This is a genomic window from Rhodococcus sp. IC4_135, assembly GCF_011602025.1.
Classification (GTDB): domain Bacteria; phylum Actinomycetota; class Actinomycetes; order Mycobacteriales; family Mycobacteriaceae; genus Rhodococcus_F; species Rhodococcus_F baikonurensis.
In genome coordinates, this window is sequence record NZ_JAAOLG010000004.1 from 346,029 (window position 1) to 402,804 (window position 56,776).

At 63.0% G+C, this 56,776-nt stretch carries 55 protein-coding genes (1 of these 55 running past the window's edge); 23 read left to right on the forward strand and 32 right to left on the reverse strand.

Annotated elements, in window-relative coordinates; all coding sequences use genetic code 11:
* Nucleotides 1-56: 56 nt before the first annotated feature.
* The 7 genes from G8767_RS11670 to G8767_RS11700 all read right to left on the reverse strand — a co-directional run bounded on the left by G8767_RS11670 (nucleotide 57) and on the right by G8767_RS11700 (nucleotide 8,447).
* Nucleotides 57-755, reverse strand: coding sequence for a S1 family peptidase (locus G8767_RS11670; protein WP_095970216.1), 699 nt, complete (start codon nucleotides 753-755; stop codon nucleotides 57-59).
* Nucleotides 756-980: 225 nt separating this feature from the next.
* Nucleotides 981-1,619, reverse strand: a complete 639-nt coding sequence (locus G8767_RS11675) for an A24 family peptidase (RefSeq protein ID WP_166810220.1) — start codon at nucleotides 1,617-1,619, stop codon at nucleotides 981-983.
* An 80-nt stretch (nucleotides 1,620-1,699) separates the two neighbouring features.
* Complete coding sequence (locus tag G8767_RS11680) at nucleotides 1,700-2,539, reverse strand: shikimate dehydrogenase (protein WP_166810221.1); 840 nt, start codon at nucleotides 2,537-2,539, stop codon at nucleotides 1,700-1,702.
* Nucleotides 2,529-3,839, reverse strand: a complete 1,311-nt coding sequence (gene mltG / locus G8767_RS11685) for an endolytic transglycosylase MltG (RefSeq protein WP_124568646.1) — start codon at nucleotides 3,837-3,839, stop codon at nucleotides 2,529-2,531. Before mltG ends, G8767_RS11680 begins: the two co-directional genes overlap by 11 nt.
* Complete coding sequence (ruvX, locus tag G8767_RS11690) at nucleotides 3,836-4,369, reverse strand: Holliday junction resolvase RuvX (protein WP_003944838.1); 534 nt, start codon at nucleotides 4,367-4,369, stop codon at nucleotides 3,836-3,838. The genes mltG and ruvX overlap by 4 nt, the downstream gene beginning before the upstream one ends.
* Nucleotides 4,370-4,371: 2 nt before the next feature.
* Entirely contained in the window at nucleotides 4,372-7,044 is a 2,673-nt protein-coding gene (gene alaS / locus G8767_RS11695; protein WP_166810222.1) for an alanine--tRNA ligase, read from the reverse strand.
* Nucleotides 7,045-7,121: 77 nt separating this feature from the next.
* Nucleotides 7,122-8,447, reverse strand: coding sequence for a replication-associated recombination protein A (locus tag G8767_RS11700; protein ID WP_235172296.1), 1,326 nt, complete (start codon nucleotides 8,445-8,447; stop codon nucleotides 7,122-7,124).
* Nucleotides 8,448-8,658: 211 nt separating this feature from the next.
* Between G8767_RS11700 and G8767_RS11705 the strand changes: the two genes are divergently transcribed.
* Nucleotides 8,659-9,039, forward strand: coding sequence for a nuclear transport factor 2 family protein (locus G8767_RS11705; protein ID WP_095970221.1), 381 nt, complete (start codon nucleotides 8,659-8,661; stop codon nucleotides 9,037-9,039).
* 71 nt (nucleotides 9,040-9,110) lie between these two features.
* Here G8767_RS11705 and G8767_RS11710 read toward each other — a convergent pair whose 3' ends face one another.
* From G8767_RS11710 to aspS, 3 genes are all read right to left on the reverse strand, one after another.
* Complete coding sequence (locus tag G8767_RS11710; RefSeq protein WP_037131744.1) at nucleotides 9,111-10,292, reverse strand: kinase; 1,182 nt, start codon at nucleotides 10,290-10,292, stop codon at nucleotides 9,111-9,113.
* A gap of 191 nt (nucleotides 10,293-10,483) precedes the next feature.
* Nucleotides 10,484-11,449 (reverse strand): DUF389 domain-containing protein, encoded by a 966-nt coding sequence (locus tag G8767_RS11715; RefSeq protein ID WP_166810223.1) that lies wholly within the window; start codon nucleotides 11,447-11,449, stop codon nucleotides 10,484-10,486.
* Nucleotides 11,450-11,467: 18 nt separating this feature from the next.
* Entirely contained in the window at nucleotides 11,468-13,276 is a 1,809-nt protein-coding gene (gene aspS, locus G8767_RS11720) for an aspartate--tRNA ligase (RefSeq protein WP_166810224.1), read from the reverse strand.
* A 163-nt stretch (nucleotides 13,277-13,439) separates the two neighbouring features.
* Here aspS and G8767_RS11725 point away from each other — a divergent pair, with 163 nt between their 5' ends.
* From G8767_RS11725 to G8767_RS11735, 3 genes are all read left to right on the forward strand, one after another.
* The gene (locus G8767_RS11725; protein ID WP_166810225.1) at nucleotides 13,440-14,363 is read left to right on the forward strand and encodes a neutral zinc metallopeptidase; all 924 of its coding nucleotides are present in this window, start codon (nucleotides 13,440-13,442) and stop codon (nucleotides 14,361-14,363) included.
* A 74-nt stretch (nucleotides 14,364-14,437) separates the two neighbouring features.
* Nucleotides 14,438-15,049 (forward strand): helix-turn-helix domain-containing protein, encoded by a 612-nt coding sequence (locus tag G8767_RS11730; RefSeq protein ID WP_124568650.1) that lies wholly within the window; start codon nucleotides 14,438-14,440, stop codon nucleotides 15,047-15,049.
* 2 nt (nucleotides 15,050-15,051) lie between these two features.
* Entirely contained in the window at nucleotides 15,052-15,768 is a 717-nt protein-coding gene (locus tag G8767_RS11735) for an SRPBCC domain-containing protein (protein ID WP_166810226.1), read from the forward strand.
* Between the two features lie 4 nt (nucleotides 15,769-15,772).
* Here the strand turns inward: G8767_RS11735 and G8767_RS11740 are convergent, their stop codons facing one another.
* From G8767_RS11740 to G8767_RS11755, 4 genes are all read right to left on the reverse strand, one after another.
* Nucleotides 15,773-17,173 (reverse strand): DUF2252 domain-containing protein, encoded by a 1,401-nt coding sequence (locus G8767_RS11740; RefSeq protein WP_124568651.1) that lies wholly within the window; start codon nucleotides 17,171-17,173, stop codon nucleotides 15,773-15,775.
* A 31-nt stretch (nucleotides 17,174-17,204) separates the two neighbouring features.
* The gene (locus G8767_RS11745; protein WP_166810260.1) at nucleotides 17,205-17,624 is read right to left on the reverse strand and encodes a DUF1622 domain-containing protein; all 420 of its coding nucleotides are present in this window, start codon (nucleotides 17,622-17,624) and stop codon (nucleotides 17,205-17,207) included.
* A gap of 51 nt (nucleotides 17,625-17,675) precedes the next feature.
* Entirely contained in the window at nucleotides 17,676-18,707 is a 1,032-nt protein-coding gene (locus G8767_RS11750; protein WP_346842980.1) for an ABC transporter substrate-binding protein, read from the reverse strand.
* A gap of 101 nt (nucleotides 18,708-18,808) precedes the next feature.
* On the reverse strand, nucleotides 18,809-19,153 hold the full coding sequence (locus G8767_RS11755; protein WP_346842981.1) for a zinc ribbon domain-containing protein YjdM: 345 nt from the start codon (nucleotides 19,151-19,153) through the stop codon (nucleotides 18,809-18,811).
* A gap of 113 nt (nucleotides 19,154-19,266) precedes the next feature.
* Here G8767_RS11755 and G8767_RS11760 point away from each other — a divergent pair, with 113 nt between their 5' ends.
* The 4 genes from G8767_RS11760 to G8767_RS11775 all read left to right on the forward strand — a co-directional run bounded on the left by G8767_RS11760 (nucleotide 19,267) and on the right by G8767_RS11775 (nucleotide 23,056).
* A complete protein-coding gene (locus G8767_RS11760) occupies nucleotides 19,267-19,899 on the forward strand; it encodes a TetR/AcrR family transcriptional regulator (RefSeq protein ID WP_166810228.1) in 633 nt (210 codons plus the stop codon).
* A gap of 32 nt (nucleotides 19,900-19,931) precedes the next feature.
* Complete coding sequence (locus tag G8767_RS11765; protein WP_095970230.1) at nucleotides 19,932-21,503, forward strand: MDR family MFS transporter; 1,572 nt, start codon at nucleotides 19,932-19,934, stop codon at nucleotides 21,501-21,503.
* 18 nt (nucleotides 21,504-21,521) lie between these two features.
* Entirely contained in the window at nucleotides 21,522-22,118 is a 597-nt protein-coding gene (locus G8767_RS11770) for a CHAP domain-containing protein (RefSeq protein ID WP_206029208.1), read from the forward strand.
* A gap of 209 nt (nucleotides 22,119-22,327) precedes the next feature.
* Nucleotides 22,328-23,056 carry an HD domain-containing protein gene (locus G8767_RS11775; protein WP_166810230.1) on the forward strand — a complete coding sequence of 243 codons (729 nt, stop codon included), beginning with the start codon at nucleotides 22,328-22,330 and terminating at the stop codon, nucleotides 23,054-23,056.
* On the opposite strand, the gene G8767_RS11780 is transcribed toward G8767_RS11775, so the two are convergent.
* Complete coding sequence (locus tag G8767_RS11780) at nucleotides 23,057-23,428, reverse strand: cupin domain-containing protein (protein ID WP_095970233.1); 372 nt, start codon at nucleotides 23,426-23,428, stop codon at nucleotides 23,057-23,059.
* A gap of 89 nt (nucleotides 23,429-23,517) precedes the next feature.
* Between G8767_RS11780 and G8767_RS11785 the strand changes: the two genes are divergently transcribed.
* A complete protein-coding gene (locus tag G8767_RS11785; protein WP_166810231.1) occupies nucleotides 23,518-24,336 on the forward strand; it encodes an AraC family transcriptional regulator in 819 nt (272 codons plus the stop codon).
* Nucleotides 24,337-24,430: 94 nt separating this feature from the next.
* On the opposite strand, the gene G8767_RS11790 is transcribed toward G8767_RS11785, so the two are convergent.
* On the reverse strand, nucleotides 24,431-25,084 hold the full coding sequence (locus G8767_RS11790; protein ID WP_166810232.1) for a hypothetical protein: 654 nt from the start codon (nucleotides 25,082-25,084) through the stop codon (nucleotides 24,431-24,433).
* Nucleotides 25,051-26,106, reverse strand: a complete 1,056-nt coding sequence (locus G8767_RS11795) for a LacI family DNA-binding transcriptional regulator (protein WP_240952159.1) — start codon at nucleotides 26,104-26,106, stop codon at nucleotides 25,051-25,053. Before G8767_RS11795 ends, G8767_RS11790 begins: the two co-directional genes overlap by 34 nt.
* Nucleotides 26,107-26,176: 70 nt before the next feature.
* On the opposite strand from G8767_RS11795, the gene G8767_RS11800 reads away from it, so the two are divergent.
* Nucleotides 26,177-27,406, forward strand: coding sequence for an MFS transporter (locus G8767_RS11800; protein WP_166810234.1), 1,230 nt, complete (start codon nucleotides 26,177-26,179; stop codon nucleotides 27,404-27,406).
* Here the strand turns inward: G8767_RS11800 and G8767_RS11805 are convergent.
* From G8767_RS11805 to G8767_RS11820, 4 genes are read right to left on the reverse strand one after another with little or no spacing between them, the layout of a single operon-like run.
* Nucleotides 27,367-28,035 carry a class I SAM-dependent methyltransferase gene (locus tag G8767_RS11805; protein ID WP_166810235.1) on the reverse strand — a complete coding sequence of 223 codons (669 nt, stop codon included), beginning with the start codon at nucleotides 28,033-28,035 and terminating at the stop codon, nucleotides 27,367-27,369. The two genes, G8767_RS11800 and G8767_RS11805, sit on opposite strands and share 40 nt — an antisense overlap.
* A 36-nt stretch (nucleotides 28,036-28,071) precedes the next feature.
* Nucleotides 28,072-30,615: a polynucleotide kinase-phosphatase gene (locus G8767_RS11810; protein WP_166810236.1), complete on the reverse strand. Its 2,544-nt coding sequence runs from the start codon at nucleotides 30,613-30,615 to the stop codon at nucleotides 28,072-28,074.
* Nucleotides 30,612-32,036 carry a 3' terminal RNA ribose 2'-O-methyltransferase Hen1 gene (locus tag G8767_RS11815; protein WP_166810237.1) on the reverse strand — a complete coding sequence of 475 codons (1,425 nt, stop codon included), beginning with the start codon at nucleotides 32,034-32,036 and terminating at the stop codon, nucleotides 30,612-30,614. Before G8767_RS11815 ends, G8767_RS11810 begins: the two co-directional genes overlap by 4 nt.
* A gap of 37 nt (nucleotides 32,037-32,073) precedes the next feature.
* Complete coding sequence (locus tag G8767_RS11820; RefSeq protein WP_095970241.1) at nucleotides 32,074-33,111, reverse strand: Rv2578c family radical SAM protein; 1,038 nt, start codon at nucleotides 33,109-33,111, stop codon at nucleotides 32,074-32,076.
* Between the two features lie 98 nt (nucleotides 33,112-33,209).
* Here G8767_RS11820 and G8767_RS11825 point away from each other — a divergent pair, with 98 nt between their 5' ends.
* From G8767_RS11825 to G8767_RS11840, 4 genes are read left to right on the forward strand one after another with little or no spacing between them, the layout of a single operon-like run.
* On the forward strand, nucleotides 33,210-33,590 hold the full coding sequence (locus tag G8767_RS11825; RefSeq protein ID WP_095970242.1) for a RidA family protein: 381 nt from the start codon (nucleotides 33,210-33,212) through the stop codon (nucleotides 33,588-33,590).
* A 54-nt stretch (nucleotides 33,591-33,644) separates the two neighbouring features.
* On the forward strand, nucleotides 33,645-34,544 hold the full coding sequence (locus G8767_RS11830; protein WP_124568684.1) for a DUF5995 family protein: 900 nt from the start codon (nucleotides 33,645-33,647) through the stop codon (nucleotides 34,542-34,544).
* 49 nt (nucleotides 34,545-34,593) lie between these two features.
* A complete protein-coding gene (locus tag G8767_RS11835; RefSeq protein WP_240952160.1) occupies nucleotides 34,594-36,027 on the forward strand; it encodes a putative nucleotidyltransferase substrate binding domain-containing protein in 1,434 nt (477 codons plus the stop codon).
* Nucleotides 36,024-36,806 (forward strand): Fic family protein, encoded by a 783-nt coding sequence (locus G8767_RS11840; RefSeq protein WP_095970244.1) that lies wholly within the window; start codon nucleotides 36,024-36,026, stop codon nucleotides 36,804-36,806. The genes G8767_RS11835 and G8767_RS11840 overlap by 4 nt, the downstream gene beginning before the upstream one ends.
* A 38-nt stretch (nucleotides 36,807-36,844) precedes the next feature.
* Here the strand turns inward: G8767_RS11840 and G8767_RS11845 are convergent, their stop codons facing one another.
* From G8767_RS11845 to G8767_RS11860, 4 genes are read right to left on the reverse strand one after another with little or no spacing between them, the layout of a single operon-like run.
* Nucleotides 36,845-38,827: a 5-oxoprolinase/urea amidolyase family protein gene (locus G8767_RS11845; RefSeq protein ID WP_166810238.1), complete on the reverse strand. Its 1,983-nt coding sequence runs from the start codon at nucleotides 38,825-38,827 to the stop codon at nucleotides 36,845-36,847.
* Nucleotides 38,824-39,477, reverse strand: a complete 654-nt coding sequence (locus tag G8767_RS11850) for an urea amidolyase associated protein UAAP2 (RefSeq protein ID WP_124568667.1) — start codon at nucleotides 39,475-39,477, stop codon at nucleotides 38,824-38,826. Before G8767_RS11850 ends, G8767_RS11845 begins: the two co-directional genes overlap by 4 nt.
* Complete coding sequence (locus tag G8767_RS11855; RefSeq protein ID WP_124568668.1) at nucleotides 39,474-40,307, reverse strand: urea amidolyase associated protein UAAP1; 834 nt, start codon at nucleotides 40,305-40,307, stop codon at nucleotides 39,474-39,476. The genes G8767_RS11850 and G8767_RS11855 overlap by 4 nt, the downstream gene beginning before the upstream one ends.
* 2 nt (nucleotides 40,308-40,309) lie before the next feature.
* Nucleotides 40,310-41,869, reverse strand: a complete 1,560-nt coding sequence (locus G8767_RS11860; protein WP_095970248.1) for an amino acid permease — start codon at nucleotides 41,867-41,869, stop codon at nucleotides 40,310-40,312.
* Nucleotides 41,870-42,066: 197 nt separating this feature from the next.
* Here G8767_RS11860 and G8767_RS11865 point away from each other — a divergent pair, with 197 nt between their 5' ends.
* The gene (locus G8767_RS11865; protein ID WP_166810239.1) at nucleotides 42,067-42,798 is read left to right on the forward strand and encodes a TetR/AcrR family transcriptional regulator; all 732 of its coding nucleotides are present in this window, start codon (nucleotides 42,067-42,069) and stop codon (nucleotides 42,796-42,798) included.
* A 12-nt stretch (nucleotides 42,799-42,810) separates the two neighbouring features.
* Here the strand turns inward: G8767_RS11865 and G8767_RS11870 are convergent, their stop codons facing one another.
* Nucleotides 42,811-43,365: a transglycosylase family protein gene (locus tag G8767_RS11870; RefSeq protein WP_095970250.1), complete on the reverse strand. Its 555-nt coding sequence runs from the start codon at nucleotides 43,363-43,365 to the stop codon at nucleotides 42,811-42,813.
* A gap of 440 nt (nucleotides 43,366-43,805) precedes the next feature.
* Here G8767_RS11870 and G8767_RS11875 point away from each other — a divergent pair, with 440 nt between their 5' ends.
* Nucleotides 43,806-44,453 carry a hypothetical protein gene (locus tag G8767_RS11875; protein ID WP_095970251.1) on the forward strand — a complete coding sequence of 216 codons (648 nt, stop codon included), beginning with the start codon at nucleotides 43,806-43,808 and terminating at the stop codon, nucleotides 44,451-44,453.
* An 83-nt stretch (nucleotides 44,454-44,536) separates the two neighbouring features.
* Here G8767_RS11875 and G8767_RS11880 read toward each other — a convergent pair whose 3' ends face one another.
* Genes G8767_RS11880 through G8767_RS11890 form a run of 3 tightly spaced genes read right to left on the reverse strand, consistent with a single transcriptional unit; the run spans nucleotide 44,537 to nucleotide 48,639 of the window.
* Nucleotides 44,537-46,219, reverse strand: coding sequence for an ATP-binding cassette domain-containing protein (locus G8767_RS11880; protein ID WP_166810240.1), 1,683 nt, complete (start codon nucleotides 46,217-46,219; stop codon nucleotides 44,537-44,539).
* Between the two features lie 15 nt (nucleotides 46,220-46,234).
* The gene (gene kstD / locus G8767_RS11885) at nucleotides 46,235-48,019 is read right to left on the reverse strand and encodes a 3-oxosteroid 1-dehydrogenase (protein WP_124568671.1); all 1,785 of its coding nucleotides are present in this window, start codon (nucleotides 48,017-48,019) and stop codon (nucleotides 46,235-46,237) included.
* Nucleotides 48,019-48,639, reverse strand: coding sequence for a TetR/AcrR family transcriptional regulator (locus G8767_RS11890; protein WP_206029209.1), 621 nt, complete (start codon nucleotides 48,637-48,639; stop codon nucleotides 48,019-48,021). Before G8767_RS11890 ends, kstD begins: the two co-directional genes overlap by 1 nt.
* 158 nt (nucleotides 48,640-48,797) lie before the next feature.
* Between G8767_RS11890 and G8767_RS35780 the strand changes: the two genes are divergently transcribed.
* The 5 genes from G8767_RS35780 (at nucleotide 48,798) to G8767_RS11915 (ending at nucleotide 53,135) form a co-directional block, all read left to right on the forward strand.
* A complete protein-coding gene (locus G8767_RS35780; protein WP_240952161.1) occupies nucleotides 48,798-49,301 on the forward strand; it encodes a hypothetical protein in 504 nt (167 codons plus the stop codon).
* Nucleotides 49,298-50,353, forward strand: a complete 1,056-nt coding sequence (locus G8767_RS11900) for a serine/threonine protein phosphatase (RefSeq protein ID WP_166810241.1) — start codon at nucleotides 49,298-49,300, stop codon at nucleotides 50,351-50,353. The genes G8767_RS35780 and G8767_RS11900 overlap by 4 nt, the downstream gene beginning before the upstream one ends.
* Before the next feature lie 81 nt (nucleotides 50,354-50,434).
* A complete protein-coding gene (locus tag G8767_RS11905; RefSeq protein ID WP_166810242.1) occupies nucleotides 50,435-51,409 on the forward strand; it encodes an ATP-binding cassette domain-containing protein in 975 nt (324 codons plus the stop codon).
* Nucleotides 51,409-52,200: an ABC transporter permease gene (locus G8767_RS11910; protein ID WP_124569679.1), complete on the forward strand. Its 792-nt coding sequence runs from the start codon at nucleotides 51,409-51,411 to the stop codon at nucleotides 52,198-52,200. The genes G8767_RS11905 and G8767_RS11910 overlap by 1 nt, the downstream gene beginning before the upstream one ends.
* Before the next feature lie 134 nt (nucleotides 52,201-52,334).
* On the forward strand, nucleotides 52,335-53,135 hold the full coding sequence (locus G8767_RS11915; protein ID WP_124569680.1) for an alpha/beta hydrolase: 801 nt from the start codon (nucleotides 52,335-52,337) through the stop codon (nucleotides 53,133-53,135).
* A gap of 9 nt (nucleotides 53,136-53,144) precedes the next feature.
* Here G8767_RS11915 and otsB read toward each other — a convergent pair whose 3' ends face one another.
* Entirely contained in the window at nucleotides 53,145-53,933 is a 789-nt protein-coding gene (otsB, locus tag G8767_RS11920; RefSeq protein ID WP_206029210.1) for a trehalose-phosphatase, read from the reverse strand.
* Between the two features lie 174 nt (nucleotides 53,934-54,107).
* Between otsB and G8767_RS11925 the strand changes: the two genes are divergently transcribed.
* On the forward strand, nucleotides 54,108-54,437 hold the full coding sequence (locus G8767_RS11925; RefSeq protein ID WP_166810244.1) for a type VII secretion target: 330 nt from the start codon (nucleotides 54,108-54,110) through the stop codon (nucleotides 54,435-54,437).
* Entirely contained in the window at nucleotides 54,434-55,663 is a 1,230-nt protein-coding gene (locus tag G8767_RS11930; protein ID WP_346842982.1) for a hypothetical protein, read from the forward strand. The genes G8767_RS11925 and G8767_RS11930 overlap by 4 nt, the downstream gene beginning before the upstream one ends.
* 33 nt (nucleotides 55,664-55,696) lie before the next feature.
* Here G8767_RS11930 and G8767_RS11935 read toward each other — a convergent pair whose 3' ends face one another.
* Nucleotides 55,697-56,686, reverse strand: coding sequence for a malate dehydrogenase (locus G8767_RS11935; protein ID WP_124569683.1), 990 nt, complete (start codon nucleotides 56,684-56,686; stop codon nucleotides 55,697-55,699).
* A gap of 66 nt (nucleotides 56,687-56,752) precedes the next feature.
* A protein-coding gene (locus tag G8767_RS11940) for a hypothetical protein (RefSeq protein WP_124569684.1) crosses the window boundary here: on the reverse strand, nucleotides 56,753-56,776 show its 3' end. 606 nt of this gene lie beyond the right edge of the window; only the last 24 of its 630 coding nucleotides appear in the window; its start codon lies beyond the right edge, outside the window — the gene reads right to left on this strand; its stop codon occupies nucleotides 56,753-56,755.

The following is a 56,776-nucleotide window of genomic DNA, read 5'->3' on the forward strand; positions in this document are numbered from 1 at the left end:
ACGCAGATGGCCCACACGCACGATGCGTGTGGGCCATCTCAGAGGTTCCTGCGGGTCTAGAACAGGCGGAATCCTCCACCGTTGGCATTGATGTCAGCCAAACCGATGTTGATGTCCGCCGAGTTGTCGGGAGCATGGAACGGCGGCGGGAGCGGCTCGAAGCAGTACGGTTCGAAACCGTTGCTGATCAAGCCGACCAGGCGATCACCGACGACAAGCGGTCCACCGGAGTCACCGGGAATCGAGCAGGTGTGCTCGACGATCTCACCGTAGACGGAGTCGTAACCCCAGGTGATACCGCACGTGTTGCCGGTCGATCGACCTTCCTTGCAGACGATCGTGCCCGGTGCCGGCGGGGCGCCGATTCCGTTGATCGTCGTGCCGCCGACGGTACGCAGCGGGGCAACCTTTGCGTCGTCGAGATCGATCACTGCGATGTCCGAGACCGGACTCGAGTAGGTGAACCGGCCGATGGGGCCGGCTTCGGGCAGGTATTCGGCGAACACCCGGTCCCCGACAACTCCACAATGTCCGGCGGTGAGTGCCACGAGCGAACCGGCGTTGTCATAGCCGACCGCGGTCAACGTGCACGCCGCAACTTGGTCGGGATTGGAGTGATCCACGTCCGGCAGCAGGATTCCTGAGCCCCCGCCCAGTGCCACCGACGAAGGTGCAGGCGCGGCGCCGGCGACGCCTGCCCCTGCGGCCACAGCAGCCAAACAGGCTGCCGCAGCGACGAAAAGCCTTGTGCGCATAGGTTCCCCCGATAATCGAGTGCGAAACGAGATTCGTTTTGTCCCATTTCCGAATGCTCAGTGAACGACAGCATGTGGACATTCGGCAAGTCCGACTCGCCGCATACTGGGACTGCGCGCTTGCAATACCCGCATTTATGAAACCGACGGTTACGTCTTTCCTGCAGATCACGGTTCGTCGTTGAACGGTCAATGACGCCAGACTTTCCGCCGATGTTGCACTCGTCACGTCAGCCAGGCAAACGTGATCGAACCGCATGCTGCCAGGCACATCGAAGGACCGTGCGGCAGGGGCGAATTGTGGGCAACCGGTCCCCTCTTTCGACGTCCGAGCGTCCGCAGTTCGAGCACGATCCCCAGGGTTGCGGTGAGCACCGACGCAGACACCAACGACCACAGCCAGGCGTCAGCACCCACCAATCCGGTAAGAGCGCCGAGTGGAAGAGAGAGTTTCGCATCGCCGACACCCATGGAACCAGGCGACATCACGTGCGCCAGGAGATGGATTCCGGCGAGCAGCACCGATCCCACCGCGGCCGCCCACACCGTGCCCGCCACCGTCGCGTAGAACATCACGACTGCGTAGCCGGGCAACGTGAAACTGTTGGGCAGCCGGCGCACGGCCAGGTCGACAGTCGAGATCGCGACGCACCACCACACCACGGCGAGACCGGAAAGCAACTGCACCACCGAGGTATTCAGCGCGCCGACCACAACCCAGCCTGTTGCGACGGCACACTGCGGCAGACAACAGAGAGCCACGACTGGTCGATAACCGTGTCGTCGCAACCAGCTGTCGACGATCGCCCGAGCACCGACACCACCGATTACCCCAGCGCCTACCAAGACCACGAACGTCCACATGGTTTCGAGCTTGGCGTCTGGCGTACGCCAGCGGCAGACTACGAATCGTCTTGTGGACTACCTCGACACTGTGTACAGAGCTAGGCGATAGCGGCAGCCATCGCCTCTCGCGGAGCGGGCTTGCCCGTGAACTGCTCTACCTGTCCGAAAGCCTGATTGAGCAACATCTCGAGGCCACCGATCACCGTGCCACCAGCCGCCTCGACAGCCGAAGCGAGTGGCGTCGGCCAGGGGTTGTAGATCGCGTCGAGGACAAATCGTGCCCTCCCCAGTTGCTGGGCGAAAGGCGCGGCCGCTTCTGCGGGAACGGTGCTGACCAAGACCGAGGATTCGGCGCAGATCCCACCGAGTCGTGCGTCGTCGAAAGAGGCCAGATCAATGCCCAACCCGACAGCACTGCCGCATTCGATGGCACCGGATGCTCGCCCCGGATCACGCGCGACCACGGTGACTGTCCGAACTCCCATGTCGGCCAACGCGACCAATGCCGGCCGCGCGGTGCCGCCCGCGCCGACGACTACCGCCGAAGTGCCGCTGAGATCGCCGACGCCGCCGGCGATCAACGCACCGCTGACTCCGTCGACGTCCGTGCAGTCGGCACGCCAACCGCCGTCGATGCGGACCAGGGTGTTCGCCGAGCCGATGGTCACCGCTCGCGGTGTGCGTTCGGTGGCGTAGTCGAGTGCTGCGATCTTGCCCGGCATCGTCACGGAGAGGCCGACCCATTCGGGGCCGAGTGAGTCAACGAGGGCAGGCAACTGCTCGCCGGTGCATTCGATCCGCTCGTAGGTCCAATCGCTCAGACCCAAAGCCTCGTACGCAGCAAGGTGCAGCAACGGCGACTTCGAGTGAGCGATCGGGCTTCCGAGAACTGCCGCCTTACGCGGCGTCGCGAGCGAAGTCGCGGTACTACCGTCCACTGTCGAGAATCCCACTTTGCTGTGCCAGTTCGATGTTGGCCAGATGCTCCTCGTAACTCTTGGTGAAGAGCGTCTGGCCTTCCTTGTTGATCGTGACGAAGTACAACCAGTCACCGGCCGCCGGCGATTCCACGGCCTTCAGCGCGTCGATGCTCGGCGAAGCAATAGGCGTCGCAGGCAGACCGGGCATTGCGTACGTGTTCCAGGGGGTGACGCGCTCACGGTCGGCATCCGTGGTGGCAACTTCGGTGGTGTCGAGTGAGTAGTTGACCGTGGAGTCGAACTGCAAAGGCTGATCGACTGCGAGTCGGTTGACGATCACCCGCGCGACCTTGGCCATGTCGCCAGGCAATGCCTCACGCTCGACCAGCGACGCTGCCACCAACAATTGGTACGGCGACATTCCGACTCCGCTGCCTGCTGTCAGGATCCCGGTGGCCTCGTATTTGGCGGCGCTGCCCTCGACCAACGAACGCAGGATCTCGGTCGGCGTCGCAGTGGGGTCGAAATCCCAACTGCTGGCGGCGATCAGGCCTTCGAGCTGACGGTCCTTGTCCGGCACGCTCTTGACCGACGACATCGCCCAGTCCGGCACGCCGAGCGAAGCCAGATCGGAAGATGCTCCCGCAGTGTTCAATTCGTCCGTCGAGACGCACTTCTGAGCGGAAACCGGGCCGACACAACTCGCCTCGGAAATGAGGTTGTAGATGCCCTTCTTGAGCGAGCCCGTCTGCGCGTCCGAACTGTCGTGCAGCTGACGACCCTCGGCGATGACAACACTGCCGACTCGGGAGTCCGGGGCAACCAAGGTGTCGAGTGCGCTCGCGGCGCTACTCTGCACCGGCACCTGGTAGAAGCCTGGTTGCACCTTCTGGATCTCCGACGGGTTGGCGATCGCGGCGTTGTAGAAAGCAGCGGAACTCGCGACGACGTTCTTCGCTTCCAGCGTCGCACCGATCTCCGATGCGGTTTCTCCACTGTTGATCTGGATGACCACGGGAGCGCCGCCCGGGCCGGCGAAGTCCTCCGCGGCCTTGTTGCGATCCATGTACCAGAGGGCACCGTATGCACCGACACCGAGAACCGCGATCACCAACACCAGGAGAGCGAGAACACCGACCTTCTTACCTCGCTTCGCGCGCTTGTTGCGGGCTTCGCGTTGCTTCCGTGCCTCCGCTCGCGACATGTGCGGCGGATCGATGTTCTGCGGCAGCGCACGCATGACCATGGTCTCGTCGTTGTCGAAGTCGAACGAACTGGTGGGCCGGCTTCCGCCGCCCTCATCCCACCGCGCGTTCACAGATCGCCCTCCAGTGCAGCGTCCTTCGACGACTCCCCTGGTTTCACAGCTCTACTCCGCTCGTCCAGCCAGCCTTGCAGGATTTCCACCGCCGCAGCCTGATCGATCATCGGTCGCTGACCGCGTGCCTTGACTCCACTTTCGCGGAGGTTGCGCGCAGCCGTGACGGTCGTCAGTCGTTCGTCGGACAGTCTCACCGGGATCGGTTCGACGGCCCGCTGCAGTCGTTTGGCGAATGCAGTCGCGATACCGGCGGCTTTACCTTGCTCACCGCGCAGCGTCTGTGGCAGTCCGACGATAACCTCAACGGCCTCGTATTCGGACACGATGGCGATAATGCGCCGGATATCCGGCGCGTCGGGCCCACGCTCCTTCGAGCGTGGAACCGTTTCCACCGGTGTCGCGAGGATGCCGTCGGGGTCGCTGGACGCGACGCCGATGCGAACGCTGCCGACGTCGATGGCGATACGCCGCCCGCGACCAGGGTCGTCGATGCCGGGGCGATCGGGACCCTGCTGCGTAGCCACCACCGTCAGCTGCCGCCCGCCAGCTCTCCGACTCTGTCCCGGATCGCATCGAGCGCCGCCGGGATTCCTGCGGAGTCCGAACCCGAACCCTGGGCCATGTCGGGCTTTCCGCCGCCGCGGCCACCGATCTTGGGACCGAAGGACGCAACCAGCTCACCGGCCTTCACACCGAGACCCTGGGCTGCCTTGCTGGATGCGACCACGAACGGGACCTTGCCGTCGACGTCACCGAGGAGAGCTACGACGGCAGGTTCGGAGCCGAGACGACCCTTGATGTCCGTGACGAGGCTGCGCAGATCGTTGCCGCCGACGCCCGCGGGAGCAGGCTCGGCGATGACGAGGACGCTGCCGATGCGCTTGGCCTTGGCGACGTACTCGCCCGCCGATGCCAGCACAGCCTTGGCCTTGGTCTGTTCGAGTTCCTTCTCGGCCACCTTCAGACGCTCGACGAGTGCCTCGACTCGGGCAGGGACCTCTTCCGAAGGAACCTTCAGCGAGGAGGACAGTCCGGCCAGCAGCGCACGCTCCTTGGCGAGGTAGCGGTAAGAGTCCAAACCGACGTACGCCTCGACGCGTCGGATTCCGGAGCCCACCGACTGCTCACCGAGCAGCGTGACCTGACCGATCTGAGCGGAGCTTCCGACGTGAGTGCCGCCGCACAGTTCCATCGAGAACGGACCGCCGATTTCGACGACGCGAACCTCGTCGCCGTAGTTCTCACCGAAGAGTGCCATCGCACCCATCGCCTTGGCCTTGTCGAGATCGGTGACAAAGGTGTTGACCGCGTAGTTCGACGCCACGGCTTCGTTGGTGAGTGCCTCGATGTCCTGCTTCTGGGAATCGGACAGCGCGCCCTGCCAGGAAAAGTCGAAGCGGAGGAAACCCGGCTTGTTGAGAGAGCCCGCCTGCACCGCGTTGGGGCCGAGCACCTGACGCAGCGCCGCGTGCACCATGTGGGTACCGGAGTGCCCCTGGGTTGCGCCCTTGCGCCATTCGGCATCGACGTGCGCGAGGACGACGTCACCCTCGGTGATCTCGCCCTTCTTGACCGTCACCTTGTGCGTCCAGACCTTCTTGGCGATCTTCTGCACGTCGTTGACCTTGGCTTCGAGGCCCGGAGCGGTGAGCGAACCGATGTCGGCGATCTGTCCACCGGACTCTGCGTAGAGCGGGCTTCGGTCGAGGATGACCTCGACGTCCTGGCCTGCCTTCGCCACCGGCACACGGACGCCGTCGACGATCAGCGCGAGGACGTGAGCCTCGGAGACGAGCTCGTCGAAACCGGTGAACTCGGTGGCGCCTCGATCGAGCAGTTCCTTGTAGACCGTCAGGTCCGCATGCGCGTGCTTACGCGCTTGAGCATCGTCCTTGGCGCGCTTGCGCTGCTCGGCCATCAGCGTGCGGAAGCCGTCTTCGTCGACTGTGAGACCGGCCTCGGACGCCATTTCGAGCGTGAGGTCGATCGGGAAGCCGTATGTGTCGTGCAGTGCAAATGCCTGATCGCCGGCGATGACCGACTTTCCGGACGACTTGACCGTCTCGGCAGCATTCTCGAACAGGGCCGATCCCGACGCCAGCGTCTTGAGGAACGCGGTCTCCTCACCGACGGCAACGTTCTCGATGCGCGTGAAGTCGGTTTCCAGAACCGGGTACGACGGCGCCATCGTGTCGCGGACGACGATCATGAACTCGCGCATGGTGGGCTGCTCGCTGCCGAGCAGTTTGGCCGAGCGCACGATGCGACGCAGCAACCGGCGCAGGACGTATCCGCGGCCGTAGTTACCGGGGTTCACACCGTCGGCGATCAACATCGCTGCAGTGCGTGCGTGGTCGGCGATGACGCGGAAACGAACGTCAGACGTGTGATCGGTCCCGTACACACTGCCGGTCAGTTCGGCGGCCTTGTCGATGACGGGGCGGAGAAGGTCTGTCTCGTAGACGTTTTCGACGCCCTGCAGGAGGAACGCGACGCGCTCGACGCCCATGCCGGTGTCGATGTTCTTCTTCGGCAGCGGTCCGAGGATCGGGTAGTCGCCCTTGTTGGTGCCCTCGCCGCGCTCGTTCTGCATGAACACGAGGTTCCAGATCTCGATGTAGCGATCCTCGTCGGCTTCGGGGCCACCCTCGACGCCGTATTCGGCGCCGCGGTCGTAGAAGATCTCCGAGCAAGGTCCACACGGTCCGGGGATACCCATGGACCAGTAGTTGTCCTTCATCCCGCGGCGCTGGATGCGCTCTTCGGGCACTCCGACCTCGTCGCGCCAGATCGAAAATGCTTCGTCGTCGTCGAGATAGACGGTTGCCCACAGGCGCGTGGGATCGATGCCGTATCCGCCGTCCTCGACCGAACCTGTCAGCAACTGCCAGGCGTGGGAGATGGCTTCCTTCTTGAAGTAGTCACCGAAGGAGAAGTTGCCCGCCATCTGGAAGAAGGTGTTGTGGCGGGTGGTGATGCCGACCTCTTCGATGTCCAGGGTGCGGACACACTTCTGCACGGACGTCGCCCGTGAGTAGGACGGCGTCTGCTGCCCGAGGAAGAACGGCACGAACGGAACCATGCCCGCGTTGACGAACAGAAGGTTCGGGTCGTCGAGAATCAGCGAGGCGCTGGGCACCTCGGTGTGGCCGGCCTTGACGAAGTGGTCGAGGAATCGCCTGCGGATCTCGTGGGTTTGCACTAACCGGTCCTTACCTTCAAGAGCGTCGAGCTATGGGTGTCCAGACTAACGCGTCGACCGGTGGAACCTGGCAGGCGTCAGCCACGAACTATTCGGCGGAGTTTGCTCACCCGATCGGCGATCTCTCGCTCGTTGCCGTGCGCGGTGGGCTGGTAATAGTCGACACCCACCAGATCGTCCGGTGGATACTGTTGCCGCAGAACACCATCACGTGTGTCGTGCGGGTACTTGTATCCGACTGCGTTGCCCAATTGCTCGGCACCCTTGTAGTGCCCGTCACGCAGATGCGGCGGTACCAGTCCGGATTTTCCGGCGGCCACGTCGGCCATGGCTGCACCGAGAGCAGCGATGACCGCACCCGATTTGGGAGCCGTCGCCAGATGAATGGTGGCCTGTGCCAGCGCCAGACGAGCCTCCGGCATACCGATGAGCTGCACTGCTTGCGCCGCGGCGGTGGCAGTCTGCAGCGCCGTCGGATCGGCCATGCCGATGTCCTCGCTGGCATGAACCACCAGCCGCCTCGCGATGAAACGAGGGTCTTCGCCCGCTGTCAGCATCCGTGCGAGGTAGTGCAGGGCGGCGTCGACGTCTGATCCACGAATGCTCTTGATGAAGGCGCTGATGACGTCGTAGTGCTGATCTCCGGCACGGTCGTACCGAACCGCGGCCTTGTCGACACTGGCCTCGACGGTCGCGAGGTCGAGCACCACCGGGCCTGACGCGTCACCTGCCGTGTCCAGTGCAGCTCCGGCGGCGGCCTCGAGTGCCGTCAGGGCTCGGCGTGCGTCGCCGGCCGCCAGACGAACGAGGTGTTCCATCGCGTCGTCGTCGATCGTGATCGCGCCCCCGAACCCGCGCTCGTCGGCGACGGCGCGTTCGAGCAGTTCCTGGACATCCGCAGCGGTGAGCGATTGCAGTTGTAAGACCAACGAGCGCGACAACAGCGCGGAGACGACGGAGAACGACGGATTCTCGGTGGTCGCGCCGACCAAGAGCACGATCCGGTTCTCGACCGCGGCGAGCAAGGCGTCCTGCTGGGTTTTGGAGAAACGATGAACCTCGTCGATGAACAAGACGGTCTGTTCGCCGTTCAGCAGACGACGGCGCGCAAGTTCGATGACACCGCGAACCTCCTTGACGCCGGCGGACAGAGCAGACAGAGCCTCGAACCGGCGGCCGGTTGCGCCCGAGATCAACGAGGCGAGAGTGGTCTTGCCGGTGCCGGGAGGTCCGTACAGAAGGACCGATGCTGCACCGGATCCCTCGACCATTCTGCGCAGCGGAGCGCCAGGGCCGAGCAGGTGCTGTTGACCGACAACCTCACCGAGGGTGAGCGGACGCATGCGGACAGCCAGTGGAGCCCCGGGCGGCACCGAGGACAAGGCACGCTCGGCTACCGACACGACATCTGGTTCGTCGACGATCGCGGATTCCTCCGGAGTTGCCTCGAACAGGCCGTCTTCCGCCACCACGCCGTCTTCCGCCACCACACTGTCTTCCGCTTGCCAATCGCTCACGAATCGACGCTACTAGAGACCACCGACGCCGGACACAACCCGCAGTTCCAGCCAGCCCGAACGTCCTCGGCGGAGGCGCTGTAATAGCGTTGTCGCCATGAGCACCTCCGAGATCGCCACCGTCCTCGCGTGGCACGATGCACTCAACTCCCAAGACATCGACACACTGCTGCAGTTGTCGAGTGACGACATCGAGGTAGGCGGCCCCAAGGGCGCGAGCCAGGGACTCGCAGCCTTGCGCGAGTGGGCCACCAACGCCGGCATCACCCTCGTCCCCGGCAAGATGTACGTCCACCACGGCGTGGTCGTCGTCGAACAGACTGCAACGTGGGCGGCCGAACCGGACAAGTCCGCGACTCTGGCCTCGGCTTTCCGAGTCGTGGCCGACCAGGTCACGTCGACGTTCCGGCATCCTGATCTCGAGACGGCGCTCGCGGCGACGGACCTGTCCGAGAACGATCTGGTCTCCGACAACTGAGGTGACTCGAACGAGAAAGGGCGTCCGTGCTGCGTGCACGGGCGCCCTTCTGCGTCTGTTCGGTCAGAGACTCAACTGAACTCGGTGCGCAGCGCCGCCACGACGTCGCGGGCGTGTGCCTCGACGGCGTCGTTGCCGGCGAGCTGCGCCGAACGCGCGAGCCTGGCCCAACGGCCGACCAAGGCGTCGGCGCGCGGGATCGAGAGATAATGCTCGCGGACGGCGGCGATACGCGAATGATCCTCGGGCAGATACAGATAGGTGCTGAGCCAGACCCAGATGAGTTGGGCCTCGACGATCCTGCGCCCCAACTCGGCTTCGTCGGCCAGGGCGGGCCACATCCCCACGACCTCGGCGCGCCAGGCGTCGACCATCGCCGACGCCCGCTCTTCGGTCAGGTCGATGTTGCACAGGCAACCGGGGAACGACACCAGTGCATAGGTGATGTCGAGGAGCGCGTCGCGGTAGCCACCCCACTCGTAGTCGAGGAACTGCACGCCGTCGTCGTTGACGATGATGTTGTCCGGGCACAGGTCGGACGGGCTGAAGGCACGGAATCGACCGCCGCTGAACAGTGTCTGCGCGTGCTGAACCTGCTCGAGAATGTCCGAACTCACATCGATGCCGAGACTTTCCACCAACATCGCGGGAACACCGGCCACTGCGCGGCCCACCTGATCCGCCACTTCGTCCGAGCAATGTGCAACTTCGGCACGACGCAGAAGCGCGGTGAAGTCGTCCTCACGGCCGACGGTCGCGGCGTGCATGCGGCCCATGGCCTGCGCCATGGCCATCAACGTGTGTGTGACGGTGTCCGGGTCGGAGTCTTCGAGCCGGACGCTGATTGCGGTGGCGTCGCCGAGATCACTCAAGATCAGGAGGCGAGCATCGAGGTCGGAGGCCAACAGTTCGGCACCGGGGCGTGCGTCCTTGGCAAGCGCGTTGGCGAACTGATACGACACCGCTTCACGAAGGAAAGCGGTCTCGACGTCGAAGTCGCCTTCGGACGCGGCCGGGAGCGCAATCGCTGTTTTGGTAGCTCCCTGGAAGTTGTCGCGGACCTGCTTGATCACCAGCGTCCGAGGCAGGGAGAACGGGTTCTCGGCGACACGTACGCGCAGCACGACGGTGCGGCCACTCCCCCCGAGATCGACTGGATCCACCAGGGTTACGGGTGCCCCTGTGCGGCGTGTCAGCAACTGCTCAGCAGCTGCGACGACTTCGGAAACGGGGTCTGCCAGTAATGCGGTCATCACCGACCAACTTACCCGTTAGTGACTCCGATCATGCCCGGCTCATCCGCTCACAGCGGAGAATTCAGGTAATCGCAGCGACAGAAGTTGCCGTCTACCTGCGGTGATGACAAAAGTCCCTAATCGCCACACCGCTTTACAATTCTCGCGAGAATATTGCTGTCGACGAGCAGAACTCCGGACCGGCGAATTCACGGACTCTTGTCCTCGTCGACAAAGCGGGAAATACCCTTCAACGCTGCTTCGAACTCCTCGTCGGCTCGCGTTCTGACCCAGAGAACAAGCACGCAGGCAATGACGATCCCGAGCAGGTTGACAGCCAGTTGCAGAGACGACAACCCGGCGATCCGCCACTCCCCGTTTGCTGCTGCCACCACTGCGAAACCGGCGGCAGGAACGGTAGTGACCGAGATGAACACCCCGACCAAGGCAGCGGACTTCGACGAGACGAGTGCCAGCATCCCAGCCGCACCGGCAAGAAGCGCGACGACAAACGAAATGGGCCCGACCTTGTAGACGAAATCGACCTCGTGGAGTGATTCGAGACTGACGACGTCCATCCACCCGAAGAACTTCACCACGAACGTGGCGGCAAGGGTCACTCCCATCGCGATGGGGAATCCGACGGCAAGGGCGAGAATCGAGCGTCGACGCAACCGTCGATCCCGCCGTACGAGTGCGACTGCCAAAGCAGCCAGCGGACCGAACTCCGGGCCGACGACCATGGCGCCCACGATCGTGATCTGAGAGTCGGTGACGACGCCGATCGCGGCCAGCAGACACGCGATCGTCAGGAACGCGACGAACAATCCGTTGAGAGTCGACTCTTCGCGAGTGCGGGACAGTAATTCCTCCCACACGACGGAGTCCGCGGGATCACCCGGCACGTCGTGTTCGGCTTTGCGGGCCGCCGCCGACAAGACAGTCTCGACCGGTACGAGCGTCATTCCGCCGTCCTCGGCGACGCCGAGTTCGTTCAGGGCGTCCACGACGTCGTTTGCCGCCTCACGGGCGACGTCGGCCTCCACCATGTCTCCGGCAGGATGAACCGCGACATCGCGCATCACGACGATGTGTGTCGCGCCCCGCTGCGACGCGAGCGCACCGAGAACTTGCTCGGTGCGCTCGGTCGGGCAGATCACCCGCAAATGCAGCATGGCGACCCGGTGTCGGCTCTACTTGGCTTCGCCGGTGTCGCCTTCGGACTTCTTGTCCTCTGACTTCTTCTCGGGCTTCGCGTCGATACCCGATTCCTTGCGCTGCTGAGCCGAGATCGGTGCCGGAGCATCCGTCAGCGGGTCGACGCCGCCGCCGGACTTCGGGAACGCGATGACCTCACGGATGGAATCCATACCGGCGAGGAGCGCGGTGATGCGGTCCCAGCCGAATGCGATTCCGCCGTGCGGCGGCGCACCGAAGGCGAAGGCGTCGAGGAGGAAGCCGAACTGCTCCTGCGCCTCTTCCTCGGAGATGCCCATCACCTTGAACACTCGTTCCTGAATGTCCTTGCGGTGGATACGAATACTGCCGCCGCCGATCTCGTTGCCGTTGCAGACGATGTCGTAGGCGTAGGCGAGAGCGGAATCCGGATCGGTGTCGAATGTGTCGAAGAACTCCGGCTTCGGCGACGTGAAGGCGTGGTGCACCGCCGTCCATGCGGAGTGGCCGAGCGCGACGTCACCGGATGCAGTGGCGTCTGCGGTCGGCTCGAACATCGGAGCGTCGACGATCCACACGAAGGCCCATGCGTCAGGATCGATGAGATCCTTCTTGCGGGCGATCTCACCACGGGCCGCGCCGAGGAGGGCGCGCATCGGCTTCGTTGCGCCGGCTGCGAAGAAGATGCAGTCACCCGGCTGAGCTCCGACGTGAGCAGCAAGGCCTTCACGCTCGGCGTCGGTCAGGTTCTTGGCAACAGGTCCACCGAGAGTGCCGTCTTCGCCGACCAACACGTACGCCAGGCCCTTGGCCCCGCGCTGCTTGGCCCATTCCTGCCAGGCGTCGAGTTGCTTGCGCGGCTGGCTTGCACCGCCGGGCATCACGACGGCGCCGACGTACTCCGCCTGGAACACACGGAAGGTCGTGTCCTTGAAGAAGTCCATGCACTCGACGAGTTCGATGTCGAAACGCAGGTCCGGCTTGTCGCTGCCGTAACGACGCATTGCCTCGGTGTAGGTCATGCGGTCGATCGGCGTCTTGATCTCGTGGCCGACGAGCTTCCAGAGCGCCGTCAGGATTTCCTCGGCAAGCAGGATGATGTCGTCCTGGTTGACGAAAGCCATCTCGATGTCGAGCTGAGTGAACTCGGGCTGACGATCGGCGCGGAAATCCTCGTCGCGGTAGCAACGCGCGATCTGGTAGTAGCGCTCGATGCCACCGACCATGAGGAGCTGCTTGAACAGCTGCGGGCTCTGCGGCAGTGCGTAGAAGCTACCGGGCTGCAGGCGTGACGGTACGAGAAAGTCACGGGCACCCTCTGGCGTCGAACGCGTGAGCGTCGGAGTCTCGACCTCGACGAACTCGTGGTGCGCGAGAACGCCGCGCGCTGCAGCACTTACCTTGGAACGCAAGCGAATTGCGGATCCGGGCCCTTCACGACGCAGGTCGAGGTATCGGTACTTGAGGCGTGCTTCTTCGCCGACCTGATCGTCGAGCTGGAACGGCAGCGGTGCGCTTTCGTTGAGAACCTCGAGTTCGGTGGCGTTTACCTCGATTGCTCCCGTGGGGATCTCGAAGTTCTGGTTGCCCTCGGGGCGAACCTCGACCGTTCCGGTTACGCGAACGCAGTATTCCGCGCGCAGACGGTGCGCCTGCTCGGCCACGTCACCTGCCCGGAAAACTACCTGCGCAACTCCGGATGCATCACGGAGATCGATGAAGATCACTCCGCCGTGATCACGACGCCTGGCTACCCAACCGGTGAGCGTTACGGTCTGCTCTGCCTGCTCGGGTCGCAATGAACCGGCGAGATGTGTGCGCAGCACGGGATTCCTTTCGAACTACTTCCAATAACCGACGACCGACTACTTTGCCTGCGATCCTACGGAGCGAACTGCGCAGAGCGGAAACGCGGACCCGCATCGCATGCGAAGCTATCTCCAGAAGTGACGGCAAGCACTTGTTCACGACAGCAGAAAGCGGACATAGATGACCTTCAACGAGGGGGCCCGCGGCGAAGCGGGACGCGTTCAGGTTCAAGGCGGCGGGGGCGGCGGTGGCCGCGGCGGCAAAATCGCGATCGGCGGTGGCGCGGGCGGCATCATCGTTCTGATCCTGGCGCTGTTGTTCGGCGGTGACCCCGGCTCACTCCTGGGCACGTCCACCGAAACTTCGAGTTCGTCGACCGGACTGTCGTCGGTCGACGAGTGCACCGGCGCTCAGGCAAACGCCGATGTGAACTGCCGCGTCACACTGACCGTCGGAAGCCTCGACGACGTTTGGGAACAGCAGTTGGTCAAGCAGACCGGCACGGCGTACGTGCGCCCCGAAGTTGTCTTGTTCAGCGGTTCGGTCAACACCGGGTGTGGCCAGGCGTCGAGTGATGTCGGTCCGTTCTACTGCCCGGCCGATCAGACGGCGTACTTCGACACGAGTTTCTTCCAATTGCTCGTCGACCGTTTCGGTTCCAGTGCCGGACCGCTCGCACAGGAATACGTGGTCGCTCACGAGTTCGGACATCACATCCAGAATCAGCTCGGCGACATCGGCCGCGCGCAGGCCGACCCGCAGGGTGAGGAGTCCGGCGCGGTTCGCACCGAACTCCAGGCCGATTGCTATGCCGGCGTCTGGGCTCATTTTGCCGACACGATTCCCGACGAGGCAACCGGTCAGCCATTTTTGAAGCCACTGTCGAAGAACGATATTCGCGACGCTCTGTCAGCAGCATCGTCGGTGGGCGACGACCGTATCCAGAAGTCGACGACGGGTCGAGTCAACCCCGAAGGATGGACACACGGTTCCTCCGCGCAACGCCAGGCGTGGTTCGCCACCGGGTACCAAACGGGCCAGATCTCCTCGTGCGACACCTACTCGGCGAGGGATTTGAACAACCCGCCCGATCTGAAGCGGTAGAGAAACCACGAAACCATCCCGCCGACAACTTTTTCTTTCTTGACAGATCAAGTTGTCGGTGGGATGGTTTTCTCATGTTGGAAGTCGCAGTCATCGACCGCCCCGCAGCTGCCGAGGTCTCTCTCGATCCGATCCGGCAACGGATTCTGGCTGAACTGGCAGTTCCGGGATCAGCATCCTCGCTGGCACCCCGGATCGGACTGACACGCCAGAAGGTGAATTACCACCTGCGCACTCTGGAAGAACACGGACTCGTAGAGCTGGTCGAGGAACGCAAGCGCGGCAACATGACCGAGCGCATCATGCAAGCGAGCGCCGCGTCGTACGTCATCTCCCCCGCCGCGATGTCCGCACTCGCCCCGGATCCGAGTCGGTTTCCGGATCAACTCTCGGCACGTTGGCTCGTCACTCTCGCGGCACGGATCGTTCGAGAGGTCGGTGAGCTGATCGCCGGAGCAACTGCGGCCGGAAAACCATTGGCCTCCTTTGCCATCGACAGTGACATCACCTTCGCCACTGCTTCCGACCGCGCCGCATTCGCCGGCGAACTCGGCGAGTCGATCAACTCACTCGTGGCCAAGTACCACGACGGCAATTCCGAAGGTGGACGCAAACACCGCCTGGTTGTCGCCCTGCATCCCAGCCTCACCACACCGCACGTCACCACACCCGAAACGGAGCAGTAGCAATGTCCGAGAAATTCGAAATCCGCCGCGAGGTGGTCGTCCCCGGAACTCCCGAACAGATCTGGGCCGCGATCTCGGCAGAGACGGCCGGCTGGATGTTCCCGTCCCCTCTCGAGATCCCCGCCGACGGCAGTCGCCCGGACAGCCCGATCATCGCGGACTGGGAACCGCCCCGCGAACTAGCCATCCACATGCAGGGCCCCGACGGCTGGTTCAACAACCTCGAGTACGTCGTCGAGGCCCGCGACGAGAGCACCGCTGTCGTCCGTTACGTCCACGCCGGAGTATTTGCCGAGGACTGGGACAACCAGTACGACGGCGCGAGCAAGCACACAGACTTCTACCTGCACAGTCTCGGCCAGTACGTTCAGTACTTCGCCGGCAGACCCGTCACCTACGTCTCAGTCGAAGGGCCGGAAGCCTCTTCCGCACCGGAGGCCATGGGAGCACTTCGCGGCGCCCTCGGAATCGCCTCGGGCGCCACCGCCGGAGACACGGTGACGGTGGATGTCCCCGGAATCGGAACCGTCGAAGCAATCATCGACTACATCGACGACTGGTTCGTCGGCCTGCGCACCGAGAACGCATTGCTGCGGTTCTACGGCCGAAATGCCTTCGGCGGCAACGTCGATGCAGCCCATCACCTCTTCGCCGCGGATGCGGACGGAGACGCAGCGACGGCGGCATGGCAGGCCTGGCTCTCCGGCGTGTTCGCCTGAGCCGTCACACTCCCCGCTCTGCTGACACGCGACCGTCGTCGATCGCGGTCAGCAGAGCGGAGTGATCGCGTGCGTTGCGCTTGGCGTAGGCAGCCGCGAACTCTCCGATCGCGAAATCGAATTCGGTTCCCTCACCAAGGTATTCGGCGATCGCAATCCGGTCGGAGGAGCGAGCGTGCGCATAGGCGAGGACCCTCGCACACAAGCGCCCGTAGAGTTCCAGACCCTCCGGAACCATCTCCTCGATGACTGCCGATCCCTTACCGTCACGCAGTTGACGAATGTAGAAATCGTGCTCACCCTCGTCCAGTCCCGGCCCGCGTTCCCAGCCGAGGAAGATGTCGCTCGTAGCCTGCATCAAACGCTGCCCGTTGACGACGCGCTCACCTTCGTTCTTGAAGGTCGGACCGTCGACGTAGCCGGACAGCACCGAAGGCTGCGCCTCCTTGACCTGCAAAATCAGCGGGTCGCCATCGTCGACGCCCTTCATCAGGATCATCCACGCGCGGGTTCCGACGCTTCCGACGCCCACCACCTTCCGGGCGATGTGCGTCATCTCGAAGGCGTCGAGGAGAACGCGCCGATCCCATTGCAGAGTGTTGCGGTACGACCGGACACGCTGACGCAACAAGTCCTCGATCTGCGTGAGATCGGTGCCCGCGAACAACTCGTCTGCCGGAACGATCAAAGGCGGATCACTGATGAATCGCCGACGGCCGTCGACGATTTCGGTGAACTTGCCGGCTGCCTGCACACTGTCGCGGCGACGGGCCTTGTCGAGCGTCGCTTGCGTGCGCGCGACCATTCGCTTCTTCAGGTCGATTTGGAGATCCTCGAGCCCGTCCTCGGGTGCGATGTGCGAGTACCAGACCGCAAGATTTCCCAACCCTGCCTGGGTGATCATGGTTTCCCGGTACTCGGCCGCGCATCCGCGAACGATCTTCTTTCGCTCCTTGCCCGAAAACCCGTTGTCCTTCGCGGCGATCACCAAACTCGCGGCCAGCCGCTTGACGTCCCACTCGAACGGGCCCGGGTATGTCTCGTCGAAATCGTTGATGTCGAACGCCAACTTCCGCTCCGGCGTCGCATAGATGCCGAAATTGCTCAGATGTGCGTCACCGCAAAGTTGACTGCCGAGGCCCGAATCCGCGCTGCGAGACAAGTCGTCCGCCATCACCAATGCGGCACCACGGAAGAACGAGAACCGTGACGCCGACATCCGCCCGTAGCGAATGGGTACCAGGTCCTGCACCCGGGATTTCGCCTGTACTTCCAGCAGCGAAATCGGGTCGCGGTCGCTGTCCGCGAGATCCGCGAGCGCTGCCAGCGGGGTGTCTCTACGCGCTTGGCGGCCGCGCGCCCGCCGCTCGTCGACAGAGAGATGTTCGGTGCGCACTGCTGTCATCTGCCCGACCTTTCACTCGCAACGGCTATCGCTACGAACTCGACGCGTCGGGCATCGCTCGGCCTCCTGATCCGCGCGCCGCGCGTACCAGGAGTTCCGGACTGGACACCAACGCCTTGCGCCACGGAAGTACCCCGTCGATCTCGATCTGAATCGACAGGCTCAGCACAGTTCGAATCAGCACGATCATGCCCAGAACTGCGGCGTCGGTCAGTGACGGAGAAGACGTCACAGTCTTCACCAGATCAGCGGCGACGAGGATCTCGAGTCCGAGAAGGATGACCGCGCCCATGGTCTCGCGCAGCGTGCGAAACGCCGAACTACCGTCGCGTGTTCGACTCCACGCCCGCCCCGCGACCACGAATGCGAACACGAACCCGAGAACCATGGCGACAACACCGAGCACTTCGAACCATTCGGTGACAAGCTCGAAGAACCTGATTTTGTCCATGGTCATGATTCTCGAGGTAATGCACCGATAAGTCGAGGTGACACGACGGAGTCAGCTGAAGATCCGCTCGATGTCGTCGAGCCGCAGCTCGGTGGCGCGAGGGGAATAGCCCGAGCCCCACAGGCTGTCGTCGACGTAATGGACGTTTCCCGAGCGGACAGCGGGAAGGCGCTCCCAGAGCGGGTTCGTCGCCAACTGTGCGCGGACGTCCTGCCGATCCTGGAAGGCGCCCACGATGATCACGTCGCTGGTGACCTGATCGAGTTGCTCCGCGGTCAGTGTGCGCGTGAACTCCTCCGACGTGGCTCGATCGCCGGGGAACTCGAGGGCGTCGAGAAGTGCGTCGACCTGGTTGTAGACGACACCGTTCTCACCGGTACGCAGCAGCGTCACCGACGGTAGCGAGCCGAGGGCCGAGAGTCGATCCTTGATTGCGAGGAGGCGCTCTTCCGTTCTCGCGTTCAATTCGGCTGCCGCTTCTTCGCGCCGGACCGCGACGCCCATCGAGGTGACCAGTTTCTTCATCTCGTCCCACGTGAGGAAACCGTTGAAGCCGGCGAACACCGGCACGCCGGTCGCCGAGAGTTCGTCGTAAGATTTTGCGGCATAGGCATTTCCGGCCGTCAGAAGCATGACGATCAGGTCGGGCGATGCGCCGATGACAGCTTCCTTGTTCCACGTTCCCGCCGTGCCGAGGTTCGGGATGTTCGCAGCCTCCGGCATCGTGCGCAACACCGCGTCACCGCTCACACCCTCGAGACCGAAGAAGCCGCCGACGATCTTCTCCGGCGGCACACCGAGGTCGAGCACCGTCGCCATGGCGCTGACATGGGCGATGACCATTCGCTGCGGATCCGAAGGAATCTCGACACTGCCCGTCTCGTCCTGCACCGTGACGAGACTGCCTGACTCCACGCCGTTCTCGTCACTGCTGCACGCTGCCAGCAAGGTCGCGGCCGCGACACCGAGCCCGGCGCCGAGGAATCCCCTGCGCGTCAGCGCATCGACGATGAGGCTCCACTGCTCGTCTGTATCGAGTGCGGTGCTATCGGGAGCAGGGTCAAGGCAGATCGAGTGCGACACAGTTCGGTCCATTCGTTCGAGAGGTCGAGAATCTCCTCGATTGTGGCTGTCGAACCGTCGAAACTGAACAGGATCTCGAGCCGACTTCTATTGCTATCCGGTCAGACCTTCTTGACGACGCTCGACTTCAATTGCATTGGCCCGATGCCGTCGACCTTGCAGTCGATGTCGTGGTCCCCAACGCCCTGAACAAGGCGGATGTTGCGCACTTTCGTGCCCGACTTGATACCGGTCGGACTGCCCTTCACCTTGAGCGTCTTGACGACCGTCACAGTGTCTCCGTCCGCAAGGACGTTTCCTACCGAATCTTTCACCACTCCCGGAGCATCCCCTGCGCCCTCGGCCGGCGCCCACTCGTGTGCACAGGACGGGCACACCATCAAGGCACCCATTTCGTAGGTGTATTCGCCGGCGCATTCAGGACAAGGAGGCAAGGTGTCTTCCACGTGGATCATCCTATCCAGCGGGTGTCGGATGCCCATTTTTGCACTTCATAGGTCATTCATGGGACAAAAATTGCATTCGATGAAACTTTGCACTCTGTGCAATTATGGATGAAATGGGAACCGAAACACTCGGATTGCGCGAACGAAAGCGAATCGCTACTAGGCAGCTGATCGAGCACACCGCGGTCGAACTCGTCCTCGACCTCGGATACGACGAAGTGACCGTCGAGAAGATCTGCGAAGCCTGCAATCTGTCGACCCGCACGTTCTTCAACTACTTCCCCACCAAGGACGCAGCCATCGGTGGACTCATGCTCGTCGTACCGAATGAGACGACCATGATCACGCTGATCAACGAGCACCCCGATGACCCTCTCCGAGGGGCTCTGGCGGTCTTCGAAGAGGCGATGCAGATCGTCGACGAGCGGCCCGACCTGCTGGCGTACCGCCGCGAATTGTTCGAACGGCATCCCACACTCTTGCAGCAGCACCTGGCCACGTTTCACGATCTGGAGGACACACTCACCAGGCTCTTGACGCGTGAGTTGCGCGGTCGCCCCGAGTATCGACAGCTTCCGGCAGCCACCGCCGCCGAAGACGAGGCCACCGCGACGGTCATCACAGCGGGCGCAGCGATGCGTTACGTCTTCCGAAAGTGGCAGAACAGCGAACGGGCAAGCCCCAGAACCGAACTGCTCGATCCTGCACTACTTCTGATGGCTCGAATTCTCCGCTCCGCGAACTGATTTCACCAGCTGTCACTCAACTAAGGAATTCCATGTCCACTCGAGAAGCTGCGACCGTCGGCCCAGACGACACGCGCACCGACACCGAATCCACGCCAGACAAGCGGTCGATCATCCTCGTTTTTGTCGGGTTGATGATCACCATGCTTCTGGCATCGCTCGATCAGATGATCTTCAGCACCGCCTTGCCCACCATCGTCGGCGAATTGAACGGCGTCAACCACATGGTCTGGGTGACGACGGCGTACATCCTCGCCTCGACCGTCATGATGCCGGTGTACGGGAAACTCGGTGATCTGATCGGCCGCAAGGGCCTGTTCATCGGCGCCATCAGCATTTTCATCGTCGGTTCTGTGATCGGCGGCCTGTCCCACGACATGACCACACTCATCGCGGGGCGCGCTGTTCAAGGACTCGGCGGCGGCGGGTTGATCTTGCTGTCCCAGGCGATCATCGCCGACGTCGTTCCGGCCCGGCAACGCGGCCGGTACATGGGCGCGATGGGCGGTGTGTTCGCCCTGGCTTCGGTTGCCGGTCCCCTACTCGGCGGCTGGTTCACCGAAGGCATCGGTTGGCGTTGGGCTTTCTGGATCAACATCCCCCTCGGCCTTCTCGCCATCGCGAGTGCGATGGCATTCCTTCACTTGCGGAAACCGAATCTCGGCAAACCTCGCATCGACTACCTCGGAATGATCCTGGTCGCGACGGCAGCGACGTGCCTGATCCTGTTCACCACCTGGGGCGGAAACACTTACGCCTGGGGTTCCGGAGTCATCATCGGGTTGATCGTCGGCTGCATCGTGACCGCCGTGGCGTTCGTCTTCGTCGAGAAGCGTGCCGACGAACCAGTAATTCCGATGCACCTGTTCGCTCAGCGAAACTTCGTGTTGACCACCGTCGCGGGTCTGATCATCGGAATCGCGATGTTCGGTGCGCTCGCCTACCTGCCGACCTACATCCAGATGGTGACCGGAAAGAACGCCACCGAAGCAGGACTGATGATGATTCCGATGATGGCGGGCCTACTCGTCGCCTCCATCGGATCCGGTCAGCTGGTCAGCAAAACCGGTCGCTACAAGATCTTCCCCATCGTCGGAACATCCATCGTCGCCCTTGCTCTGGTCCTGCTCTCACGTCTGACGCCGTCGACCTCGCTGCTGGTCTTCGGTTGTTACATCGCCCTCATGGGTATCGGCCTCGGCCTCGTCATGCAGATCTTGATCCTGATCGTGCAGAACACCTTCCCTGCGGCCGAAGTGGGAACGGCCACCGCGTCGAACAACTTCTTCCGTCAGATCGGCGCTTCGTTGGGCAGCGCTATCGTTGGCAGCCTGTTCGCCTCGCGCCTGACCAATCTGCTGTCCGAACGACTACCGGCAAACGGAGGCGCAGCTGGTGGGGACGAGAACTCTTTGACGCCGGGAATTCTCTGGAAGTTGCCGAGCCAGGTTCGCGAGATCATCGTCGGCGCATACAACGATGCGCTTGCGCCGATCTTCCTCTATCTCGTACCGCTGGTCATCGCGGCGGTCGTCTTGTTGCTCTTCGTCAAGGAGAAGCCCCTCGCGACGACGATCGACCGCTCAGCGCCCCCGCTCGAGTAATTTGACTATCGTGGCGTGATGTCGCACGCACCGAATACGTCCAGACGCACTCTCACTGTTCTGGGCGTATTCGGCGTTGTAGTGGTTGTAGCAGTCGCCGGCATTTTCTGGTGGTTCGCCCGCAGCGACGACGCCCTTGCCGGCGAGAACCTGGATTCGTTCCCGGCTGTCGACCACAGCGCACTGACCGCTCAGCAGAGTGCGCTGCTCACCGTCCTCGAACAGGAATGGGAGTCAGGGAGCCCCGGCACCAAGTACGCCGAAGGTGTCGAGGAATCGTGGTGTGCCGATTTCGTGAGCTGGTCGATGAACCAGATCGGCACGCCGTTCTCGAACCCCAACTCAGGCTCGTGGCGCATCCCCGGGGTGTACACGCTGCAGGAGTATTACGAGTCGGTCGACGCGTTTGTCCCCTACGGTCAGGACTACCAACCCAAAGTCGGCGACACGATCCTGTACGGCGACTCGAGCCCATTCGGTCAACACGTCAACGTCGTTCTGGTCAATGACGTCGGCACTCTGACGACCGTCGGCGGCAACGAGAACAACAAAGTCATGCTTCATCGCATAAAGCCCTCGGAAGTTCCGGGAATAGTCGGGTTCGGCGTCATCTGAGCCGAACCCGACCGTCGTTGCTTGTCGAGATAGTGCGAAGTGCAGGGGTGAGGTTGCTGATTTGGCGTTGCCGTTGGATGGCACTTGCTATTGACCAACATTCGGATAATTCCGCGTTTCCGTCGTCGACAGATATTGAGCAAGCGTGAAGAATTGTCCTCGCCAACTAGATTCGTATTGAGCTGTCCCCTACCTCAGACAGGAATTCGATGCGCCCTGGTGAGCTGACCACCCGCGAGCAGATGCAACTCATGGCCCGCGCGGCAGCTGCGCAGGCCATGAGTACCCCGTCGATGCTTCGACTGCGGCTCGGCCGCTACCCCACTCACACGCCCGACCTGCGCAAATGCCCACTCCCCGACACCAGACTGTGCAGGGAAGCGCTCGATCACGCCAGAGGAACCCTCTCCCCCGCGGTCTTGAACCACAGTCTCCGCTGCTGGATCTGGGCCGACACCTTCGCACAGATCGACGCGATCGAGTACGACCCCGAAGATCTCTTCACTGCGTGCGCCCTTCACGATGTCGGACTGGGCGCAGAAGGATCGGCCGAGCATGGGTGTTTCACCTACATCAGTGCCGCAGACGCGGAAGAACTCGCGACCCGAGTGGGAACTTCGGAGAAGTCGGTAGAGCGAATCGGCGCAGCGATCCGTCTGCACATGGATCTGACCGTCGACCGCAGCGCGGGCGGTGACGCCTATCTCCTGCACGCCGCAGCGCATTTCGATGTTGCCGGTCGGCGTGCGGCCGAAATTCCGCGAGCAACTGTTGATGCAGCAATCACGGAGTACCCCCGAACAGGATTCACCGACGAGTTCGCGCAGTCGATGCGGCGCGAGGTCGAGCTCCGTCCGCGCTCTCGCGCGGCGACGCTCTGGAGATCGGGAATGGCCCTGCCGTTGCGTACCAATCCCCTGGACTGGAAGAGCCGGTAACTACGAAAAGTCCTCGAGCACTGCGGTTCGCGGACCTCCCACGTTCCCGGTATTCACCACGCCGACGGGTTCGATCAACATCACCTCCGCTTCCTCCTCGGCGATCGGGCAATGTTCGACGCCGCGAGGTACCACGAACAGTTCACCGGGCCCCAGTGCAACATCTCCGTTTCGCAGTTGGATTCGAATCTGCCCCTTCGTCACCAGGAACATCTCGTCGGTGTCGGCGTGGGAGTGCCAGACGAATTCACCTTTGATCTTGACGATCTTGATCTCGTAGTCATTGAGCGCCGCAATCTTCTTGGGCGACCAGTGCTCGGTGAACTGACCGAACTTCTCGCGAAGCGATACCGCTGTTGCCGAACTGTTCATGTTGTTCCTCCCTCGGGCGCGCCACCACCGCGATGACGACCCCGCCACTCTTCGTCACCCGCGGCAGCTGCGTCTTGTACGTTTCTGACATGGATCCCCACGGCGCTCAGATCACCGCGTGGGCACCGGGCCTCGCGGGAATCACCGAGGTCTTCCATGCCGATTTCGTCGGACACGCCTATCCCAAACACACGCACGATCAGTGGTCTCTGATGCTCGTCGACCGCGGCACGATTGCATACGACCTCGATCATCGCGCTCATGGCGCAGCACCCGAGATTGTGACTCTGTTGCCGCCAGGTATCGCACACGACGGAGTTCCGGTCACCGAGGCCGGTTTTCGTCAACGAATCCTGTACCTCGACACGTCAGTTCTCGGCGAGGTCCTCATAGGCCCGGCAGTGGACAGTCCCGAGATTCGAGACCTTCTGCTGCGCCACCGCATCGATCAACTGCACTCTGCACTCGGCCCAGACGGCGAATCACTCGAGGCCGAAAGTCGCCTGGGGTTCCTCGCTGAAAGATTGAACGAGATCCTCACACCGGCCACAGGCCGAGCCCGTCACACGCCCACCGTTGACGAACGCGTTGCCGATCAACTGCGAGACCTGCTCGATGCGCGACTCACAACGGGAATCACGATGCGGGAAGCGTCGAACATCCTGCAGCGGAACTCCACGTATCTGATCAAGAACTTCGCGAAGCATTTCGGGCTTCCGCCTCACAAGTACGTGACGGGACGCCGAATCGATCTGGCACGACGCGCAATCCTGGCGGGGCGCGAATTGGCGGACGTGGCCGTCGACGTCGGGTTCCACGATCAATCCCACTTGTCGCGGCACTTCGTGAAACACGTCGGGGCGCCGCCCGGCAGGTACGCACGGAACGTGGTCGGCAGAGCGGGCTAGCCACAGCAGCTGGCACCGGTTTCATCGAGCAGAGACTGTTTCCGGTCAGCTGGAGCCTGTGCTCACTGGATGAAAACGGTGCCAGGTCCAGCGATCAAGAAGCCGTCTCGAGGTCGACTAGCAAGAAGTCCTCGCGCCGCGGCCCCCATTCACGATCGGTCAGCTGATACGAGCGCAACGCGCGAGGCGCACGGGCCAACTCGTAGAACCGCTCGGACCCGGGCACGAATTGCCTCGTAGCCCAACCCCAGCTCGGGCCGTGCGGAAGCTTCGGGTCGGGCAGCATGTCGGACTCCAACGACATGAGCCGAAGACGGCGAACCACTCCGGTGGTGGAGGCATTCTCGTCGAAATCGGTCCACTCCTGACGGGCGTTTGTACCGTCACGAGGAGTTCCGGCACATAGTTGCAAAGCGCCCGCGGCATCGATCCGGGACGGCACCGGTGATTCGGCGTCGAACATGAATTGCAGCGCACCGTCGCGACCGATTGCCGGCTGGACCGGTTCCCGTATGTCGGAGCCGTCGCGAGGCAACCTCCACTTCAACGGTTTCGAACTCGTGCGCACTTCCGCCGTCGAGACCCACGCCGGCTCGGCGACCGCCCATCTGCGCGGGCTGTCGACATTCCACGAGAGTCCCCACCGGACGGTCTCCCCCACTTCGGGAGGAACAAACCACCTAAGACGCAGAGCGTCGACCACTACCGGCGTGATCATCGTGTCGAAGTTCGCCGACGCACCGACCATTCGACCGACTCGACCGCATCGTCCAGCCCGAGAACCACGCGAGCTGCGTTACGTCCCTGATCGAAGAGGGACTGGCGAACTGTGGTCAAGCCGGCGTCCGATGCAGCTGTTGTGTCGTCCCATCCGACGACTGCGACATCGTCGGGCAGCGCGAGGCCGAGTTCACGGATCGCGTCCAGAGCCCCCAGAGCAAGTTCGTCGCTCATCGCCAGGATGACATCGGGCCTTCGGCTCACCGGAACGTCGAGCAAGGACCGAGCCATCCGAGACCCTTCGCTCCGCTCGTTGACGGTGACGACCCCCACCCGCACCGAGGACCACTCGAGGCCGGCGTTGCGGACGCCGCGTTCGTAGCCCTCGAGCCGATGGCGGGACACCGGAAACAACGCTTCACCTGGATCCACGTCCATCCGAATCTCGGACCGACGCTCACGATCCCACGGAAGGCTGATCACCACAGGCCGCTGCGCCTCCGACAACCCGACCGCCGCGATCGCAACGGCGCCGGCAACATCGTCCATCCCGACGAGATCCACACCCTCGTGCAGGGGCCCACCCTGGATGCATGCGGGTTTTCCGGTGCCGACGATCGCTTCGAGGATGGGATCGTCGAAGACGGTGGTCCAGACGACAAAGCCGTCTACTGCTGCGTCGCGAACTCTGTCGACGTCTCCAGGTTTCCCCGAGTTCGGCAGCATCATCAACCCGGCGTTCGCATCCAGGCACGCTTCGGCCACTCCCGAGAGAAACCGCCGGGCTACTGCGTCTTCGAAGGCGTAAGTCAGCTTCTCGCTGAAGACGACCGCAATGTTGTTGAATTTCCCGCTTCGCAAGGACTGCGCCGCCCGGTTGGGGCCCGCGTACTCGAGTTCTTCAGCAGCCGCGAACACCTTGGCCCGCGTTGATTCCGACACGCGCTCGGGCTGTGCGAAGGAGTACGACACCGACATCACCGACACCCCTGCGGCCTTGGCGACGTCGGCCATCGTCGGTCGACTCGAACGCTGCGCACGTGTGGCCATGAGCATCAGCATAGCGAGTGCAAAATATCGATTGCGCAGGTGTGTATCGATACATGTATCGTTACACAACATGACCGCTCGACTGCCCAAGGCAACCACGCTCCGGCTGATGACCCTGGCCGGAGCAGCCTTCGCCTACGTGACGGCCGAAATGCTCCCCGTCGGACTGCTCAGCGAAATATCGACGGACCTCGACGTCACCGAAGGGCGTGTCGGCCTATTGCTGACCTTCTACGCATACGGTGTCGCGGCCTTGACTCTTCCGCTGATCGGAGCGGTCAAAACCTGGCCGCGCCGACGCGTCGTCGTTCTGACGGTGGCCACCCTCGCGGTGTCGCAACTGGTCGCAGCGTGCGCCGTCAACTATCCGATGCTGGTGATCGGACGATTGCTCTGCGCTGCGACGCACGGAGTGTTCTGGGCTGTCGTTGCCCCGGTCGCAGCCACCCTGGTTCCGCGCGGACAACAGGGCAAGGCAATCGCGATGGTGTATGCCGGAACGTCTCTCGCTTTTGTTCTCGGGGGTCCACTTTCCTCGGCGATCGGCCAATCCTGGGGTTGGCGAACTGCGTCGGCGGCAATCGGTGTGGTGGCGGTGATCATCGCATTCTCGCTGCATCGTGCGCTGCCTGAGATGCCGGTCGACCAGCGCCATCGGAACAAGCGAGACAAACCGAAGCCGACACCGGAGATGAGACGGGCACTCGCCGTCATCTGCGCGGCAACGCTGTTCGCCGCCCTGGGACAGTTTGCGTCGTACACGTTCTTCACGCTTCTCGTGGAGGAAAGCCTCGGCTCGTCCGGTGGCATCCGTACCGCGATGCTTCTGGTGTACGGCGCAGCGGGCGCCGTCGGAGTGTGGGTCGCGGGCAAGTACTACGACCGCAGACCGCGCCTCTTCACGCTCATCTCGATCGCGACGGTGGCCGGCGCGCTGGCCATTTTCTGGCTCCTGGCGCCGTCGATGGGAGCGTTCGCCGTCGTCGCCACGATCTTGTGGGGCGCGGCGTTCACCACCGTTCCGATCTGCCTCCAGTCCTCGGTTCTGCGCGCCGTCCCGATCGGGACCGACCGTGCCTCCGCCATCTACGTCGTCGTGTTCCAGATCGCGATTGCAACAGGCGCTCTGCTCGGTGCGGCCGTCGTAGACAGTGGTGGGCTCTCACATCTGGCGGGCATCGGGGTCGCCCTGATGATCGGTTCCTTGGTGATAGTCGGGTTCGGGCGACGCGCGTTTCCCCAGGAACCGGAACGGTCTACTCACTCCCCCACCGACGCGCCCGCGGGCATCGCGTCGTAGATCAGGGTGTATCGCCAGAACAGTCGTCTCCTGATCCTGCTCCCTGGCAAACACGACGCGGCCGCGCGCCGAACGTCAGCCATCGACTCACCCGGGTCAGCGGTGGGAGCCGTCATCGCCTTCAGCGACTCGGAGGCAACCCGTCGATGCTTGACGACGCCGACGACGGGATTGCAGACGGTCGCCAACACCGACAGGAGCCCGTCGGTGGCTGTGGTCGATCGATAACACCCGACCACGACGAGCCGGCCGCTCGGTTCGAGCAGGCCGCGCAGCCGCTTCATCGATTCGTCGAGTGGAAGATGGTGCAGCGCCGCGACGACCGTGATCGCGTCGTACTTCGCCTCGGATGCAAAGTCCTCGATCCGCCGTGCGTCGATGATCACGTTCTCGTCGTGGACAAACCTTGCGCGCACGGCGGCCGAGGTCGTGGGGTCGGGTTCCACACCGACCACCACGTCGAATCGCCGACGCAAGAGTTCGATCAAATTGCCCGTCCCGCACCCCACGTCGAGAGCACGAGCGGACCTGACCCCGCGCAGATTACGTAGAATCCATCGGCCGTAGTGATCGTTGTGACTCCAGGGATGGCGTCGGTTGAAACCGTCCAAGCGAGCGATCACACCCATACCCGACGGTATCAATCCGAGCCCCGGCACCGGCCGTCACAACCGCGGGTCGACCGGCTCCGATTCTAGAGCCAACACCGCGAACACGGCCTGGTGCGCTCGCCACAAAGGTTCACGGTCGACGAGCCTGGAGACTGCCTCCATGCCGAGCGCGTACTCGCGCAGCGCCATCGACTGCTTGTGCCCGAGGTTGCGATTGCGTAGCCGAGCAAGCGTCGACGGTTCGAGGTAGTCGGCACCGTAGATCAATCGCAGGTACTCCCGGCCGCGAACCTTGATGCCCGGTTGTACCTTCGCGTTGTAACCCCGCGGTCCGTGGATCTGATTCGCCAGAGGTTTGACGACCATCCCCTCACCACCGTCAGCGGTCAGCGACTCCCACCACTTCGTCGCTTCGGACACCGAGTCCTCGGAACCGAGATCGACCACCAGTCGACGCGTGGTGGTAAATCGATTCGGGTCGGCCGCGGCCAGGCGGTCCGAAATACCGAGGTGCCATTCGTGATCCCGTTCCCCGTACGACTGGCCCTCGGTCGCAAGAATCTGGAAGGGCGCGATGGTGACGCCGTCCAGTCCGTTCGTCGGCCACACATACCGTCGGTAGGCCTCACCGAAGCGGTCGATACTGGCAGCCCGAACAGTTGTCTGTTCGAACATTTCCGCCACGTCCAGGCCCCGCGAACCTGCCTGCGCCAACACGGCCTCGCGAGCGGCGAGGTCTGATCGCCCTGCCGCCGCGACCGACGCGTACTGCGAGCGCAGCAGACCCTCCGCTTTGACGTTCCACGGCAACAGTTCGCAGTCGAGGAGCAGCCAGTCGGTGCCCAACTCTTCCCACAACCCCGCTGCTGTGGCTGCGGCGGCGATGTCGTCGATCAACTGCTGAGTCAGGCCGTCGCCGAAGAACTGACGGCCGGTGCGGGTGTGCACCATCCCGGTGAGCGAATCCGGTGCGTCGAAGCGGGACTGAGCAACCGATCGATCACGGCACACGAGCACCACTGCCCGCGAACCCATGTGCTTCTCTTCGCAGATCACTGTTCCGATTCCGCCGGCCCGGTATGCGTCGAACGCGGTCGACGGGTGTTCCAGATAGTCGTCGGATTGGGCCGTCGCGCAGGGCGCCATGGTCGGCGGTAGGTACCGCAGCCATTGCGGGGCGACCGCGAATCGGCTCATCACTTCCAAGGCGCCGGCGGCGTTGTCGGTGCGAACGGACACTCGCCCGCGCAGTTCGGTGTCGACGCCGGTCGTTTCGAGGACGTCGGCGAGATCGAGCACATCCGGATCGCGAGTCGGCGCAGCCAGCGGCACCACCGGCTCGTACCAAACCCGCTCCGCCGGAACCGACACGATCTCTCGTTCCGGGTATCGAAGAGCGGTGAGGGATCCACCGAAGACGCACCCGGTATCGAGGCACGCGGTGTTGTTGATCCATTCCACCTCGAGCACCGGCGTGTGACCGTAGAGGACCATGGCTGATCCTCGGTAGTCCTGCGCCCACGGGTATCGAACAGGCAAGCCGAATTCGTCAGTCTCACCGGTGGTTTCACCGTAGAGCGCAAAGCTTCGCACCCGGCCGGACGCCCTGTTGTGGTAGTCCTCCTTGAGACCGGCGTGTGCGACGACGAGTTTGCCGTCGTCCAGGACGAGGTGCGCCACGAGGCCGTCGCAGAAGTCGACGACGCTTTCGCGGAACTCCGCCGACTCGGCGGCAAGCTGCTCGAGCGTCTCGGCCAGTCCGTGACTGGCCGTGACCTTCTTACCCCGAAGCGCTTTGACGAGTTTGTTTTCGTGGTTACCCGGAACTGCTATCGCATGACCCGCCGCGACCATCCCCATGACCAGACGCAGCACACCGACCGAGTCCGGTCCCCGATCCACGTAGTCCCCGAGGAAGACGGCAGTTCGCCCGTCCGGCGGCACGGCATCGACAGCGCGGCCATCCGTCCCGTAGTCGAGGGTGTAGCCGAGTTTCACGAGGAGCGACTCGAGCTCACTTCGACATCCGTGGATGTCGCCGATGACGTCGAACGGGCCATGCTCGACACGCAGATCGCTGCGCAGCGGGTGGCGCGAGAATGTGGCTTCGGAAACCTCGTCCTCACCTCTGAGGATGTGAACCGAACGGAAACCTTCCTTACCCAAACCTCGGAGCGAGCGAGTCAACTGTTGGTGCTGGCGGCGAATGACGTCGCGTCCGAACGTCCGATCAGAGCGAGCGTCGTTTCGTGCCGAACACACCGATTCCGGAACATCGAGCACGACTGCCACCGGCAGTATGTCGTGCTCGCGTGCCAACGCAACGAGCCGCTTGCGCGCAGCGGGCTGGACGTTGGTCGCGTCGACAACCGTGAGACGTCCGCGTCGCAGACGCTTGGCTGCGACGAACTCCAGCACTTCGAACGCGTCGGACGTCGATTCCTGTGAGTTCGGATCGTCACTGACCCACCCGCGGAAGGTGTCACTCGAGAGAGTTTCGAAGTCACCGAAGTGACGCGCCGCGAAGGTCGACTTTCCCGAGCCGCTGACACCGATGAGTACTACAAGAGCGAGGTCTGGAATCTCGTACACCGTCATGACGTTCGTGCCTCCTTCGTGAAGATCGCCATCTGCGTCGGCCCGCCGAGGGCCGGATCGATGGCTCCGACGAATTCGAACTCCACGGAATACCCGTGGGCTCGGGCCGTTTCGGTTGCCCAGTCGCCGAATTGGGTTCGGGAGAACTCGAACCTGTGGTCCGGGTGCCTGAACTCTCCCTCCGCCAACGCCGGATACAGCACGTTGTAGTCGGCATTCGGAGTTGTCATCAGCACGTACTGAGGTGCTGCGTCCACGAAGACCGATCTGACCAGGGCAGGCAACCGCGCAGCATCGACGTGCTCGATCACTTCCATGAGCACGGCTGCGTCGAAGCCTTTCATCCGTGCATCGCGGTAAGTCGCCGACGACTGCATCAAAGACACCCGTTCACGCTGGACGTCGGACATTTCGGTGAACTTCAATCTCCGCTGCGCACGCGTCAGTTCGCGCGCGCTCACGTCGACCCCGACAAGTTTGTCGAATCGAGCGTGCGGCATCAGTGCCTCGATCAGTTTCCCTTCGCCGCAACCGATGTCGACGATCGTTCGCACGGGCAGTCGCTGAAGTGTCGCCGACACTGCGTCGATGCGAAGCCTCGCCAGCGGCGGATCCGGTCGCGGTACTTCGATCTGCGCCTCGGCTTGTTCGGGAATCAGTCGATCGACCACCGATTCGACCAGGTCGCGTCGACGAGCCAGGTAGCGGGACATGATCAGCGCGGAATCCGGATGCGACGCCAACCACTCTCCAGCGACGCGGATCAATTTGCCTGCCTCGTCGGGTCCCACCCAGTAGTGCTTCACGTCGTCGAGGACCGGCAACAGCACGTAGAGGTGCCGCAGGGCGCTCTGCACCGTGTGTTCCCCGGTGAGCGTCAGCGACACGAAGTCGGAGTTTCCCCACGTCGGCAGGTGCGGATCAAGCTGCACCGGTATCGCGGTTACATCCCAGCCCAACGGCTCGAACAGCCGACGAGGCAATTCCGCATCGCTGCCACACGGAACCACCGGAATCGAGACGGTCAACGCTAGTTCGGCTCCGACGAGTTCCGGGTGCGACTTGCACGTTCCCGTCAACGCGGTGCGAAACAGCTTCGACAGGGCAACCGAGAGGATGGACGACGCCGCATACGGCCGATCGTTGACGTACTCCCCCAGCGAAAAGTTGTCGCCACTCTTGCCGCGTCGATACCTACTCTGCACAAGTTCGATGGGGTCGACGTCCACAATCACTGCCACAGTTGTCTTCTCGGCCGAGGACTCCGGGTACAGAATCGTGGCGGTGCCGATCGCCAAGTCGAAGCTTTGCACGCGGTCGGGATGTTTGTGCAGCAGGTAGCTCAACGCGGTCGCATCAGGAGTCTGCGAGGTCGGGGTGGACGTCAGTGTGAGTAGCACCAGGCGAATGTAGCCCGGCAAACGTCCGGGGCGCCTCCGATTTACGCGCCCACGGCCGTCAGAACAAGGTGAGAGCTGCTCCCGCACCCACCAGTTCCCGAGGCGCCTCGCGCGATTCGATGCCGGCTGCACTGACGTCTCGATGCTCCGAGCGACCACCCAACCCATGACGCTCGACCAGTGGCTCGACACGGCTTGCAAGCCAGCGCTTGTACTCGGGCGTGACATACGCACCCCGCCCGTACAGCTCGCGGTAGCGACGGATGAGCGCCGGGTGTTCCTGAGCAAGCCAATTCATGAACCAACCCCGAGTACTCCCGCGCAGGTGCATCGGAAAGACCGTCACGCTGCTCGCGCCTGCCTCCGACAGTGCCTCGAACAGACCGTCGAGGTGACTGGTGGAATCGGTGAGGAACGGAATGACCGGCGCCACCATGACATTGCACGAGAATCCGGCATCGGTGATGGCGCGGATCATCTCGAGACGCGCCCGCGGCGACGGGGTACCAGGCTCGATCTGCTTCTGAAGGGCTGCGTCGTTGATCGCCAACGACACTCCGATTCCGACGTCGACCTGCGCCGCCGCCATTTTCAACAGCGGCAGATCCCGTCGGAGCAGAGTTCCCTTCGTCAAGATCGAGAAGGGAGTTCCCGATTCGGTCAACGCGCGAATGATGCCGGGCATCAAGCGGTATCGGCCCTCGGCTCGCTGATAGGGATCTGTGTTGGTGCCCAGTGCCACCGCCTCCCGTTTCCAGGACTTTCGCGCCAACTCCTTACGGAGCACCGCGGCGATGTTCGTCTTCACGACCACTTGGGAGTCGAAATCCGCGCCGGCGTCGAGGTCGAGATACTCGTGACTCGGTCTCGCGAAGCAATATCGGCATGCGTGCGAGCAACCACGAAAAGCGTTGACGGTGAAGCTGAACGGCAACGTCGACTCTTCGGGCATCTTGTTGAGCGCGCTCTTGCAGAGCACCTCGTGAAACGTGATTCCCTCGAACTCGGGAGTCTGCACGGAGCGCACCAACCCGGCCCGTTCGAGTCCGGGTAGCGCTCCGTCATCTGCATCCAATGCCTGACCCGACCACCTCATGGCCCCAAGTCGAACACTTGTTCTAAGCTATGTCAAGATGAAGCGAATAGCCGACCGTGCCTCACCACGGCCGGTGAGTTGTTGGCACAATTCCTCGCATGTCGAACACAAGCACGCCGAACAGAATCAACATTTCGTCCGGTTCCGAATGGGAACCGAAGATCGGTTACTCCCGCGCCGTGCGCATCGGTAACCAGATCGCAGTCTCCGGCACCACCGCTCCTGGTGAGACCCTCACCGATCAGACCCGCGCAGCGCTCGAAACCATCAAGGCAGCACTGGCCGAGGCAGGCGCCACCCTCGGCGACGTCATCCGCACTCGCATGTACCTTCGCGACATGACGCAGTGGGAGCAGGCCGCTCTCGCCCACGGCGAAGTGTTCGGCGAAATTCGTCCCGCCACCACGATCCTCGAGGTCAGCTCGCTGATCGACCCCGCTCTGCTCATCGAGATCGAGGCCGACGCGGTTATCAGCTGATCGCCAATCCGGACATTTGCGGAAGTGGGCGCCTAGTCTGAGCCGATGACACCGATGCGGCTGTATCCGTTGACGCTCGCGCTCGGCATCACCGTCACTTTCCTCGCGTCCACCTTCCTCTCGCCCGGCTCTGCACTCGCAGATCCGGGCGAGAGTCTTTCGACGGCCTGTGGCAGCCCGCTGAGCAATGCCGAGGTGGATCGGGTTGCCGAACTCAGTGACGTCACGACGCTGACCGGCGCTGGACTACCGCGTCTCGAGACCGCTGTCGAACGTCATCGGGAGATCACGTCGATCCTCGTCTCACACCATGATTGGCGAGGCTTGTTCTCCGTCGGCCTCGACGCTGTGGAGCACGAGGCGGTGATGCCGCTGCAGCGAGACCCTGCGGCCTTCGACGATGACGAGTGGGCCCATTCGGTCAGCTACGAATTGCTGCGCAGGTACCTGGTGAACGTCCATGCGGAGTTCACCGGCACTCCCACCGATCCGGCGTGGAGCAACTACTTCACCCTGACCCGTCAGTGCGACGCCAGTCCGGCACGAGTCGCCATGGCCGGCTACAACGCCCATCTCACCGTCGATCTCGCTCACGCCGTCGCCACATCCGGAACCACTGCGGAGGATGTCCCCGATTTCTACAAGATCGTCGATTCCATTGCCGTCAAGGGTGGTTCGATCGTGACCCTCACCAAGGCCGAGTACGACGCCGATCTGGGGCCGCTCTGGCGGTTCTACTTCGTCGGCGAAGGACTCGACCGATTGGCCGGAAACTCGCAGCCCTCGGAACTACTGCTCCGCGCCGCCGACAGCGGATACAACACCATCACACTGGCCAACGGATTCGCCCTCCAGAATCCGCAGACACGTCCCGGCGCAGAACAGGAGATCGACGCGCTCTGGCGTACTACAGATTCCGCTCTCGACGTACTCTCGCGACTCGGTGGTCTCTGACATCTCCCCCTCCGCTCCCTGAAACGGACACACCTGCGACAATGACCCCATGACGGGGCACTCGGCGGGGCAAGGCATGCAGAGTCCCGCCATGCGCCGGGTGCGAGACCTGTTGCGCGGGCCCGCAATTGTCTGCGACGGCCGGGCAACCATCCGCGATGCCGCCAAGTTGATGACCGATGCGGGCCGCCGCGCTGTTGTGATCCCGACGGAGACAACCGGTTTCGGAATCTTCACCGAAGGTGACCTACGTGCTCGCGTGGTAGTCGGTGGTATCGACAGCAACCAGCCGGTATCAACGGTGATGACGCCGTCAGCAGTGACAGTCGATCCGGATCGACTGGGCGCCGACGCCGTGACCGACATGCTCGAGTACGGATTGCGCCATCTGCCGGTCGTGACCGAGGCGGGCGCACTGATGGGTGTGCTCGAACTCAGCGACCTCCTGACTTCGGCCACCAATCAGGGTTTCGAACTGCGCGCAGCGCTCGCCACGGCACAGGACGACTCCCACCTCGTCGAAACAGCCCGCGCGGTCCCTGTTCTGGTGGCGGAATTGGTGGCGTCACGGGTCTCACCGCTCGACATCGGTGCGACGCTGGCGGTGCTGATCGACGTGACGGTCAGGCGAGCCATCGAATTGGTCGTGGGCGGAGACGAGCGACCGGATTTCGCGTGGCTGTCGCTCGGCAGCGTCGCCAGACGTGAAGCGCTCCCCTCTTCGGATATCGACAGCGCGCTGGTGTGGGGCGGCGAATCTCATCACGAGGGAGCCGACGCCGCGAAGACCATCCACGACATCCTCGATCTCTGCGGGTTCCCCCGCGACACCAAGAACGCCGTCGCGACCCAGGCCAGGTTTGCGCGGACGCTCCCACAATGGCGCACTGCGCTGCGGAAATGGGTGTCCAATCCGTATCAGGACCAAGCCCTGGTCATGTTGTCGATGCTCGCGGATGCCCGCGTCGTCGCGGGCGATCCTGCGTTGGATCCTCGTCCTGCGGCGTTGGATCAACTGCGACTGCACCCGGCAGTGATGCGCCTGCTCCTTCGCGAAGCGGTCGGCGACAAGGCAAAGCTCCATTCGTTCAAGGACGTGATGACGCGTCGGACCGGAACCGTCGACCTCAAAGCCAGCGCCGTCCAACCGATCGTGAACATCGCTCGATGGGCGGGGATTTCCGTGGGCGCCCGCACGAGTTCGACCCTCGAACGCCTCAAAGCCGCAGCGGGAAGTGGTTTCCTACTCGACGACGACGCCCAGGTACTGATCGAATCTTTCGAGGTGCTGCAGCAGATTCGTGTCCGCCACCAGACCGATCAATTCTCCGCGGGTAGGCCCCCGACCGACGAAGTCGTGATCGCCGAACTCACTCCCCTCTCGCGTAGCTTGCTGAGCAATGCGGTGCGCGAAGTCGCGGGTGTGCAACGACGACTCGAATATGCCGCGTCCGCGTCGGCGCTACCCGACATCGACCCGTGAATCGCACTGCGCTCGAACAGGTTCTGGCGGCGGAGCGCCTCGAAGGCTGGGATCCGAGCGATGAGCAGATCGCGGAACTCGAAGCCGTCCTCGTCGGAACACTCTCTCGGCGTGAATATTTCGAGCAGGAATTGGCGCGGGCTGTCGGCCTGTCGTCACCGATTCCCCCGCGGATCCGCTGGCGAAGATCAGCGCCGTACGTCTATCGCGGTACGTCGGTACTCGAGAACAACTTCGACGTGCGGGATCCCGCTGCCCTGCAATCACTCGAGTTCGCGGCGACCGCGCTCCGCCTGGGTGAGGCGCACCTCGGCAGCGACCTCGTACCGCACACGCGAGACACAGCCGAACTACTCCTGCTTCACCAGCACGTTTTCCAAGACCTGTATCAGTGGGCCGGCCACATCAGAACGGTCGACATCAGGAAAGGTGCGGCGACGTTTGCGCCGGTCTCGGCGATTCGGAACTATCTGTCCGAGGTGGAAGAGATCATCGCCGCCGTCGATTGGGTAGCGCTCGATCACGGCGCTGCGTCGTTCGCGCTCGCATCGGTGTACTCGACGCTCAATCATGCCCACCCGTTTCGGGAAGGAAACGGGCGAACCGGAACCCTCTTCCTGCACCGACTCTCCGCCGACACCCGGCATCAGCTCGACTTGTCGCGGGTGAGCAGAATCGAGTGGGTATCGGCGTCGAGGGACTCTGCGCCTTTCCGGCCCACCGGAACCCCGTCGCCTCGCCCGTTCATCGATCTGTTCAATCGCGCTCTGACTCGCTGACGCACACGACTGCCGGTGGTCCGCGCTGGGATCGACCATCAACCGGGCAGCGCGAACTCCCCTGCATCGGACCAGCGTTGACGCTCGGCCCCGAATGCGACGGACTGCATCGCGCGGAACTCCTCGATCGAGCGCGAGTTCGACGCGAGGAACTCTTGATGCTCGGCCAGCGAGAAGCTGCCGTCCTCGATCTCGACGCCCCCGCCGCGGCCGGCGGCGGTGTCCGCGCGCAGATCCATCAACTCGTCCGGCTCGACGGGGTACCAGGAGATCCGGTCGAAGAATCGCAGCAACCACGGAGTGCCCTCCTCGAACGGCCCGGACTTCGCGGGATGACGGTGATTCCACACCTGCGTCGTACGTCCGACGAACTGGTATCCACCTGGGCCTTCCATGCCGTAGATGCAGAGGTAAGCCCCGCCGATCCCGACGGCGTTTTCCGGGGTCCAGGTGCGGGCCGGGTTGTACTTGGTCGTGACAAGACGATGACGTGGGTCGAGCGGCGTCGCGACCGGAGCCCCGAGGTAGACGTCGCCGAGTCCGAGCACCATGTATTCGGCGCCGAAGACGGTGTCGAACACGTCGTTCACGGATTCGAGACCGTTCATCCGGCGGATGAACTCGATGTTCCACGGGCACCACGGCGCGTCGGCACGCACGCCGTGCATGTACCGCTGGATCGCTTCGCGCGTAGCCGGGTCGTCCCACGACAGTGGCATCCGCACAGTGCGACTGGGCACCACGAGTTCGTTGGCAGCAGGCAAGGTGTCCTCCGCCTCGCCGAGCATTCCCATCAGCTTGCGGACGGGCAGGACGGCCGGGTCGACGCGAACCTGCAGGCTGCGGATTCCCGGTGTGAGATCGAGTAGTCCGGCCGGCTTCTCGGCTTCGAGTCGCTGATGCAGTGCATGTGCACGCGCACGGAGCGCCAGGTCGAGGTTCATGTCGCCGTATTCGACCAACACGTTGTCATCGCCTGAGCGCCGGTACGTGACCGCGGTGTCGCCGTCACGGCGGGCTATGACGCCGTCGTCGCCGTCACCGCCGGAGGAATGCACAACCGAATTGGACGCTCGACGCGATACTCCGAGGTCACGGCGGGAGGCTGCGCGTTCGGCGCGGATCGGTACGAAGCGAATCTTGTTCCCGGGAGCCAACTGTCCGAGCTTCCAGCGATCAGCGGACACGACCGTGATCGGGCAGACGAAGCCGCCGAGGCTCGGTCCGTCGGGTCCGAGGAGGATGGGCGTGTCGCCGGTGAAGTCGAGTGCACCGATCGAATACGCGTTGTCGTGGATATTCGAAGGGTGAAGTCCCGCTTCGCCGCCGGTGGTTCTGGCCCAGTCAGGTTTCGGACCGATCAACCGGACTCCGGTGCGGTCGGAGTTGAAGTGGACCTCGTACTCGGTCGCGTACAGCGTCTCGATGTCGGAGCGGGTGAAGAACTCCGGCGCCCCGTGCGGGCCCTCGGTCACCGCAAGTTCCCAGCAGGTGTATATCGCCGGAACATGCTCGGCGGGAACAGCTCCCGCTGCGCCGGTCGCCTGTCCGAGTTTGAGAACGTCCCCCGCCCGCAGGGTCCTCCCTTCGTGTCCACCGAACCTGCCGAGGGTGAAGGTCGACGCGCTGCCGAGATAGTCGTCGGTCTCGATTCCGCCCTGGACGAGTACGTAGGTGCGCAGTCCCGGGCCGCTGACCGTTCCGACATCGAGCACCGCTCCAGCGGGGACGAAAACGGGACGCCACTGACCGTGTGCGACGCCGTCGACCGTCACCGACACCGGGGCGCCCGTGACGCATACCGTGGTGTCCTCGTCGAACGTCATCGCAGGTCCGGCCATCGCGCATTCGATGCCGGGAGCACCTTCGGGGTTTCCGACTGCGGTGTTTCCCAACCGAAACGACAGGTCGTCCATCGGGCCCGACGGTGGGACTCCGATCTGCCAGTACCCGACGCGTCCTGGATAGTCCTGAACCGTCGTCAACATTCCGGGACGCACGATGGTCAGTTTTGCGTTCATTCGTCTGCCTCCGGCCGTGTGACGATCATGCGGACGGCAGTCGGATCGAAGCCGTTGCACGGGTTGTTGATCTGCGGGCAGTTGGACACGAGGACGAGCACGTCGCGTTCGGCACGCAACGCGAGCCGCTTGCCTGGCGCTGAAAGCCCGTCGACGATCCCGAGCGTGCCGTCGGGGTCGACCGGGACGTTCATGAAGAAGTTGATGTTGGACACCAGGTCCCGCTTACCGAGCCCCCATCTGGCGCCCTCGACGAGGAAGTTCTCGACGCACGCGTGCTGATGTTTGGTGTGGTGGCCGTACCGCAGGGTGTTCGATTCCTGTGAGCACGCGCCGCCCACGGTGTCGTGGTTTCCGACCTCGTCCGCGACCAGGGTCATGAGTGGAGTTCCGTCGTCACTGCGAAGCACGGAGCCTACGGACAGAAACAGGTTCTTCTGGGCTGCGACCGTCGCTGCTGCCGAGTACCGAACACTGTGATCGTCACTGGCGTAGACGAGTGTGTCGACGGCTTGGTTTCCGTGCAGATCGACGACGGTCAGGACGTCACCGGCGCGGACAACTGCGGACCACGGCCCGAATGCATCGGCAATCTCGTCGAGGATCACCGTTCCGGGAACGAGGGCGGGCACATCCAAGGTGGTGGTCATACGATCTCCTCCAGGTTCGAAGCCGTCCAGGCATCTTCGGTATTGAGCACTGCGCGTTGGTATTCCGGCTCGCCCCCGGCAAGGCTGCCGAGTTCGTCGGCCGCATTCCACGCGAGCACTTCGAGGGACGTGGTGGGAAACTCCAGCGCCGGATCAAGTGGGTGCGCGGTGTTGGCGATCATCACGATGACCGGCAGGTGGATGAGAAGATCGACCGTTGCGCCTGCGCCGGCGGATCCGGTACTGGTGAGAGCGCCGTCCGCCTCGACGCGGACACCGTGGAAGAAGGACAACGGAGGCGCAATGTCCTGCGGCCCGAGTCCGTTCTTCGCGGCAGCGACGGTGAACAGTTCGCGTCCGGCGGGTGCGGCGCTGTGCAACGAACCCTGCCCGTACTTCGCCTCGTTGGTGGCACGTGACGTCGTTCCGCAGAACGCATCGTGGTGACCCGACGTGTCTGCGACCACGGTCGCAAGTACTCGCCCCTGATCGGAGAGCAACGGGTGTCCGACGCCGAGATAGGCCTGCCATGGCACCTTGACGGTATCGGCGACGTTGAGACGCTCCCAGGGGGCGTCGGCGCGATAGAGCAAGATGTTTGCGCAGGCGCTGCCGGCGATGTCGCGAAGTCGCAATCGGGTTCCACGGGCGAGAACCTTGGTCGTGTACCGCCCACCCGGCACGGTTTCAGCCCAGGTCAGACGTTCGGGAGCGACGTCCTCGGGTGGGTTCGGCCAATGCGTTGCAGGCAATACGGGCATGGAATCGGTGATCGTTCCAGCTTGGGACCGGGCATGCTCGCGCGCTCCGGCGGTGGTCTGAGTACTCATGGTCAGGCTCCGATCGTGACGGGATTCGGGGTGGCGCGGCCGCGCGGGAAGCAGGCGACTCCCAACCCCACCACCAGCGCTATCGTGATGGGCGCGGCCCACTGCAGAATGGGGTACTCCCCCGTGGGGTTGAAGATCTCGGCTCGTGGCCAGGACAGGTTGATCACCATCAGCGCGCCGTACACAACCGCGGCGATGTTGACCGGGACTCCCCAGATGCCCAGGGAGAAAAGCTTTTTGCCTTCGGCGTCGAACTTGGGGCCGACAGCGGTGCGCGGCCAACCCTTGAGACGCTGAACCAGCAGCGGCACGGTCACCATGAGGTAGGCCAAGTAGATCAAGATGATGCATACGCTGGACAGAGTCGCGAAAATTGCCGAGTTGCCCACGTTGACGGCCAGAACGGCTATGCAGATCAGGCCGATGAGGACGGACGGTGCGATAGGTGTTCCGGTGCGGGGGTTGACCTTTGCCAGTATCTGCGAGGCAGGCAGCCGGCCGTCGCGGGCCATGGAGAACATCAGCCGTGACGCAGCAGTCTGAATGGCCAAGGTGCACACGAACACTGCGATCGAGACGTCGATCAACAGGACCGTGCCCCACGGCGAACTCAGAATCGATGTCAGTACGTACGGCAAACCTTCCGTGGCCAGGCGTCCGTCGGTGAGTGAGGGGGCTGCCATCAACGCGCCGAGGATCATCAAGCCACCGCCGAGTGCGGAAGCGGACAGTGCAAGGCGGATCGTACGAGGTGCGACGCGTCGGGGGTTGCGGGTCTCCTCCGCCAACTCCCCTGCCGAACCGAAGCCGACCATGACGTAAGCGGCCATCAGTCCGGACATGATCCACGCCCAGGCGTATCCGGGCTGACCGCCGGCACTGCCGGTGTCGAAGACGACGTCCGGTCCGCGCTGAGCGTGGGTGAAGAACATCCCGATCACTGCGATGACACCGACGATTTCGCAGGTCACACCGATATTGTTGATACGCGACATCCAGTTGACGCCGATGCAGTTGATGAAGGTGGTCAGAACCAGAAGCACCGAACCGAGCAGCACGGCATTGGCAGCGCCGCTCGAGGAGGTGAGCGCACTGTCCTCGCCGATGATCTGGAACCCGCTCCACACATTGGGAAGCACGACCTGCAAGGCGATGGCAGCAGCCGATGCAGTGACGATCTGAGCGAGAATCATGAACCACCCGGCGAACCAGCCGACTATCTCACCGCCCATCCGTCGCGACCACTGGTAGATGGCTCCCGAAATCGGATACCTGGCAGCAAGTTCCGCGAAGTTGAGCGCGACCATGAACTGGCCGACGAAGACGACCGGCCACGTCCAGAAGAACGCCGGACCCGCGAAACCGAAACCGAGGCCGAACAATTGGAAGATCGTCGTCAGAATGGAGACGAAGGAGAAGCCCGCAGCAAACGACGCGAACTTTCCCAGCGATCGATGCAGCTGCTGCTCGTAACCGAACTCCGCGAGATCGCCGTCGTCGTGAGGTGACGAGGCGAGTGCGGATGCGGTGGTGGGCTGCGCAGCCGGGGTTGTTGCACTCAACGGCGTACTCCTTCGGCGAGGCGATTCAGAGGCGAATAACTGTCGATTGACAGTTTTCGCGAAATCAACTCGTCGCAGGTGACGCCCGCGTATACGATTCGCCCGATTCTGTAACAGGCTGGTTGAGTACGTTTCGAGCATGTGACCGAATGCTCACAGGGCCGCCCACCCCGCACGTAAGGCCTCCGCCTGCCACTATGGAAGGCGTGACCAACGCCGGCCCCGGACGACCCCGCCTGACCGCTCGCCGACGCCCGGGTGGGACCGCCCGGGCGGAGATCTTGGATGCTGCTGCAGAACTGTTCACCACCCGAGGCTTTGCCGCGACGTCGACGCGCCACATTGCCGAAGCTGTCGGGATGCGTCAGGCGTCGTTGTACAACCATTTCGCCACCAAGGACGACATCCTCGTTGCACTACTCGCCGACACAGTGACTCCGGCGCTCGACTTCGCCGAGAATCTCAGGCCTCTCGACGCCTCTCCCGAGGTGAAGCTGTATGCACTGTCGTACCTCGACGCGGCGCAACTGATCACCGGTCGGTGGAACCTGGGCGTCCTTTACCTCTTGCCGGAACTGAGAAGCGACAGATTCATGTCGTTCCGGGCTGATCGCGATCGGCTTCGCGAGCAGTACCGGGCACTCGCCCAAGCAGTTCTCGACGCGATGGGCGATCCTGCGTCGACACAACTGGCCGAGTTGCCGTTTCGTCTGGTCGAAAGCGTGATCAGCGCAAGAGCCGACGCACTCGAAGGAACACCGATCCCCGACGCCGCGGTGATCGCCGGGTCGGCACTGCGCATTCTGGGGTGGCGCCAGGATCTTGATCCCATCCACACGGAAGCAGCAGAGCTCATTGCGAACGCAGAAACGTCGACATTGTCCGGAGCTGCAACAGCTCCGGACAATGTCGACGCAATGAAGACCTGAACGGCCACGAGACTAGACCGAGAGGGACTGTCCCGGGAAGATCAGGTTGATGTTCGGGACCTGGCTGGCGAGGTTCTCGAGCGAGATGCCGTGTGCAGCAGCGATCTTCGACAGGGTGTCGCCTGCCTTGACCACGTAGTTGCCGCTTCCGGTGCTTGCTGCCGGAGCCGACTCGACGGAAGCCTCAGCGGTAATGGGAGCTGCTGCGGCCTCGTAGTTGCCTGCGGTGGTGCCGGTGGTCAGGTACTGACCGCACACGGGCCATGCGCCGACGCCCTGGCCTGCGAGAACGTTCTCGGCGACACGGATCTGCTCAGCCTGGCTGGCATTGGCAGCGTTGCCCGATCCACCGAACGCGTTCCAGGTGCTCTGAGTGAACTGGAGACCGCCGTAGAAGCCGTTGCCGGTGTTGGCAGCCCAGTTACCGGAGGACTCGCAGTTCGCGACTCCGGACCAGTCGTGGCCGGCTGCCGAAGCGGTACCGGTGCTCATGGCGAGCGGGATCGCGACGACTGCGCCTGCGGTTGCAACTGCGCCGAGGGCGCGCTTGAAGGTAATGCTGGTCATTGGGTAGATCCTCTCCGCTACCGCGGACGAGGTCGGTCCGGACGCTTGCACGTCTCGTCGATCGACTCGTCTGTTTCACTCCTGCCCCGCGAAGGTTTCGGGAGTACCGGACCCGCGGGGCAGAAGCACGCAGTTGCGGGTCGGTGTTTGCCCGGTAGTTTCGGGCTGTCAACGACCGTAGGCGATGGTCACGGATTGGTCACGGGGCATTTTTCCGGTACTGACGTACCAGATTCTGTCGCAATTCGAGCAATAGCCACAGGTCAACCGATTGATTCGAGGTTCAACCATACCGATCGTTATCCGTCCGTTATGTGGCAACCGTCACTGCGATTTTGTGACCCACCGCACCGAAAAAGGCCGTGTCGGACCACGAAGGAGCCCCCTTTGGATGTTAAGAGATTCCTGGCAACGGGCAAAAACCAACCGCCCCAATCGTTATGGAGAATCAACTGGTGATCATCGCAGTGGAAGGACCCAGCGCCGCCGGCAAGACCACTTGGTGCCGAGCCCAGATGACGAATGAATCGGTCGTCGAGGAATTCGTGGCCGAATATCAGCCCACCGGGTTCGAACCGGATGGAACCAACCTCGAAGTGCAGGCAAGTTACTGGGCAACGGTCAATTCGAACCGATGGTCGCAAGCGAAAGAACTCGAAGTGAGATCCGGCATCGCGATCTGCGACAGCGACCCGTTGAAACTGCACTACAGCTGGTGCCTCGCCGCAGTGGGTGCGGCACCAGCGGAGCGATTCGAGCGCGAGCTTTCGGCAGTGGAAAGCGCTTTTGAACAGCTGAAACTGGGTTTCGCAGACCTGACCGTCATTTCGATGCCGTCACCGGAACAACTTCGGCTGCAACGCGAAAGAGACCACAGCCGCCGACGACGGCACTTCGAGCTTCATGCAGCGCTCGCTGGGCCACTCACCCACTGGTACGCGGCGATCGACCGAGTAGATCCAGGTCGCGTTCTGTGGCACTTCCCGACACAGCTCGATCTTTCGCAGTGTCCACCGCCTCGATCGGATCGCAGCGATCTGAGTCTCCTTGACGCAGTGATCAACGAGTTGCCGCCTCTTCCCAAATAGCCAGCAGATGCGCACTCGGTCAGCGAGACACAGCGTCACCGAGACACAGCGTCACCGAGACACAGCGTCACCGAGACACAGCGTCAGCGTGCTCGTTCGACCCTGGCCTCGTCCCACACCGGCGACTCGCTCTCGTACACGTTCCCGTCCGATCCGAAGACGAGGAACCTGTCGAACCCGCGCGCGAACCAACGATCGTGGGTGACCGAGATGACGGTCCCGGCAAATTGTGCGATGCCCTGCTCGAGCGCGTCCGCCGAATGGAGGTCGAGGTTGTCGGTCGGCTCGTCGAGCAACAACATCGTCGCGCCGGAGAGTTCGAGGAGCAGAATCTGCAGACGCGCCTGCTGTCCGCCGGACAGGTCGTCGTACTTCTGCTCGGCTGCTCGAGACAGTCCGTAACGATCAAGAGCCCGGCTCGCCGCTTCACGTCCCATTCCGTTGCGGTGTTCGTCGCCCATGTGCAGGATCTCGAGCAGCGTATGTCCGGTCAGATCAGGCCTGGAGTGGGTCTGCGCAAACAATCCGGGACGTACCCGGGCACCGAGCGTCGCGGTACCACCGTGCTCGACCGGCGCGATGTCGAGCGCCTCGACGGGTAGATGCTCCGTCCCCGGGTCGGTTCCACCGCCCGCCAACAGACGGAGGAAATGCGACTTTCCGGAACCGTTGGAGCCCAGCACGGCAACGCGGTCGCCGTACCAGATCTCGGTGTCGAAAGGCTTCATCAGCCCCGTCAGCTCGAGATCCTGACATACCAAGGCCCGCTTGGCGGTTCGCCCACCCTCCAGCCGTACTGTCACCTTCTGCTGGAGGGGGATCGCCTCGGGCGGTCCGGCCTCCTCGAACTTCGCCAACCGGGTTTGCGAAGCGTGATACCGCGCCGCGACGCCGTCGTTGAACTTGGCCTTCTCACGCAATCGCAGAACAAGGGCACGAAGTTTCGCGTGCTCCTCGTCCCAGCGTCGACGTAGTTCTTCGAATCGAGCGTTGCGATCTTCGCGGGCCTGGTGGTAGCTGGCCAGCCCAGCGCCGTGGGTCCACGACGTCGCGCCGCTGATTCCGGGTTCGAGCGTCACGATGTGGGTAGCTGCATTGGCGATCAGTTCGCGGTCGTGGCTGACGAACAAGACGACTTTCGACGATTCCGAGATGGTCTTCTCGAGCCACCGCTTACCCGGAACATCGAGGTAGTTGTCCGGCTCGTCCAGCAGAAGTGCGTCGTCGGGCCCAGCGAACAGTGCTTCGAGGACCAACCGCTTCTGCTCGCCCCCGCTCAGCGAGTTGGCCGCTCGCCACTTCGCACGGTCGTACGGGACACCGAGAGCCGCGGTGGTGACCTTGTCCCAGAAGTCTTCCGTCTCGTAGCCTCCGACGTCAGCCCAATCGGCCAGTGCGTGTGAATATTTCATCTGAGTTGATTCTTCGTCGCGCTCGATCATCGCGTTTTCGGCTGTATCGAGCGCCAGCGCTGCGTCGCGGATCGGTGCCGGAGACACGGACAACAGCAGATCTCGCACGGTGGACTCGTCGCGAACCTGGCCGACGAATTGCCGCATCACGCCCAGTGTGCCGGATCGAGTGACTGCGCCCTCGTCGGCGACGGCGTCTCCGGCGATAATGCGAAGCAACGTCGTCTTACCAGTGCCGTTGGGGCCGATCAGTGCAGTTTTTGCACCGTTTCCGACCCGGAAGCTGACACCGCTGAGCAGTTGTCGACCATCAGGGAGGAAGTAGTCGACGTCGGCGATGTTGAGGTGGGTCACGCTCTCAAGAGAACCCTACCCACGGCGTTCTGCCAAACCATTATTGCGGTCCACGGCCTCTTGGCCTCTACCCTCGGCCTGTTGGCCTCTGCCCTCGGGCAAGCGCCCGGCCGCATCGAGTGCCGCCAGATAGCCGAAAACCATTGCGGGACCGATAGTTGCACCTGGACCGGCATAGGTATGACCCATCACCGGCGAGCTGGTGTTACCTGCTGCGTAGAGCCCGTCGATGACCGAACCGTCCGCGCGCAACGCCCGCGCGCAAGCGTCCGTATCGATGCCGCCCTTGGTCCCGAGGTCTCCCGGCACCATTTTCGCGGCATAGAACGGACCCTTCGTAAGTTCTCCGAGGCTGGGGTTGGGCTTGTTGGTGCAGTCGCCGTAGTAATGGTCGTATCTGCTTGTCCCACGGCCGAAGTCGCGATCGACGCCTTCGCGGGCATAACTGTTGAATCGTGTGATCGTCGCTGACAACGCGTCACCTGGCACGCCGATCTCGGCAGCGAGTTCGGCAATCGATCCAGCTCGTACGATCGCGCCCGATTCGATCCAGGACCGAGGAATCGGCCTGCGCGCCGGAACTCCCGCGAACAGGTAACGGTCACGGTACGTCTGATCGAAGATCAGCCAAGCCGGGATGTTCTCAGCGGGTCCTTCACCTCGGCCGTACTTTCCGCCGAACATCGCATGCGCCGCTTCGACATAGGGAAGCGACTCGTTCATGAAGCGATTGCCGCCGGCGTTGACCATCAGACTGCGCGGCAACGAGCGTTCAGCCAAGGCGAACCACGGGCCTTTGGGCAGCGGAATCGACGGGGCCCACCACGCGTCGTCCATGTACGAAATTGCCGCGCCGACCCGCAGTGCCGCCCGTATCCCGTCCCCGGTATTGGTCGGTGCCCCGAGGGTCCACTGTGCACTGCTCGGCCGACGCTGGTACTCGCCTCGCATGTCGTCGTTGTTGTCGAACCCACCGCACGCGAGGATGACGCCGCATCGAGTGTGCAGTGTTGTCTGCACTCCCCCGGACTCGAGTCGCACGCCCACGACACGGTCACTGTCGGTAATCAAATCCACAAGCCTCGTTCCGAGCTTCACCGGCACTCCAACTCCCCGAACTCCGAGCATCAGTTCCGCCATGAGCGCTGGGCCGAGACCGATCAACTTCTTCTTCCTGGCCTTCGCGGCCAGCGAGCGCATACCCACCCGCAGCATTCGCACCGGCCCGCGCCAATGCCGAATCCCCGTGCTCAGCCAACGGTAATCAGATTGTTGGACAACCATGTTGAGCGGAACCTTCATGTACGGCGGATGAAGTGTCGCAAGATCGTCGCCCAGTGCTCGCGCGTCGAACGGGCGCGGCTCGCACGAGCGGCCGCTCGCAAGTCCGCCGGGTGCCTCGGGAAAGTAGTCGGAGTAACCCTTCACCCATTCGAGCTCGAGTGCAGAGTGCCGAATCAGGAAATCGAGGGCTTCCGGGCCTCGATCGATATACGTGTCGATACGGTCGGTGTCCGCATCCTCTCCGACAATGCTCTTCAGATATGTTCGCGCAGAGTCGATATCATCCGCCGGCGCCTCGCGGCGAAGTATCGAGTTTCCTGGAATCCACACTCCACCCCCGGACCGGGACGACGAACCGCCCCAGTATTCGGACTTCTCCACGAGAATCGTCGAGAGTCCGTTTCGGGCGGCGGTGATTGCCGCGGACATACCGGCAGCCCCCGAACCGACAACAACCACATCCACCGCGGGCAGATCCGCTACCGGTGGCACGGTGTCCTGAGGGTTCTCGGTCATCACTGGTCACTACCTTTCGTGTCGTCTTCATCCTGCGTGCGCCACCGGGATCCCCGGACCGCGTCGAGCGCCCCCTCGACGCACACGGGAAGTGATGCGCCGCGCTTTTGGGGGTTACGTATCCATTGGCGATAACCGAACTCCGCCGCTGCCAACATCAGATGAACGAGAAGTCCGGGGCGGCTGTCATTTTCCGGATCGAGGTGCATCCGGTGCGCCACCAACTCGACCAACCGATCACGATGCTCGGGCGCGATGAGCGCGACTCGATCCATCAAATGCGGCGCGGTACGAAACGCTGCCCGCCACTGATCGATCTCCGAGGACTCGAATGCATTGGAGCGTTCGAGGATCGCCCGCGAGATCGCAAGATCAGCCGACTCGGATGCCGGGCGATCCTCGAGCAACGTCACGATTCCGGCGCCGCCCTGCCTGACCGGATCCAACAGCAGATCCTCCTTGTTGCGAACGTGCCGGAAGTACGTACTTGCCGACACTCCCGCCGCCGCCGCAATCTGCTCGGTGGTCACGTCCTCGAATCCGTCGCGCGCGAACAGATCGAATGCCGCACGTTGAATGTCTGCTCGCACCTGCAACCGCTGTCTCTCTCGTAGTGACATCAGCAACGTCCTTCCACTTCGGCCGAGATCCGACCTTTCTCGATAGTGCGAGTCTCACCTATCATGACAGTCACTGTCAATATCCAATTCTCTGTCAAGTATCAGCAGACCTCGGCGTTTCGTTGACAGGGCATTCGGTGCCACGACAAGCTTCGAAGATGAAAAGTTGGTTCGCGGCAGGCCTCGCAACGGCGATCGTCTCGCGGTCGCTGCTCCACAAAGCCTTGCTCTTCAAGTTCGGGCGCGACGTCCGGGCGCTCAACTCCGGGAACTACCGCCCATTGTTGGGGTCCTATCACCGCGACGCAGTTCTGAGATTCGCAGATGGCGATCATCGGTGGGCCGGGGAGCACGCCGGGCGGGACCGAATCGAGAACTTTCTCCAGGAATTTGTCGCTGCCGGACTTCAAGGCGAAGTCACCGAAGCGTATTTCGGCGGTCCACCATGGCGGATGACTCTGCTCGCCCGTTTCGACGACCGAGCCCTTGGCCCCGACGGCTCCGTCATTTACCACAATCGAACAGTGCTTCTCGTTCGAACCAACTGGGGCAAGATCATCGAGCAGGAGGACTACTACGAGGACACCGCCAGAATCGGTGACTTCGACAGGCGACTCCGCGAGATCGAAGCCGGACGATCCTGTGGCACAGTCGTGGAGTGAAACACGTCAGGATTGACCGCCACCGAAAACTGTCGACATTCCTGTCTTCCCAGAACGATGTCGAACTGGCCCGACTGACCGACACCGCTCGAGTCTCGAGCATCGGCGTGGGCGGCGCAGCAGGAGTGGTCAATGTCTGCGACCACAGGCTCAACTGTGTTCCGATATTCACCAAACGCATTCCACTGAGCGATCGGGAACTCGCCGACGTCGGCTGTACCTCCAATCATTTCGATTTGCCGATGTTCTGCCAGTACGGCATTGGCGGCCCAAGCTTCAACGCCTGGCGAGAGCTGGCCGCGAACATCATGGTCACCGAGGCCGTCCTGGCCGGCGAAACACAGTCGTTCCCAATGCTTTACCACTGGCGAGTGCTGCCCGGCCGATCGCCGGTTGCGCCCGAACACGCCGACATCGATTCCGTTCACACCGCCCGCGCCAGTAGTCAAGTGCGAGTCCGCCTCGAAGCGCTCGCCGCTGCACCGTGCAGCCTCGTACTGTTCTGCGAGTACATCGCACACCCGATCTCGGATTGGCTGCAAGACAACCCGGCCGCCAAAGCTGCCGACCTCGAGCGCCAGTTTTCGGAGATCGTGGCGTTCTTGCGAGATCGACAGTTGCTGCACATGGACGGACATTTCGGCAACATGCGCACCGATTTGGAGCGGATCTATCTCACCGACTTCGGACTGGCCACATCCCCACACTTCGACCTGTCGACTGTCGAGCATGACTTCGCCCGGCGCCATGCCACTCATGACGCCGACTATGCCGCCATGCTTCTGGTCAACTGGCTGGTGACCGAGGTCTGCGGCGTACCGAGACCGAAACACGGCGGACCAGTCACCCGCAACCAGTACGTACGACGATGCGCCACAGGTCATATCCCAGGTGATGTGGCACCGGAGGTGGCCGCGATCTTGACCCGGCACGCGCCCGCCGCTGCGAGGATGAACGACTTCTACTGGCGATTGTTCGACGGCGACTTCGATGCGCCCTACCCTCATGCCGCGGCAGTTCCGACTTCCGGTCGAGGACAGGGTTTTCCCTGAACTGCCGTCTCCGCATCTCAGGGTTCATGTCATCCTCCGGACGGATGTGCTGGTCAGTGCCGGTAGGGCACAGTTCCCCTCATGATTGAACTGAGGGGATTGACCAAGGTTTACGGACCGACGAAAGCGGTGGACGATTTGTCGTTCACGGTCAAGCCAGGCATCGTGACGGGCTTTCTGGGCCCGAACGGTGCGGGTAAGTCGACGACGATGCGGATGATTCTGGGGTTGGATCAGCCGACGTCGGGTGCGGCGTTGATCGACGGCAAGCCGTATCGGGAGCTGAAGACACCGCTGCGGACTGTCGGCGCGTTGTTGGATGCGAAGTGGGTGCATCCGAATCGGAGTGCTCGGGCGCATTTGCAGTGGATGGCTGCTTCGAACGGTATTCCGAAGTCTCGGGTGGACGAGGTGCTCGGGTTGGTCGGGTTGTCCGAGGTGGCGGGCAAGAAGGCCGGCGGGTTCTCGTTGGGTATGTCGCAGCGTCTCGGGTTGGCGGGTGCGTTGTTGGGGGATCCGAAGGTGTTGTTGTTCGACGAGCCGGTCAACGGTCTCGATCCGGAGGGCATCGTCTGGATTCGTAAGTTCATGCAGCGGTTGGCGGCCGAGGGCCGCACGGTGTTGGTGTCGAGTCATCTTCTCTCGGAGATGGCGTTGACGGCGGAGCAGTTGGTGGTGATCGGTCGGGGTCGGTTGATCTCGGATTCGACGGTGGCGGAGTTCGTGGATCGTTCGTCGGAGTCGACGGTGCGCGTGCGTAGCCCACAATTGGACGCTCTCCATGCCGCATTGACTGCCCACGGACTGACTGTCCGCGAGGAGCATTCAGGATCGGAGCCGGTGTTGGTGGTCGTTGATTCGACCACCGATGTGATCGGTGGTCTGGCTGGCTCGCAGGGAATCGTGTTGCACGAGTTGGCGTCCCAGCAGGGATCGCTCGAGGACGCGTTCATGAAGTTGACCGGAGACGATGTCCAGTACCACGCATCCGGTGTCGATCCGGGTGCCGGAGCCCACCACGCAAACACACAGCACGCTATGGGAGGTGCACTGTAATGGCTGTTCTCAGTGCTGAACGAATCAAGATCACCACGACCAAGTCCCCGCTGTGGTGCACGATCACCATCATAGTCCTGGGGTTGGGCGTCGCCTGGATGATCGGGCGTTCGTCGAGTTCGAGCATTCAGGCGTACAACGACGAAGCCGCATCAGGAACTCCTGATTTCGAGAAATTCCTCCCCACGTTCAACGACGCGGGGCTTGGAGTTTCCGGCTTCGGCGTCATGGTCCTGATGATCATGGCGGCGCTCGCGATCACCAGCGAGTACCGCTTCGGTATCATCCGCACGACCTTCCAAGCCATCCCGGGTCGGGCGTCGGTTCTGATCGCGAAAGCCGGCCTGATCGGAGCCTTCGGAGCGGTGCTGTCCTTTGTCCTCATGCTCGGCGCAGTCTTCATCACCAAAGCTGCTGCAGGCACTGAAGGTTCCACCAACCTGGCACTCGACAACGCCGATGCCTGGCGCGCCGTCTACGGCGTACCGATCTTCGCGTTCCTCTGCGTCGTCCTCGCTATCGCCGTCGGAGCACTCCTCCGTCAATCTGCCGGAGCTATTGCACTACTGCTGCTGTGGCCACTGCTCATCGAGAGCCTGTTCGGCATGTTCGGATCCTTCGGTAGAAACGTCACACCGTTCCTCCCGTTCGCCAACGCCGACCACTTCCTCTCTTCGGGTTCGAGCGCCAATTTTCATTGGGGCCCTTGGGGAAGCCTGTTCTACTTCGCCGCATTTGTTCTGGTGGTTTTCGGAATCAGCATCGCCGTCGTCAACAAGCGCGACGCCTGACCGAACACCACGACTGGCCGTACCGGAGATGGTTCCGGTACGGCCAGTTTCTCGTTGCCACAACCGAAGTTCACATAACTTAGGATAGGCTCACTTCTATTCGATTCGGCAACGAACTGAGGCAACGGACAGCGATGCAGACTCTGACAACCCAGACGATTTCCACTCCGGGCACCGAGATGCGTGTGTGGCGCACGTCGGCGCTCGACCGGAAATGCGTGGTCTTCCTGCATGGCGCCGGAGTTGATCATCGAATGTTCGACGACCAGGTCGCGGAACTCGCGGGGGCCTATTCCCTGGTGCTACCCGATTTACGCGGTCAAGGGCTGTCTATCCTGAAGGAAGGCCACCGCGCCACTCTCGACACTGTGATCGACGACGTGAAGGTCATGTTCGACTCGCTCGGAATCGATCGGGCAAGCATCGTCGGACACTCGTTCGGCGGAAACATTGCGCAGGAGTTCACCCACCGCCATCCGGATCGAGTCGACAAACTCGTCATGATCGGCAGCCCTGGACAGCACCGGGAAATGAGTGGCGCCGCTGCCTCGGCGATCAAGATCGGCACACATCTGTATCGACGAATTCCGTGGGGCCCCTTTGCCTTTTACAGTGGTCGGTGGTCGAGTCGAAATCCCGCAACTCGCAGATACGTTGCCGACTGCATGCTGGCCGCCGGACGGCAGACATGGCTGGATTTGGGAACAAGCGGGTTAACGTCACTCTGCCCGGTGGATACGGCACCCCGAAAGGAGACCCTCCTGATGCGGGGAGAGGTAGACATGGCGCGCCAACTCGATCGCATCTACGACGCGCTGAGTGAACAACTCCCCGACCTGACTCGCCGGGTGGTGATCAGCGGTGTCGGACATCAATGCACACAGGACAACCCGGAAGAGGTCAACCGCGCGCTGGCCGAGTTCCTGGCAGACTGACCTTACGTGTCAGCGTTCCAGTTGCGCGGCAAGCTCTTTCATCCACTCCAGGAACGCCTGCGGGCCGTCGAACTGGACGCCGTCGACAGCAGCCACCTCCGGTGCAATGTCATCGCCCTTGACCACCAACGCTTCTCCACCCGAGGCAAGGACAGCAGCAAAGGCGGGTAGGTCACCCCGGTCGTCGCCCGCATACGCGACGACGTCGATCCCCGCGGCCGCGATCGCACGAAGGAGGCCTGTCCCCTTGTCCTCCTCAACGGGTGGGCGCAATTCCTCGACCAACTTGCCGGGCTCACGACGCAACCCGGTCCGGCTCGCGATTTCTGTTGTCGCCGCTTCCACCAGGCGCTGCGCGGCCGCTCGATCCGCGACCCGACGCCAATGCACTGCTACCGCAAGGCCTTTGCTCTCGACGTGGATGCCAGGAACTGCCTGAGAGTCGAACAAGCGGCGCAGTTCGGCTTCTGCTTCGGCGACAGCATCACTGAACGCAGCGACGGCCGGAAGCACTTGGATTCCGTCGTCCGTCCAGGTCTCGACACCGTAGGAACCCATGAGCACAACGGAATTCAAGCTGAGCCGCTCTCGCAAGAACGACACCGGCCGTCCCGAGAGCAAGCCGACCACACCGAGGTGCTCCGCCAGGGTCGCGAGCACGTCTTCGGCGCCGGGCAGGAGTGCACTCGCCGACGGATCGTCGACGATGGGTGCAAGCACGCCGTCGAAATCCATCACCAGTCCCGCACGAGCTGGATCGGACGTGAGTCGGAGGATGACGTCCGAAGCGGTTCGCATGGTTCGAGTGTGCCAAATCGATCGCACTCGCAATACCAACACCGGAGCCGAATGTAATCTCTGCCACTTCGTCCAGGTTGTCCGGAACCGCTGAGTAGGTCGCGTCCTCTCCCTGCAAGGGCCCACAGTGGTCCGCTAAAGTTCTCACGACGCTTGCCAAACTGGGGGGTAATGATGAGCGAATTGACTGTCGTCACTGACGACATCCGAAAGTACGGCTCGACGTCGACCGAAGCGGCAGGACGCATCGCGCAGGCCGCCGCCGTCGATCTGGATGCAAACATCGCAGCAGTCGCACCGGCCGTGGGCCCCGTCGGGATCGAATTTCTCGAAGCATTCGCGCGCGCTCAGGCCACACACACCAAAGATGTTGCAGCACTCGCCACGTTCTACGCAGGCAACGCCGCAACGGCCGGTGCAGCCGCGCAGGCCTACTACACCGCAGATCGTGCAATCGCAACAGATCTGACCGCTGCGGCTGGATCGACGGGCGCGACCGCGTGAGCACCGAAGACGACTCGACGACCGTCATCGAATTCCTTCACGGTGGTGCTCCGGCCCCGGTACTGCCGAACAACGCGGTCGAATCGATGCTCTCCGGCATACCGTTACCGGCGCTACCCGGAATCGAAGATCTGTTCGCGCCCTTGATCGAACTCGGGAAGAGTCTCGGCACAGGCACTTTTGCGGGCATCGATCCCGTCGGCACCTTCGATCAGGCGTCCACTCTCATCGACCACGCCATGGGACTGTCCCAAAGCGCGGTCGCCGAGGTGGGCCAGACCTGGAACAGCACCGGCAGTGAAGCCGCGACCGAACTGTCGCGATCCGCTCAGAACAGCGGCGCCGAATTGAGCGAACGCGGAACCGCGATATCGAAAACTGCTGCCGCCGCCGCGGAATCGGTGCAGCGAGGCAACGCGAATCTCGCGGCAATCGCGCAGTCCTTCGCCACCACGGTTGCAGCTGCTGCGCCGATCGCGTGGACACCACCAGGACAGGCGATGTTGCTTGCCTCGGCAGCTGAACACATGCAGGCAGCCGTCGCGGCGGTGACTCGGACTCGTGGGGAGATGCTCGGGCACACCGCAGCCATGAACGCCCTTGCCGGGTCGATCCCAGTTCCGACTCCACCGACCAGTGAGGCACTATCCAACCTGGTCACTCCGGAGGCAATCAACAACGCCGCCCGTCAGATCGCCCAACCTCTGTCTGCCTCAACCGATGCCGGTGACGCGTACTCCACCCACCAGGACTCCACTCAGCCAGGCACCGACGCAGTCCGGACCTCGGCGGCGCAGGCAGGCGCCGGACTTGCGACCGGCGTCGACAAGCTGTGGGGCGCGGGTAATTCGTCGACGTCACTCGCAGCTGGCGGGTCGGCGTCACCCAGTGCGACGACGAGCTCCGGTGGAGCATGGGTGGGTGGAAGCGGCACTATCGGTGGAATTGCAAGGGGCGCAGCGGGAGTTACTGCGGCTCAACCGGTCCCGATAGCAACGCCCGGCCTGGGTGCACCATCGTCGGCGGCCGCCAGTGCTGGCATGTCGCCGGGCGGCATGTTGGGCGGTGGACCCCGCGGATCTCGGGACGACGAGTCGTCACGCACTACCCCGGGGTATCTCGTGACTGCCGGCGACGAGAATTCGATGGTCGACGACCTACCGATGGTGTCACCGCCCGTGCTCGGTGCCGAGAATCCCGATCAGTATCTGTTCCGAGATCTTTGATCGGGACTTCCCGGCCGGGGCGGCATTACAACCTCAGACGAAGCCCAACTCCCGTACCGCCGCGCGCTCCTGCTCCAATTCGCTGACGGACAGGTCAATCCGTTCGCGCGAGAAGTCGTCGATCGCGAGGTCGGGAACGATAGTGAATTCGCCATCGGCGCAGGTCACCGGGAAAGACGAGATCAATCCTTCGGGCACTCCGTAGGAACCGTCCGAACACACGGCCATGGACACCCAGTCGTCCTCGGCCGTTCCGATCACCCAGTCGCGGACGTGGTCGATAGACGCGCTGGCCGCACTTGCCGCCGAGGACGATCCACGCGCAGCGATGATGGCGGTGCCTCGTACCTGCACAGTCGGGATGAAATCGTTCTCCACCCAGTCGCGGTCGTTGATCACCGCGAGCGCAGGCTCACCCGCGACGGTCGCGTGGGAGAGGTCCGGGTACTGCGTCGCCGAATGGTTTCCCCAGACGGACACCTTGCGCACCGACGACGCACGAACGCCGGTCTTCTTCACCACCTGCGCAATCGCTCGGTTGTGGTCGAGACGCGTCAACGCACTGAACCGAGTATCGGGTACATCCGGCGCGTTGTTCATCGCGATGAGAGCGTTCGTGTTGGCCGGGTTTCCGACGACCAGCACCTTGACGTCCGAGGCGGCGTTGTTGTTGATCGCCTTCCCGTGCGCTGTGAAAATCGCGCCGTTCGCGCTCAGCAAGTCGGCGCGCTCCATGCCCTTGCTCCGCGGACGCGCACCGACCAGCATGCCGACGTTCGCTCCGGAGAAGGCGACATCGGGATCGTCGGTGATGTCGATGGAGCTCAGCAACGGAAATGCGCCGTCTTCGAGCTCCATCGCAACGCCTTCGGCAGCGGACACGGCGGCGGGAATCTCGAGCAGTCGAAGTTTGATCGGTACGTCAGCGCCGAGCATCTCCCCCGCAGCTATGCGGAAAAGCATTCCGTATGCGATCTGACCCGACGCTCCGGTCACCGTGACGGTTACGGGCGCAATACTCATTGCCGACTCCTCACCTGCCGTTTTCACGACTGTCCGTTCTACAACGCTGTAAGAACGGTTTCCACGCTAGTCGAGTAATCCGGCCACTTC

What these genes read in the sequence shown, in the direction of transcription:
- G8767_RS11855 (WP_124568668.1), bottom strand. Translation starts at nt 40,307, where the DNA reads ATGAGTACTCAGACCACCGCCGGAGCGCGCGAGCATGCCCGGTCCCAA.
- kstD (WP_124568671.1), bottom strand. Translation starts at nt 48,019, where the DNA reads ATGACCGAGAACCCTCAGGACACCGTGCCACCGGTAGCGGATCTGCCC.
- G8767_RS11810 (WP_166810236.1), bottom strand. Translation starts at nt 30,615, where the DNA reads ATGACGGTGTACGAGATTCCAGACCTCGCTCTTGTAGTACTCATCGGT.
- G8767_RS11715 (WP_166810223.1), bottom strand. Translation starts at nt 11,449, where the DNA reads ATGCTGCATTTGCGGGTGATCTGCCCGACCGAGCGCACCGAGCAAGTT.
- G8767_RS11805 (WP_166810235.1), bottom strand. Translation starts at nt 28,035, where the DNA reads ATGGGTGTGATCGCTCGCTTGGACGGTTTCAACCGACGCCATCCCTGG.
- G8767_RS11725 (WP_166810225.1), top strand. Translation starts at nt 13,440, where the DNA reads ATGACCTTCAACGAGGGGGCCCGCGGCGAAGCGGGACGCGTTCAGGTT.
- G8767_RS11830 (WP_124568684.1), top strand. Translation starts at nt 33,645, where the DNA reads ATGCGGCTGTATCCGTTGACGCTCGCGCTCGGCATCACCGTCACTTTC.
- G8767_RS11780 (WP_095970233.1), bottom strand. Translation starts at nt 23,428, where the DNA reads ATGAACAGTTCGGCAACAGCGGTATCGCTTCGCGAGAAGTTCGGTCAG.
- G8767_RS11835 (WP_240952160.1), top strand. Translation starts at nt 34,594, where the DNA reads ATGACGGGGCACTCGGCGGGGCAAGGCATGCAGAGTCCCGCCATGCGC.
- G8767_RS11675 (WP_166810220.1), bottom strand. Translation starts at nt 1,619, where the DNA reads ATGTGGACGTTCGTGGTCTTGGTAGGCGCTGGGGTAATCGGTGGTGTC.
- G8767_RS11935 (WP_124569683.1), bottom strand. Translation starts at nt 56,686, where the DNA reads ATGAGTATTGCGCCCGTAACCGTCACGGTGACCGGAGCGTCGGGTCAG.
- G8767_RS11770 (WP_206029208.1), top strand. Translation starts at nt 21,522, where the DNA reads ATGTCGCACGCACCGAATACGTCCAGACGCACTCTCACTGTTCTGGGC.
- G8767_RS11705 (WP_095970221.1), top strand. Translation starts at nt 8,659, where the DNA reads ATGAGCACCTCCGAGATCGCCACCGTCCTCGCGTGGCACGATGCACTC.
- G8767_RS11735 (WP_166810226.1), top strand. Translation starts at nt 15,052, where the DNA reads ATGTCCGAGAAATTCGAAATCCGCCGCGAGGTGGTCGTCCCCGGAACT.
- G8767_RS11845 (WP_166810238.1), bottom strand. Translation starts at nt 38,827, where the DNA reads ATGAACGCAAAACTGACCATCGTGCGTCCCGGAATGTTGACGACGGTT.
- G8767_RS11890 (WP_206029209.1), bottom strand. Translation starts at nt 48,639, where the DNA reads ATGTCACTACGAGAGAGACAGCGGTTGCAGGTGCGAGCAGACATTCAA.
- G8767_RS11800 (WP_166810234.1), top strand. Translation starts at nt 26,177, where the DNA reads ATGACCGCTCGACTGCCCAAGGCAACCACGCTCCGGCTGATGACCCTG.
- G8767_RS11785 (WP_166810231.1), top strand. Translation starts at nt 23,518, where the DNA reads ATGGATCCCCACGGCGCTCAGATCACCGCGTGGGCACCGGGCCTCGCG.
- G8767_RS11765 (WP_095970230.1), top strand. Translation starts at nt 19,932, where the DNA reads ATGTCCACTCGAGAAGCTGCGACCGTCGGCCCAGACGACACGCGCACC.
- G8767_RS11745 (WP_166810260.1), bottom strand. Translation starts at nt 17,624, where the DNA reads ATGGACAAAATCAGGTTCTTCGAGCTTGTCACCGAATGGTTCGAAGTG.
- G8767_RS11865 (WP_166810239.1), top strand. Translation starts at nt 42,067, where the DNA reads ATGGAAGGCGTGACCAACGCCGGCCCCGGACGACCCCGCCTGACCGCT.
- G8767_RS11905 (WP_166810242.1), top strand. Translation starts at nt 50,435, where the DNA reads ATGATTGAACTGAGGGGATTGACCAAGGTTTACGGACCGACGAAAGCG.
- G8767_RS11870 (WP_095970250.1), bottom strand. Translation starts at nt 43,365, where the DNA reads ATGACCAGCATTACCTTCAAGCGCGCCCTCGGCGCAGTTGCAACCGCA.
- G8767_RS11740 (WP_124568651.1), bottom strand. Translation starts at nt 17,173, where the DNA reads ATGACAGCAGTGCGCACCGAACATCTCTCTGTCGACGAGCGGCGGGCG.
- G8767_RS11775 (WP_166810230.1), top strand. Translation starts at nt 22,328, where the DNA reads ATGCGCCCTGGTGAGCTGACCACCCGCGAGCAGATGCAACTCATGGCC.
- G8767_RS11710 (WP_037131744.1), bottom strand. Translation starts at nt 10,292, where the DNA reads ATGACCGCATTACTGGCAGACCCCGTTTCCGAAGTCGTCGCAGCTGCT.
- otsB (WP_206029210.1), bottom strand. Translation starts at nt 53,933, where the DNA reads ATGCGAACCGCTTCGGACGTCATCCTCCGACTCACGTCCGATCCAGCT.
- G8767_RS11760 (WP_166810228.1), top strand. Translation starts at nt 19,267, where the DNA reads ATGGGAACCGAAACACTCGGATTGCGCGAACGAAAGCGAATCGCTACT.
- G8767_RS11790 (WP_166810232.1), bottom strand. Translation starts at nt 25,084, where the DNA reads ATGGTCGGTGCGTCGGCGAACTTCGACACGATGATCACGCCGGTAGTG.
- G8767_RS11875 (WP_095970251.1), top strand. Translation starts at nt 43,806, where the DNA reads ATGGAGAATCAACTGGTGATCATCGCAGTGGAAGGACCCAGCGCCGCC.
- G8767_RS11910 (WP_124569679.1), top strand. Translation starts at nt 51,409, where the DNA reads ATGGCTGTTCTCAGTGCTGAACGAATCAAGATCACCACGACCAAGTCC.
- G8767_RS11825 (WP_095970242.1), top strand. Translation starts at nt 33,210, where the DNA reads ATGTCGAACACAAGCACGCCGAACAGAATCAACATTTCGTCCGGTTCC.
- G8767_RS11795 (WP_240952159.1), bottom strand. Translation starts at nt 26,106, where the DNA reads ATGGCCACACGTGCGCAGCGTTCGAGTCGACCGACGATGGCCGACGTC.
- G8767_RS11730 (WP_124568650.1), top strand. Translation starts at nt 14,438, where the DNA reads ATGTTGGAAGTCGCAGTCATCGACCGCCCCGCAGCTGCCGAGGTCTCT.
- G8767_RS35780 (WP_240952161.1), top strand. Translation starts at nt 48,798, where the DNA reads ATGAAAAGTTGGTTCGCGGCAGGCCTCGCAACGGCGATCGTCTCGCGG.
- G8767_RS11670 (WP_095970216.1), bottom strand. Translation starts at nt 755, where the DNA reads ATGCGCACAAGGCTTTTCGTCGCTGCGGCAGCCTGTTTGGCTGCTGTG.
- G8767_RS11850 (WP_124568667.1), bottom strand. Translation starts at nt 39,477, where the DNA reads ATGACCACCACCTTGGATGTGCCCGCCCTCGTTCCCGGAACGGTGATC.
- G8767_RS11820 (WP_095970241.1), bottom strand. Translation starts at nt 33,111, where the DNA reads ATGAGGTGGTCGGGTCAGGCATTGGATGCAGATGACGGAGCGCTACCC.
- G8767_RS11915 (WP_124569680.1), top strand. Translation starts at nt 52,335, where the DNA reads ATGCAGACTCTGACAACCCAGACGATTTCCACTCCGGGCACCGAGATG.
- G8767_RS11925 (WP_166810244.1), top strand. Translation starts at nt 54,108, where the DNA reads ATGAGCGAATTGACTGTCGTCACTGACGACATCCGAAAGTACGGCTCG.